56 protein-coding genes (2 of these 56 cut by a window edge) are annotated in these 56,385 nt (G+C 73.5%); 24 read left to right on the top strand and 32 right to left on the bottom strand.

What is annotated here, in order from left to right:
- On the top strand, positions 1–413 hold the end of the coding sequence (locus AB0I60_RS22675) for an MFS transporter (RefSeq protein WP_360732685.1). The gene continues 985 nt to the left of window position 1, outside the view; the window shows 413 of its 1,398 coding nt (coding positions 986–1,398); its start codon lies off the left edge, out of view; it ends in the stop codon at positions 411–413.
- 55 nt (positions 414–468) lie between these two features.
- Here AB0I60_RS22675 and AB0I60_RS22680 read toward each other — a convergent pair whose 3' ends face one another.
- From AB0I60_RS22680 to AB0I60_RS22690, 3 genes are all read right to left on the bottom strand, one after another.
- A complete protein-coding gene (locus AB0I60_RS22680; protein WP_360732687.1) occupies positions 469–1,182 on the bottom strand; it encodes a hypothetical protein in 714 nt (237 codons plus the stop codon).
- Positions 1,179–1,502: a PadR family transcriptional regulator gene (locus AB0I60_RS22685; protein ID WP_360732689.1), complete on the bottom strand. Its 324-nt coding sequence runs from the start codon at positions 1,500–1,502 to the stop codon at positions 1,179–1,181. The genes AB0I60_RS22680 and AB0I60_RS22685 overlap by 4 nt, the downstream gene beginning before the upstream one ends.
- Before the next feature lie 182 nt (positions 1,503–1,684).
- Positions 1,685–2,245 (bottom strand): ricin-type beta-trefoil lectin domain protein, encoded by a 561-nt coding sequence (locus AB0I60_RS22690; RefSeq protein ID WP_360732691.1) that lies wholly within the window; start codon positions 2,243–2,245, stop codon positions 1,685–1,687.
- A gap of 259 nt (positions 2,246–2,504) precedes the next feature.
- On the opposite strand from AB0I60_RS22690, the gene AB0I60_RS22695 reads away from it, so the two are divergent.
- The 3 genes from AB0I60_RS22695 (at position 2,505) to AB0I60_RS22705 (ending at position 4,637) form a co-directional block, all read left to right on the top strand.
- Positions 2,505–3,221 carry a thymidine kinase gene (locus AB0I60_RS22695; RefSeq protein ID WP_360732692.1) on the top strand — a complete coding sequence of 239 codons (717 nt, stop codon included), beginning with the start codon at positions 2,505–2,507 and terminating at the stop codon, positions 3,219–3,221.
- A 122-nt stretch (positions 3,222–3,343) separates the two neighbouring features.
- The gene (locus tag AB0I60_RS22700) at positions 3,344–3,811 is read left to right on the top strand and encodes an NUDIX domain-containing protein (protein WP_360732694.1); all 468 of its coding nucleotides are present in this window, start codon (positions 3,344–3,346) and stop codon (positions 3,809–3,811) included.
- Positions 3,812–4,292: 481 nt separating this feature from the next.
- A complete protein-coding gene (locus AB0I60_RS22705; protein ID WP_360732696.1) occupies positions 4,293–4,637 on the top strand; it encodes an RNA polymerase-binding protein RbpA in 345 nt (114 codons plus the stop codon).
- Between the two features lie 85 nt (positions 4,638–4,722).
- Here the strand turns inward: AB0I60_RS22705 and AB0I60_RS22710 are convergent, their stop codons facing one another.
- Positions 4,723–5,514, bottom strand: coding sequence for a polyprenol monophosphomannose synthase (locus AB0I60_RS22710; protein WP_360732698.1), 792 nt, complete (start codon positions 5,512–5,514; stop codon positions 4,723–4,725).
- The gene (lnt, locus tag AB0I60_RS22715; protein ID WP_360732700.1) at positions 5,489–7,114 is read right to left on the bottom strand and encodes an apolipoprotein N-acyltransferase; all 1,626 of its coding nucleotides are present in this window, start codon (positions 7,112–7,114) and stop codon (positions 5,489–5,491) included. Before lnt ends, AB0I60_RS22710 begins: the two co-directional genes overlap by 26 nt.
- Positions 7,115–7,356: 242 nt before the next feature.
- On the opposite strand from lnt, the gene AB0I60_RS22720 reads away from it, so the two are divergent.
- The gene (locus tag AB0I60_RS22720; RefSeq protein WP_360732702.1) at positions 7,357–7,542 is read left to right on the top strand and encodes a PspC domain-containing protein; all 186 of its coding nucleotides are present in this window, start codon (positions 7,357–7,359) and stop codon (positions 7,540–7,542) included.
- Positions 7,543–7,618: 76 nt separating this feature from the next.
- Here the strand turns inward: AB0I60_RS22720 and AB0I60_RS22725 are convergent, their stop codons facing one another.
- On the bottom strand, positions 7,619–7,972 hold the full coding sequence (locus AB0I60_RS22725; RefSeq protein ID WP_360732703.1) for a GntR family transcriptional regulator: 354 nt from the start codon (positions 7,970–7,972) through the stop codon (positions 7,619–7,621).
- A 242-nt stretch (positions 7,973–8,214) separates the two neighbouring features.
- On the opposite strand from AB0I60_RS22725, the gene AB0I60_RS22730 reads away from it, so the two are divergent.
- Positions 8,215–10,188, top strand: a complete 1,974-nt coding sequence (locus tag AB0I60_RS22730) for an ATP-binding domain-containing protein (protein ID WP_360732862.1) — start codon at positions 8,215–8,217, stop codon at positions 10,186–10,188.
- Here AB0I60_RS22730 and AB0I60_RS22735 read toward each other — a convergent pair.
- The 8 genes from AB0I60_RS22735 to AB0I60_RS22770 all read right to left on the bottom strand — a co-directional run bounded on the left by AB0I60_RS22735 (position 10,145) and on the right by AB0I60_RS22770 (position 17,463).
- On the bottom strand, positions 10,145–10,534 hold the full coding sequence (locus AB0I60_RS22735; protein ID WP_360732705.1) for a hotdog domain-containing protein: 390 nt from the start codon (positions 10,532–10,534) through the stop codon (positions 10,145–10,147). The genes AB0I60_RS22730 and AB0I60_RS22735 overlap by 44 nt on opposite strands.
- A complete protein-coding gene (locus tag AB0I60_RS22740) occupies positions 10,531–11,289 on the bottom strand; it encodes an OAM dimerization domain-containing protein (RefSeq protein ID WP_360732707.1) in 759 nt (252 codons plus the stop codon). The genes AB0I60_RS22735 and AB0I60_RS22740 overlap by 4 nt, the downstream gene beginning before the upstream one ends.
- A complete protein-coding gene (locus AB0I60_RS22745; RefSeq protein ID WP_360732708.1) occupies positions 11,286–12,851 on the bottom strand; it encodes a lysine 5,6-aminomutase subunit alpha in 1,566 nt (521 codons plus the stop codon). The genes AB0I60_RS22740 and AB0I60_RS22745 overlap by 4 nt, the downstream gene beginning before the upstream one ends.
- A gap of 20 nt (positions 12,852–12,871) precedes the next feature.
- Positions 12,872–13,711 (bottom strand): toll/interleukin-1 receptor domain-containing protein, encoded by an 840-nt coding sequence (locus AB0I60_RS22750; RefSeq protein WP_360732710.1) that lies wholly within the window; start codon positions 13,709–13,711, stop codon positions 12,872–12,874.
- Entirely contained in the window at positions 13,708–15,273 is a 1,566-nt protein-coding gene (locus tag AB0I60_RS22755) for an amidohydrolase (protein WP_360732864.1), read from the bottom strand. The genes AB0I60_RS22750 and AB0I60_RS22755 overlap by 4 nt, the downstream gene beginning before the upstream one ends.
- A gap of 5 nt (positions 15,274–15,278) precedes the next feature.
- Positions 15,279–16,292 (bottom strand): L-erythro-3,5-diaminohexanoate dehydrogenase, encoded by a 1,014-nt coding sequence (locus tag AB0I60_RS22760; protein ID WP_360732712.1) that lies wholly within the window; start codon positions 16,290–16,292, stop codon positions 15,279–15,281.
- Positions 16,293–16,451: 159 nt separating this feature from the next.
- Positions 16,452–16,616: a DUF397 domain-containing protein gene (locus AB0I60_RS22765; protein ID WP_360732713.1), complete on the bottom strand. Its 165-nt coding sequence runs from the start codon at positions 16,614–16,616 to the stop codon at positions 16,452–16,454.
- Positions 16,594–17,463, bottom strand: coding sequence for a helix-turn-helix transcriptional regulator (locus AB0I60_RS22770; RefSeq protein WP_360732714.1), 870 nt, complete (start codon positions 17,461–17,463; stop codon positions 16,594–16,596). Before AB0I60_RS22770 ends, AB0I60_RS22765 begins: the two co-directional genes overlap by 23 nt.
- Positions 17,464–17,602: 139 nt before the next feature.
- Between AB0I60_RS22770 and AB0I60_RS22775 the strand changes: the two genes are divergently transcribed.
- Positions 17,603–17,935, top strand: a complete 333-nt coding sequence (locus AB0I60_RS22775; protein WP_360732716.1) for a hypothetical protein — start codon at positions 17,603–17,605, stop codon at positions 17,933–17,935.
- An 87-nt stretch (positions 17,936–18,022) separates the two neighbouring features.
- On the opposite strand, the gene AB0I60_RS22780 is transcribed toward AB0I60_RS22775, so the two are convergent.
- Complete coding sequence (locus tag AB0I60_RS22780) at positions 18,023–18,535, bottom strand: FxsA family protein (protein WP_360732717.1); 513 nt, start codon at positions 18,533–18,535, stop codon at positions 18,023–18,025.
- Positions 18,536–18,642: 107 nt separating this feature from the next.
- Between AB0I60_RS22780 and AB0I60_RS22785 the strand changes: the two genes are divergently transcribed.
- The 3 genes from AB0I60_RS22785 (at position 18,643) to AB0I60_RS22795 (ending at position 23,384) form a co-directional block, all read left to right on the top strand.
- Positions 18,643–20,025 carry a lysine 2,3-aminomutase gene (locus AB0I60_RS22785; protein ID WP_360732719.1) on the top strand — a complete coding sequence of 461 codons (1,383 nt, stop codon included), beginning with the start codon at positions 18,643–18,645 and terminating at the stop codon, positions 20,023–20,025.
- 139 nt (positions 20,026–20,164) lie between these two features.
- Complete coding sequence (locus tag AB0I60_RS22790) at positions 20,165–20,536, top strand: hypothetical protein (protein ID WP_360732720.1); 372 nt, start codon at positions 20,165–20,167, stop codon at positions 20,534–20,536.
- Between the two features lie 139 nt (positions 20,537–20,675).
- Positions 20,676–23,384 (top strand): tetratricopeptide repeat protein, encoded by a 2,709-nt coding sequence (locus AB0I60_RS22795; RefSeq protein ID WP_360732721.1) that lies wholly within the window; start codon positions 20,676–20,678, stop codon positions 23,382–23,384.
- Positions 23,385–23,405: 21 nt separating this feature from the next.
- Here the strand turns inward: AB0I60_RS22795 and AB0I60_RS22800 are convergent, their stop codons facing one another.
- The 7 genes from AB0I60_RS22800 to AB0I60_RS22830 all read right to left on the bottom strand — a co-directional run bounded on the left by AB0I60_RS22800 (position 23,406) and on the right by AB0I60_RS22830 (position 31,906).
- On the bottom strand, positions 23,406–24,143 hold the full coding sequence (locus AB0I60_RS22800; protein ID WP_360732723.1) for a DUF4184 family protein: 738 nt from the start codon (positions 24,141–24,143) through the stop codon (positions 23,406–23,408).
- Positions 24,144–24,205: 62 nt separating this feature from the next.
- A complete protein-coding gene (locus AB0I60_RS22805; protein WP_360732725.1) occupies positions 24,206–25,063 on the bottom strand; it encodes an alpha/beta hydrolase in 858 nt (285 codons plus the stop codon).
- Positions 25,064–25,079: 16 nt separating this feature from the next.
- Positions 25,080–26,243 carry an NAD(P)/FAD-dependent oxidoreductase gene (locus AB0I60_RS22810; protein ID WP_360732726.1) on the bottom strand — a complete coding sequence of 388 codons (1,164 nt, stop codon included), beginning with the start codon at positions 26,241–26,243 and terminating at the stop codon, positions 25,080–25,082.
- A 10-nt stretch (positions 26,244–26,253) separates the two neighbouring features.
- Entirely contained in the window at positions 26,254–28,413 is a 2,160-nt protein-coding gene (locus tag AB0I60_RS22815) for an MMPL family transporter (protein ID WP_360732728.1), read from the bottom strand.
- Positions 28,414–28,453: 40 nt separating this feature from the next.
- Complete coding sequence (locus AB0I60_RS22820; RefSeq protein WP_360732729.1) at positions 28,454–29,158, bottom strand: SDR family oxidoreductase; 705 nt, start codon at positions 29,156–29,158, stop codon at positions 28,454–28,456.
- A gap of 49 nt (positions 29,159–29,207) precedes the next feature.
- Positions 29,208–30,203 carry a ketoacyl-ACP synthase III gene (locus AB0I60_RS22825; RefSeq protein ID WP_360732730.1) on the bottom strand — a complete coding sequence of 332 codons (996 nt, stop codon included), beginning with the start codon at positions 30,201–30,203 and terminating at the stop codon, positions 29,208–29,210.
- 458 nt (positions 30,204–30,661) lie between these two features.
- The gene (locus AB0I60_RS22830; protein ID WP_360732732.1) at positions 30,662–31,906 is read right to left on the bottom strand and encodes an MFS transporter; all 1,245 of its coding nucleotides are present in this window, start codon (positions 31,904–31,906) and stop codon (positions 30,662–30,664) included.
- Positions 31,907–32,340: 434 nt separating this feature from the next.
- On the opposite strand from AB0I60_RS22830, the gene AB0I60_RS22835 reads away from it, so the two are divergent.
- The 3 genes from AB0I60_RS22835 to AB0I60_RS22845 are packed head-to-tail and all read left to right on the top strand — an operon-like array spanning position 32,341 to position 33,577.
- Positions 32,341–32,931 carry a histidine kinase dimerization/phosphoacceptor domain-containing protein gene (locus AB0I60_RS22835; RefSeq protein ID WP_360732734.1) on the top strand — a complete coding sequence of 197 codons (591 nt, stop codon included), beginning with the start codon at positions 32,341–32,343 and terminating at the stop codon, positions 32,929–32,931.
- A 20-nt stretch (positions 32,932–32,951) separates the two neighbouring features.
- Entirely contained in the window at positions 32,952–33,191 is a 240-nt protein-coding gene (locus AB0I60_RS22840) for a hypothetical protein (RefSeq protein WP_360732736.1), read from the top strand.
- Positions 33,173–33,577 (top strand): hypothetical protein, encoded by a 405-nt coding sequence (locus tag AB0I60_RS22845; RefSeq protein ID WP_360732737.1) that lies wholly within the window; start codon positions 33,173–33,175, stop codon positions 33,575–33,577. The genes AB0I60_RS22840 and AB0I60_RS22845 overlap by 19 nt, the downstream gene beginning before the upstream one ends.
- On the opposite strand, the gene AB0I60_RS22850 is transcribed toward AB0I60_RS22845, so the two are convergent.
- Positions 33,531–34,346 (bottom strand): isocitrate lyase/phosphoenolpyruvate mutase family protein, encoded by an 816-nt coding sequence (locus AB0I60_RS22850; protein WP_360732739.1) that lies wholly within the window; start codon positions 34,344–34,346, stop codon positions 33,531–33,533. The genes AB0I60_RS22845 and AB0I60_RS22850 overlap by 47 nt on opposite strands.
- A gap of 328 nt (positions 34,347–34,674) precedes the next feature.
- On the opposite strand from AB0I60_RS22850, the gene AB0I60_RS22855 reads away from it, so the two are divergent.
- The gene (locus AB0I60_RS22855) at positions 34,675–36,480 is read left to right on the top strand and encodes a hypothetical protein (protein ID WP_360732740.1); all 1,806 of its coding nucleotides are present in this window, start codon (positions 34,675–34,677) and stop codon (positions 36,478–36,480) included.
- Here AB0I60_RS22855 and AB0I60_RS22860 read toward each other — a convergent pair.
- The 3 genes from AB0I60_RS22860 to AB0I60_RS22870 form a co-directional block, all read right to left on the bottom strand.
- Entirely contained in the window at positions 36,477–37,001 is a 525-nt protein-coding gene (locus tag AB0I60_RS22860) for an AAA family ATPase (RefSeq protein WP_360732742.1), read from the bottom strand. The two genes, AB0I60_RS22855 and AB0I60_RS22860, sit on opposite strands and share 4 nt — an antisense overlap.
- Positions 37,002–37,035: 34 nt before the next feature.
- Positions 37,036–38,040, bottom strand: a complete 1,005-nt coding sequence (locus AB0I60_RS22865; RefSeq protein ID WP_360732744.1) for a substrate-binding domain-containing protein — start codon at positions 38,038–38,040, stop codon at positions 37,036–37,038.
- 294 nt (positions 38,041–38,334) lie between these two features.
- Positions 38,335–39,474: a trypsin-like serine protease gene (locus AB0I60_RS22870; RefSeq protein WP_360732746.1), complete on the bottom strand. Its 1,140-nt coding sequence runs from the start codon at positions 39,472–39,474 to the stop codon at positions 38,335–38,337.
- 371 nt (positions 39,475–39,845) lie between these two features.
- Here AB0I60_RS22870 and AB0I60_RS22875 point away from each other — a divergent pair, with 371 nt between their 5' ends.
- Positions 39,846–40,847 carry an NAD(P)-dependent alcohol dehydrogenase gene (locus tag AB0I60_RS22875; RefSeq protein ID WP_360732747.1) on the top strand — a complete coding sequence of 334 codons (1,002 nt, stop codon included), beginning with the start codon at positions 39,846–39,848 and terminating at the stop codon, positions 40,845–40,847.
- Here AB0I60_RS22875 and AB0I60_RS22880 read toward each other — a convergent pair.
- On the bottom strand, positions 40,834–42,846 hold the full coding sequence (locus AB0I60_RS22880; protein WP_360732749.1) for a neutral/alkaline ceramidase: 2,013 nt from the start codon (positions 42,844–42,846) through the stop codon (positions 40,834–40,836). The two genes, AB0I60_RS22875 and AB0I60_RS22880, sit on opposite strands and share 14 nt — an antisense overlap.
- Before the next feature lie 154 nt (positions 42,847–43,000).
- Between AB0I60_RS22880 and ligD the strand changes: the two genes are divergently transcribed.
- Entirely contained in the window at positions 43,001–43,960 is a 960-nt protein-coding gene (gene ligD / locus AB0I60_RS22885) for a non-homologous end-joining DNA ligase (protein ID WP_360732750.1), read from the top strand.
- Between the two features lie 13 nt (positions 43,961–43,973).
- Here ligD and ppk2 read toward each other — a convergent pair whose 3' ends face one another.
- On the bottom strand, positions 43,974–44,795 hold the full coding sequence (gene ppk2 / locus AB0I60_RS22890) for a polyphosphate kinase 2 (protein WP_360732752.1): 822 nt from the start codon (positions 44,793–44,795) through the stop codon (positions 43,974–43,976).
- Positions 44,796–45,006: 211 nt separating this feature from the next.
- On the opposite strand from ppk2, the gene AB0I60_RS22895 reads away from it, so the two are divergent.
- From AB0I60_RS22895 to AB0I60_RS22910, 4 genes are all read left to right on the top strand, one after another.
- Complete coding sequence (locus tag AB0I60_RS22895; protein WP_360732754.1) at positions 45,007–46,224, top strand: cytochrome P450; 1,218 nt, start codon at positions 45,007–45,009, stop codon at positions 46,222–46,224.
- Between the two features lie 249 nt (positions 46,225–46,473).
- Positions 46,474–47,412, top strand: a complete 939-nt coding sequence (locus AB0I60_RS22900) for a hypothetical protein (protein ID WP_360732755.1) — start codon at positions 46,474–46,476, stop codon at positions 47,410–47,412.
- 165 nt (positions 47,413–47,577) lie between these two features.
- Positions 47,578–48,369 (top strand): ion transporter, encoded by a 792-nt coding sequence (locus tag AB0I60_RS22905; protein WP_360732756.1) that lies wholly within the window; start codon positions 47,578–47,580, stop codon positions 48,367–48,369.
- A 72-nt stretch (positions 48,370–48,441) separates the two neighbouring features.
- On the top strand, positions 48,442–49,017 hold the full coding sequence (locus AB0I60_RS22910) for an XRE family transcriptional regulator (protein WP_360732757.1): 576 nt from the start codon (positions 48,442–48,444) through the stop codon (positions 49,015–49,017).
- 13 nt (positions 49,018–49,030) lie between these two features.
- Here AB0I60_RS22910 and AB0I60_RS22915 read toward each other — a convergent pair whose 3' ends face one another.
- From AB0I60_RS22915 to AB0I60_RS22925, 3 genes are all read right to left on the bottom strand, one after another.
- The gene (locus AB0I60_RS22915; RefSeq protein ID WP_360732758.1) at positions 49,031–49,657 is read right to left on the bottom strand and encodes a class I SAM-dependent methyltransferase; all 627 of its coding nucleotides are present in this window, start codon (positions 49,655–49,657) and stop codon (positions 49,031–49,033) included.
- A gap of 66 nt (positions 49,658–49,723) precedes the next feature.
- Complete coding sequence (locus AB0I60_RS22920; RefSeq protein WP_360732760.1) at positions 49,724–50,248, bottom strand: hypothetical protein; 525 nt, start codon at positions 50,246–50,248, stop codon at positions 49,724–49,726.
- 36 nt (positions 50,249–50,284) lie between these two features.
- On the bottom strand, positions 50,285–51,220 hold the full coding sequence (locus AB0I60_RS22925; RefSeq protein ID WP_360732762.1) for an FAD-dependent oxidoreductase: 936 nt from the start codon (positions 51,218–51,220) through the stop codon (positions 50,285–50,287).
- A 309-nt stretch (positions 51,221–51,529) separates the two neighbouring features.
- Between AB0I60_RS22925 and AB0I60_RS22930 the strand changes: the two genes are divergently transcribed.
- Together AB0I60_RS22930 and AB0I60_RS22935 are read left to right on the top strand one after the other, a co-directional pair.
- Positions 51,530–52,585, top strand: a complete 1,056-nt coding sequence (locus AB0I60_RS22930) for a chitinase (RefSeq protein ID WP_360732763.1) — start codon at positions 51,530–51,532, stop codon at positions 52,583–52,585.
- A 188-nt stretch (positions 52,586–52,773) separates the two neighbouring features.
- Entirely contained in the window at positions 52,774–53,442 is a 669-nt protein-coding gene (locus AB0I60_RS22935) for an HNH endonuclease family protein (protein WP_360732765.1), read from the top strand.
- 43 nt (positions 53,443–53,485) lie between these two features.
- Here AB0I60_RS22935 and AB0I60_RS22940 read toward each other — a convergent pair whose 3' ends face one another.
- Entirely contained in the window at positions 53,486–55,120 is a 1,635-nt protein-coding gene (locus AB0I60_RS22940) for an amidohydrolase (RefSeq protein WP_360732766.1), read from the bottom strand.
- Positions 55,121–55,578: 458 nt separating this feature from the next.
- On the opposite strand from AB0I60_RS22940, the gene AB0I60_RS22945 reads away from it, so the two are divergent.
- Both AB0I60_RS22945 and AB0I60_RS22950 read left to right on the top strand, forming a co-directional pair.
- Positions 55,579–55,656: a putative leader peptide gene (locus AB0I60_RS22945; protein WP_360732865.1), complete on the top strand. Its 78-nt coding sequence runs from the start codon at positions 55,579–55,581 to the stop codon at positions 55,654–55,656.
- Positions 55,657–55,777: 121 nt separating this feature from the next.
- Positions 55,778–56,385 carry the 5' portion of an ABC transporter substrate-binding protein gene (locus tag AB0I60_RS22950; protein WP_360732768.1) on the top strand. 409 nt of this gene lie beyond the right edge of the window, so only the first 608 of its 1,017 coding nucleotides appear in the window; the start codon lies at positions 55,778–55,780; its stop codon lies off the right edge, out of view.

Genomic DNA, 56,385 nt, shown 5'->3' on the forward strand with positions numbered 1-56,385 from the left:
TGGCCCGGCGGTGGGGCGCCAAGCGCACCATCATGACCAGCCTGCTGGTGTGGATCGGGGTCATCGCCGCGGCCTACTTCGTCCAGGCCGGCCAGCAGGTCCAGTTCTACCTGCTCGCCGTCGGCATCGGCATCGTCCTGGGCGGCACCAACGCGCTGTCGCGCTCGCTGTTCTCCCAGATGATCCCGCCCGGCCGCGAGGCCCAGTACTTCTCCCTCTACGAGGTCGGCGAGCGCTCCACCTCGTGGCTGGGCCCGCTGGTGTTCGCCGGCGTCGGCCAGGCCACCGGCTCGTTCCGGCTCGCGATCATCTCGCTGGTCGTGTTCTTCGTCGTCGGGTTCGTGCTGATGATCTTCGTGCCGGTGCGCAAGGCCATCACCGAGTCCGGCAACCCGGTGCCCGCCAAGGTGTGACCCGGCAGGGGTGGCCGGCGGGGAGTCCGCCGGCCACCCCCGTGGTACGGGAAGCTCAGCCGGCCGGTGCCGAACGACCCGCCGGCGCACCGGCCCACGGCCGCGACACCACCACCACAGCCGTGGTGATCAGCCACGCCGCCGCCCACACCACCAGCGACAACGCGAACACCCACGCCACCGCCGCGCCCAGCACCGCGCCCACCGCCGACACCGCGACCCACCGCCGCGCCCTCGGCACCGCCGGAGCCTCCCGGTGGAAGCCCAGCCACACCGCGACCGCCGTCACCACCGCCGGCAGCGCCGACTGGACCGCCCACCACGACGACACCCCCGGCGCGAGCACCGCCGAGCCGACCGCCACCACCGCCGACACCAGCGCCAGCCACCGCGCCCACGCCCACCGGCCCGTCACCACCGCCGCGAACGCCCCCACCGCCAGCGCGTCGAACCACACCGCCGGGCTCCCGCCGTACCGCACCGCCGTCGCCACGCCCTGCGCCGCCAGCACCACGTGACCCGCCAGGCCGACCAACGCCACCAGCCGCGCCGCGTCCCCGGCCGGGCTGCGCTCCCGGAACCGCACCCGCACCGCCAACCCCACCGTGGCGAACGCCTCGTCCCACCCCGGCCAGCCGTGCTCCCGGTCCAGGTCGTCGTCCCGGTCGGTGAGGAACAGCCCGACCATCTCCTCCTCCCGCTCCGCCCGGTACCACCCGGGCAGCACCCGCAACAGCGACCGGTACCGGCGCTCCAGGTTCGAGCTCACCGAGCCTCCCTCGCCCGCAACACCGACGACGCGGCCCGCACGTTCGCCGACAGCCGCGCCACCTCGGCCGACAGCACCCGCACCCCGACGTCGGTCAGCCGGTAGTAGCGCCGCAGCCGGCCCTGGTGGACCTCCTCGCGGTCCCGCACCGCCCACCCGTCGGCGACCATCCGGTCCAGCACGCCGTAGAGCGTGCCGACCCGCAGCACCACCCGGCCCTCGGACAGGACCTCCACCGACCGCACGATCGCGTACCCGTGCAACGGCTCCTCGGCCAACGCCGTGAGCACCAGGAACGCCTGCTCTGAGATACCTCTCACGCCGCAGGTTATATCGCAAAGCGGTATATCTCGTCCACGTGCAGAGCCTGTTCCGGGCTGTCGTGTTCTGTTTTGGGCGGGGATGGTCGCCAACCAGAGGTGTGTGATTTATTCTTGGTGATCACTGAAGAAATAGTGCACGACAACAGAGATCGACCATCCGACCACCGCCGGCCGGAGCCTCAGCGCGCGATGCCCCATGCCTGGGTCGACTTGCGGTCGTCGCACGGCAGCACGACCACGCGCGCATCGGGGAACGTCGCATCCAGGCACGTGGCCCGGTTCGACCTCGGCGACACCCGCGCCGCGTTCGTGGTCACCACCCAGATGTCCCACGACTGGTTCGCCCCGCCGTGGCACGGCCACCGCACCACGTACGGCCCCGTCACGCCCTCGACGTCCACGCAGTCCGCCGGGAACCCCAGCGGCTTGATCGCCCAATAACCGTCACCGGCATCGACGAATCGCCACCGCTGGTTCGTCTGGCTGTGACACTGCCAATGCAGGACGTACGAGCCCGTCATGTTCTCCAGGTCGAGGCAGTCCCGAAACCCCAGATTCGGGACGACAAGCTCCAAGTCCTGTCCCGGCGTCGGCACGAGCCGGTACGGAAAACTCGGCTGCGCCGCCTTCCGCACCGCCCCCACGCCCGCCGACGCCGCCCCGACCAGGCCGGACGCCACCCCCGGCGCCACGACCAGCGCCGCCGCGCACGCCACCGCCGCGAATCTTCGCAACACCACGGCAATCCCCTTTCCGGTACCCGGAATTCCCTTTTCGAGAATTCCACGCGACGTCGGCGGCGCCCACTCCCCCGGGCCGACCTGGAAACCGACGACGGGCCACCCCGGACTTTCCCGCACCCACCGGCTCCCGACCAGGACCACGACGAAAACAGCATCGACCGGACCAATCCCGCACGGCCTCCCGCCCCGCGAACCCGCCGCGACGCGGAGATCCACACGCCGACCGGCCGCACCACCCCCACTAAGGTGGCCCGCCGTGGAGCCCACGAACCCCAGCACCGACCCGACCGACGCCCTGTCCTCCGTGCCGGCCGCCGGTGCGCGACGCGGCGTCGCCCCCACCGGCCGGCTCCGCTTCTTCTTCGGCCCGATGGACTGCGGCAAGTCCACCCTCGCCCTCCAGATCGACCACAACCAGGCCCGCCAGGGCCGCAGCGGCCTGCTCCTGGTCCGCCACGACCGGTCCGGCACCCCCACCATCTCCAGCCGGATGGGCCTGGCCCGCAACGCCGTCGAGGTGCACGAGGACATGGACCTGTGCGCGGTGGTCCGGCAGCGCTGGGCCGAGGGCACCCGGGTCGACTACGTCATCGTCGACGAGGCCCAGTTCCTGTCCGCCGACCAGGTCGACCAGCTCGCCGAACTGGCCGACGACGCCCAGGTCGACGTCTACTGCTTCGGCCTGGCCACCGACTTCCGCAGCGCCATGTTCCCCGGCTCCCGCCGGCTGTTCGAGCTCGCCGACGAGCTCAACGCCATCCAGGTCGAGGTGCTGTGCTGGTGCGGCCACCCCGGCCGGTTCAACGCCCGCGTGCACGACGGCGAGCTGGTCCGCGCCGGCGACACGGTGCTGGTCGCCGACACCGCCCCGACCGCCGACGAGGTCCGCTACCAGGTCCTGTGCCGCCGCCACTACCGCACCGGCGAGCTGGGCCCCCACCCCGTCAACGGCCGCCAGCTCAGCCTCACCTGACCCACGCCGTGCGGGGAACCGAAGCCGCGCACGACCCGGCGGCGTGCGGCGACGTCCAACCGGCGTGCGCCCCGACCGGACTCGACCCACGCCCCCGCCGCCCGACCCGCCACACTGTGCGCGTGACAGGGAAGATCAGCGCGGGCATCCTGCTGCACCGCCGCACCCCCGACGGCGTCGAAGTGCTCATCGGCCACATGGGCGGCCCGTTCTGGGCGCGCAAGGACGCCGGGGCCTGGTCGATCCCCAAGGGCGAGCCGGAGGGCGACGAGCCGCTGGAGGACACCGCCCGCCGGGAGTTCGCCGAGGAGTTGGGGCTGCCGGTCCCCGACGGCGGGCTGGTGGCCCTGGGCGAGGTCCGGCAGTCCGGCGGCAAGGTCGTGCACGTCTGGGCGCTGGAAGGCGACCTGGACCCCGACCACGTGGTCCCGGGCACCTTCGAGCTGGAGTGGCCCCGGGGCTCGGGCGTGCTGCGCGAGTACCCGGAGGTCGACCGGGTGGCCTGGGTGCCCCTGGCCGAGGCCGGGGCGAAGCTCGTCACGGCCCAGCGGGTCTTCCTCGACCGGCTCGTCGACCGGGCTGGAAGCTGATCTTTAAGTCCACACTGAAATCATTATTGGAATAAAGTGACCGGACCAACGTTTGGGTGCGAGCCGGACGGGTGACCCCAGGAGACGGTCACCACGCTGCACGCCCGTACGGGCACGCAGCGTGGCGGCCAGACCGAACCGCACCGAAATAACGTTCCGTGACCGCAAGCATGACGGCCGTCACTACCGCCGAGTTAAACCCGCCGCACCATCGCCCTACGTGTTCGGTCTAAGCTGTCGCAGCCGCACACCTTCTGCCGGTACTGCTCCATCAGTGTGATGAAGTAGCCCGACAGCTTGATAACGCGTCACGATCTCGCCGCGATTGCATCCCTTAGGAGGAAGCCTTCGTTGACGGGTGAAAGACGTCACTGTGGGCGACCATGACCGCAAAGCCGGGAACGAACGGAGCAGTCCGATCGTTGCACTCGGTGAGCACCAGCCTGGGCCCCGGCCCTGAGCCGAGCGAAAGGACACCGCCATGGCCGACCGCGTTCTACGGGGTAGCCGGCTCGGAGCAGTCAGCTACGAGACCGACCGCAATCACGACCTCGCCCCGCGCCGGTCGGTGCGGTACGCCTGCCCCAAGAACCACGACTTCGAGGTCCCGTTCTCCGACGACGCCGAGATCCCGCACACCTGGGAGTGTCGTCTCCACGGCACGGAGTCCAAGATCATCGACGGCGCGGAGCCGGAGGCGAAGAAGGTCAAGCCGCCGCGCACGCACTGGGACATGCTCCTGGAGCGGCGCACCATCCCGGAGCTGGAGGAGCTCCTGGACGAGCGGCTGGAGGAGCTGAGGGGCCGGCGCACCCGCACCGCCTGACCGCCCACCGACGTCGGGAGGGGCCTGCCGATCGGATCGGCAGGCCCCTCCTCGCACGTCCCGACAGGTCCGGGACCGGACGCCGCTAGCGGTTCGCCCCGGTCCTCGGCTTCGGCGCGAACAAGTCGCGCAGCTGCGTGTAGCGGCGGCGCAGGCCCCACTTCGTGACCCGCAGCAGGGCCTCCCGCACGATGTTGCCGCTCATCTTCGACTCGCCCAGCTCACGCTCGGTGAAGGTGATCGGCACCTCCACCACCCGGTAGCCCAGCTCGATCGCCCGCCACGCCAGGTCGATCTGGAAGCAGTAGCCCTGCGAGGCCACCGTCTCCAGCTTCAGCCGGCGCAGCACCTCGGCCCGGAACGCCCGGTAGCCGCCGGTGATGTCCTTCACACTCGTGCCCAGAGCGAGCTGCGAGTAGACGTTGCCGCCCCGCGAGATCAGCTGCCGCAGCCACGGCCAGTTCACCGTGCTGCCGCCCGGCACGTACCGCGAGCCCAGCACCAGGTGGGCGTCGCGCAGCGCGTCCAGCAGCCGGGGCAGGTCCTCCGGCGCGTGCGAGCCGTCCGCGTCCATCTCCACCACGACGTCGTAGCCGTGCTCCAGCGCCCACCGGAAGCCCGCCACGTACGCGGCGCCCAGCCCCGCCTTCTCGGTGCGGTGCAGCACGTGCACGCGGTCGTCGGCGGCGGCCATCTCGTCGGCCAGGTCCCCCGTCCCGTCCGGGCTGCCGTCGTCGACCACGAGGGCGTGCACCTTCGGCAGCGCCGCGTGCAGCCGCTTCACGATCTTCCCGATGTTGTCCCGCTCGTTGTAGGTCGGGATCACCACCAGCACCGGCCCGAGCTCGCGGTCAGGCTGCGCCTGCTGGTCCGCCATCCGTTTCCTCCTCGCCGGTCCCCGCACCAGGGGCCGGACGCGATCCTCGTCGTTTCACTGTCAAGCGTCGCACGGTCGAGCCGAGCGCCACGGCCAGCAGGCCCAGAGCGGTCATCACCCACTCCGGCCACGCGCCGAACCGGGTGGCCAGAGTAGCCTCCCCGCGCAGCGGCAACTCCGCGACCAGAGCGTCGGGGGTGAACATGCCGGTCCGCCGCGTCACCGCGCCGTCCGGCTGCACGATCGCGCTGACCCCGCTGGTCGCCGCCACCACCACGGCCTTGCCGTGCTCCACCGCCCGCACCCGCGACATCGCCAACTGCTGGTAGGTCATCTCGGTGAAGCCGAACGTCGCGTTGTTGGTCGGGATGGCGATGAGGTTCGCCCCCGCCAGCACCGAGTCGCGCACCACGCCGTCGAACGCCACCTCGTAGCAGGTGTCCAGCGCCACCTCCGCCCCGCCCATCGCGAAGCCCTCCGGGTCGGTGCCCGGCTGGAACGTCCCCGCCCGGTCCACCGCCTCGCTGAAGATCCGGAAGAACGAGCGCATCGGCATCGTCTCGCCGAAGGGCTGCAACTGCCGCTTGGTGTAGGTGTCGACCGGACCCCGCTCGGGGTCCCACAGCACGACGGTGTTGCGCGGCAGGCCGTCCGACCGGTCCACCACCACCGCGCCGACCGCGATCGGGGCCTTGACCGCCTTGGCGGCGCGGTCGATCCGCTCCGCCGCGTCGGCGTTGCGGAAGGGGTCGATGTCGGAGGAGTTCTCCGGCCAGATCACCAGGTCCGGCTGCCGCTCCCGGCCCTCGGCCACGGCCCGCGCCAGCTCCAGCGTCCGGTCCACGTGGTTGTCCAGCACCGCCCGGCGCTGGGCGTTGAAGTCCAGCCCGGCGCGCGGCACGTTGCCCTGGACCGCCGCGACCACCACCGTCCCCTGGTCGGGCGCGGTCCCGACGAACGGCGCCGTCACCAGCCCGCCCGCCAGCGGCAGCACCGCCAGCGGCAGCGCGAGCCGCCAGGAGCGGCCCAGCCACGCCAGCCCGAACCCGGTCAGCGCCACCGCGAACCCGACCAGCGGCGCCCCGCCGAGCGAGGCCAGCGGCAGGTACCAGCCCTCGGGCTGGCCGAACGCGATCTTGCCCCACGGGAACCCGCCGAACGGGAACACCCCGCGCAGCAGCTCGTCGGCCACCCACAGCAGCGCCATCCACAGCGGCGCGGCGGGCAACGTCGACACCCGCGCCATCAGCGCCGTGCCCACGCCGATCAGCAGCGCGCACAGCAGCGCCAGCGGCAGCCAGGCGATCAACCCGACGAACTCGCCGGTCCAGCGCAGCAGCGGGGCCATGAACGCCAGCCCCCACACCACGCCGAACCCGAACCCGGCGCGCATCCGCCGGCCGTGCAGCAGCACGCCCAGCACCGCGAACCCGATCGGCGCGAGCCACCACGCGGTGCGCGGCGGGAAGCTGAGGAACACCAGGCCGCCGCCGGCCGCCGCGAGCACGACCCTCAGCAGGGTGCCGCGCACGTCCCGGCGACGGCGGGAGGACGGGCTGTCGGCGGCGGGCTGACCCGGCGCGATGGGGGGAGCGACCACCCGATCAGCCTACGAGGGCCGGGTACGGCCCCGGACGACGACCGCCGGTAGACGACGCAACCCACGAGCGCCGGCACCGCGCTTGTCCCGGCTTGCCCCGCCATGACCGATCCGCCCGCCGCACGCGCCGAGGCCGGGGTGACGGCGGCCACCCGGCCCCGTGTCGGGGTAGGGGTGGCAGGGGGGTGGAGATCAGGGTTGACCCCAATGCGGAACGGGCCCGGATGGCGCATCGTGGAGGCATGACCACGTTGACCAGACCTCGTAACCAGCGGGTGATCGCGGGTGTGTGCGCGGGACTGGCCGAGCGGTTCGGTTGGCAGCCGAACACCGTCCGGCTGATCGCCCTGCTCTCCTGCCTGCTGCCCGGACCGCAGTTCGTGATCTACCTCGTGCTGTGGGTGATCATGCCCAAGCGCGACTACTGACCCGACCCGCTCCCCCGCCGCCCCGCCGGACGGCGGGGGACGTCCGGCACCGCTGCCGGCCGCCCGCCCGCTGCGGTCAGTCCGCCAGGGCCGCCCGCACGATCTCCAGCGCCTCGTCGGCCGTCAGGCCCTGCTCGCGCGCCGTGGACGCGTACCCGCGCGCGGCCCGCAGCACCCGTTCCCGGCTGCGCTCCCCCGCCGCGCTGACCACCGTCCCGGCTCTGCCCCGGGTCTCGATGAGACCCGCCTCCTCCAGCTCCCGGTACGCGCGGGCGACCGTGTTGACCGCGATGCCCAGCTCCGCCGCGAGCGCGCGGACGGTGGGCAGCCGACTGCCCACCGCCAGCTCCCGGTCGGTGATCTTGCGGGCGAACTGCGACCGCACCTGCTCGTAGGGCGGTACCGAGGAAACCGGATCGAGACTGATCACGCTCTCGATACTGGCAGAGACTCCGGGTGAGCAGAACGACGCCGTCCGGCTGACGGCCGCGAAAAGAACAAGACTGTTCCCCGCCGCCGCGCTGCGGCACTCTGCCCCGCGTGCCGACCGCAGAGCGCCGCCCCGAGCCCAGCACCGAGCCGCCCACGAAGCCCGCCGCCGAGCCCCGCTCCACCCCCACCGCCGAGCCGGCCGGGTCCGCCGAGATCGCCCGGGAGCAGGCCCACCTCGACCTGCTGCACCGGCACCTGGACCGGCTGGCCGCCGAGCACCCCGGTGACCGCGACCGCCTGGAGGCGGTCCGCCACGGGTTGTGCTTCGGCCGCCTCGACGGGCCGGGCGGTCGCCTCCACATCGGTCGCACCGGCCTGTTCGACGGCGACGACCCGCTGCTGCTGGACTGGCGTGCCCCGGCCGCCCGGCCGTTCTACACCGCGACCGCCGCCGACCCGCAGGGCGTGCGCCGCCGCCGGCGCATCACCACCACCGGCCGCACGGTCGTGGCCCTGGACGACGAGCTGCTCGCCGACCCGGACGACCCCGCGACCGACGGGCTCGCGGGGGACGCGGCGCTGCTCGCGGCCGTCACCGCCGGGCGCGGCGAGCGGATGCGCGACATCGTCACGACGCTGCGCGCCGAGCAGGACCGGATCGTGCGCTGCGACCACCCCGGCGTGCTCGTCGTGGAGGGCGGCCCCGGCACCGGCAAGACCGCCGTCGCCCTGCACCGCGTCGCCCACCTGCTCTACCTGCACCGCAACCTCCTCGCCCGGGGCGTGCTCGTGGTCGGGCCCAGCCCGGTGTTCCTCGACTACATCGGCCAGGTGCTGCCGGGCCTGGGCGAGGACCGCGTGGTCACCGCCACGGTCGCCGACCTCTACCCCGGTGTCGTGGCCGTGCCCGACGCGTCGGCGCGGGACGCCGAGGCCAAGGGCGACGCGCGGATGGCCGAGGTGCTCGCCGACGCGGTGCGGGCGCGGGTGGTCATCCCCGACGAGACCGTCGAGATCGGGTTCGAGGGGCACACCGTGCCGGTGGAGGCCGAGCGGTTCCGGTGGGCGGCCGACCGCGCGCGGCGGTCCGGGCTGCCGCACAACCAGGCGCGGCTGGTGTTCGAGCGCGAGGTGGTCGACGTGCTGGCGCGGCGGCTCGCCCAACGGATGGAGCAGGTGGTGCTCACCGACGCGGGCGACGCGCTCGACGGCGGCGCGGCGGACGGGTCGCTGGGCGCGGCGGACCTGCGGGCGCTCGCGGCGGCCGGCGTGGTGGTCGACCCGGACGACACCGGTCCCCGGGCGCTGCTGTCCGAGGACGACCTGACCGACCTGCGGGCCGGGCTGCTCGCCGACCGGGGCGTGCGGGCGGCGGTCGCGGCCCGCTGGCCGGTGCTGACGCCCCAGGAGGTCGTCGGCGCGCTGTTCCCGCCCGCACGCGGGTGGACCGCGTCGGACGTGCCCCTGCTCGACGAGGCCGCCGCCCTGGTGGGCGTGCCCGGCGGCACCGGGCGGGGCACGCTCGCGCAGCGGGCCGCCGGCGACCGGGCGTGGACCTACGGGCACGTGGTCGTGGACGAGGCGCAGGAGCTGTCGGCCATGGCGTGGCGGATGGTGATGCGCCGCTGCCCGTCCCGGTCGATGACCGTGGTGGGCGACCTGGCGCAGACCGGCACGCCCGCCGGGGCCACGTCGTGGCAGGACGTGCTGGGCCCGCACGTCGGCGACCGGTGGCGGCGCGAACGGCTCACCGTCAACTACCGCACGCCCGCCGAGGTGATGGATGCGGCGGCGGCCGTGCTGCCCGGCGTCGTGCCGCCCACCTCGGTCCGGTCGGCCCGGACACCGCCGTGGCGGGTGCGGACCACGGACCTGCGGGCGGCCGTCGCGGCGGTGGTCGCGGCGCACGACGGGCGGATCGCCGTGATCTCCCCGGAACCGCTGGACGCGCCCGTGCCGGTGCTCGCCCCGGCACGGGCCAAGGGGCTGGAGTTCGACGTGGTCGTCGTGGTCGACCCCGCCGGCGTCCTGGCCGCGCCCCGGGGCCGCAACGACCTGTACGTGGCGATGACCCGGGCCACCCACGTGCTCGTGGTCGTCCACACCGGCCCGCCGCCCGCCGAGGTCGCCGGCCTCCCGGAAGCCGGCCCCGGCGGGCCCCCGGCCGCCGTCACGGGCGCGGCGGGACCACCACCGTCCCCCGCGCGCGGGTGACCACGACCGGCGGGTCCAGCACGTCGGCCGCCGACGGTCCCCGGTCCGGGGCCGAGCGGCACACCACGCGGGCCTCGAACTCGACCTCGCGCGACCGGGTGCCCACCCGGACCAGGGTCGCGGTCGCCTCGACCACGTCCCCGGCCTGGATCGGCGCGGCGAACTCGACCGACGAGTAGCCCGCGAACAGGCCCTCGTCGGCGTCGGTGCGGATGAGCAGCTCGGTGGCCACGTCGCCGAACAGGCCCAGCCCGTACGCGCCGTCCACCAGGTTGCCGCCGTAGTGGGCGTGCGAGTGCGGCACGTACCGGCGGTGGGTGACGCTGAAGCCCTCGGTCAAGCTCACACTGCCACTTCCTTCTTCGTCTGCACGGCGTGCACCAGGTAGCTGGCCACCTCGCCGGGCGTGGTGCCGCGACCGAACACGCGGTCCACGCCCAGCTCCCCCGCCATCAGCGGGTCGAACCTCGGGCCGCCCGCGATCAGCAGCGGGCGGCGGGCGCCCATCGCCTCGCGGAAGGCCGCCGACATCTCCTGGGTGTTGAGCACGTGCGCGTCGCGCTGGGTCACCACCTGCGACACCAGCACCGCGTCGGCCTTCTCCGCCCGTGCGCGGCGCACCAGCTCGGGCACCGACACCTGCGCGCCGAGGTTCACCACCCGCAGCTCCCGGTAGTACTCCAGGCCCTTCTCCCCCGCGAACCCCTTGATGTTGAGGATCGCGTCGATGCCGACCGTGTGCGCGTCGGTGCCGATGCACCCGCCGACCACGACCAGCTTGCGCCGCAACAGCTTCTTCACCGTCGTGTTGATCTCCGAGGGCGAGAGCAGCGGGTACTCGCGCTCCACCACGCGCACGGCGTCGAGGTCCACGACGTGCTTGACCGACCCGTAGACGACGAAGAACGTGAAATCCGCGCCGATGGCGTGGGAGTGCACGACCATGGCCGGGTCGATGCCCATCTTGTTCGCCAACTGCTGGGCCGCGCCGTCGGCCTTGGGCCCGAACGGCACCGGCAGCGTGAACGAGGTCTGCACCATCCCGTCGCCGGTGGTGTCGCCGTACGGGCGGACGTGGCGCTTGGCGGGGTGCCCGGTCACGGTGCCTCCAGCAGTTCCGAGGCCGGGTTGCAGTAGCCCTCGGCCTTCTCCACGACGCCCTCCGCGCCCTTGCCCGCGTCCGGGGGCCGTTTCATCAGCCCGAACGTGCCCTCGGCGATGGCGTCGAGCAGCCCGTCGTCCACGATCCGCGCCAGCAGGTCCACGGCCTCGCCCAGCACCTGGTGGGCGCGTTTGACGATCAGGCCGTCCGGCGCGGGCCGGAAGTCCTCGGCGAGCCCGCCCGCCGCGTCGAGCACGTAGCGGACGTTGGCCAGCGCCAGGTCCCGGTCGGACAGGAACGGCGTCACCACGGCCTCGGTCATCATGCCGACCAGCAGGATGGACTGGCCGGTGAGCACGCCCGCCAGGTTGAAGAACCCGTCGAGCAGGTAGCCGTTGAACACGTCGCCGGTCATGTGCTTGGTCGGCGGCATCCACTTCAGCGGCGCGTCGGGGAACAGCTCGCGGGCCAGCAGGGCGTGCGCCAGCTCCAGCCGGAACGACTCGGGCACCTTGGGGTTGATCTCGAACGCGTGCCCCAGGCCCAGCAGGTGGTCGGGCAGCCCGGCCTCGTGCGCGAAGTGCTCGTTGAGCAGCTGCGAGACGGTGACGGTGTGCGCGGCGTCCACGGCGTCGGCGGTGGTGAGGTAGTTGTCCTCGCCGGTGTTGATGATGATGCCGGCGCGGGCGTGCACCTGGCGGGAGAACCGCTGGTCCACGAACGTCCGGATCGGGTTGATGTCGCGGAACAGGATCCCGTACATCGAGTCGTTGAGCATCATGTCCAGGCGCTGCAACCCGGCCAGCACCGCGATCTCCGGCATGCAGAGGCCCGACGCGTAGTTCGTCAGCCGCACGTACCGGCCGACCTCCTTGGACACCTCGTCCAGCGCCGCGCGCATGATCCGGAAGTTCTCCTGCGTGGCGTAGGTGCCCGCGAACCCGTGGTGGGTCGCGCCCTCGGGCACGTAGTCCAGCAGCGACTGGCCGGTGGAGCGGATCACCGCGATCACGTCCGCGCCCGCGCGGGCCGCGTTCTGCGCCTGCACGACGTCCTCGTCGATGTCGCCGGTGGCGACGATGAGGTAGATCCACGGGCGCCGGGGCGGGTCGCCGAGCCTGGCCACCAGCTTGTCGCGCTGCATCCGGTTGCGGTCCACCGTGCGCAGGCCCCTGGTGACGGCGGCGCGGGCGTGCTTCCCGGCCCGGGTGCGGTCCTCGCCGGTCGGCACGGCGTAGCGGACCTGCCCGGCGGCGGTGGCCTCGGCCAGCTCGGTCAGCGAGCCCAGGCCGTGCTCGGCGAGCGCGTGGAACGCGGGCAGGGCGACGCCGTGTTCGAGCCCGCAGTGCTCGCGGACGGTGTCGACGACCCGGTTGACCCACGGCACGTCGCCGGCGCGGTGGGTGGAGTCCGCGCCGGTGATGCCGGCCAGGCGCAGCGTCGCGCGCTCGACGGCCACCGTCGTGTGCGCCTTGGCGAGGGCGACCACGGGTTCGGCCGCCTTGGCCGCGAGACCGCGCGCCGTGGCGACCACCGCCGGGTCGAGGTCGAGCAACGCCATCGTCACTCCCTTTCGCTGGGTCAGCCCTGGTCAGCCCGGGTGGTCCCGGTCGAGTCCGGGGCGGTCTCCTCGGGTACCCACGAGGGCGTCCCCCAGCCTGGGCGCTGGGCGCCCGGCGGCAGCGTGCTCCTCGGGATCATGGCCATGCCGCCCGACATCACGGCACCGCCACCGCCACCGCCGCCACCGCCACCGCCACCGCTGAAGCCGATCGCGCCACCGACCGCGGTGGCACCGGCCTGCGCGACGGTGGGCAGCGCCCGGCTCGGGCCGGGGTGGGCGTCCGCGCGGGCGTTGCGGTCGAGCGCGCGCACCGTCTCCAGGATCTCGGCGAGCACCTCCCGCTCGCTGCGGACCGGCTCGTCGCCGGTCGGGGCGCAGGCGGCGCGGAACCCGGCGACGGCGGCCTCGAAGCCGGCCCACTCGCGGCCGGCGACGTGCGCGAGCACGTCCGGCTCCAGGGGGCGGGCCAGCAGGGCGTTGATGGAGTCGAGCATCCGCAGCACGTCGTGCCGCGAGGTCGCGTCGACCGCCTGGAACTGGCTCAGCGGTCCGACCACGTCGGTCTTGCCCAGGTCCAGCAGCAGCGGGATCACCGAGGACTCGCCGACGCTCTTGGAGATCGCGCCGGCCTCGAAGTTGATCCACTGGGACGCCTGGTTGGCACGGGTCAGCACCACGACGCCCAGCGCGGCGTCGGCCAACTGCGCGCCGAGTTCGGCCATGCTCAGCCGGCCCTTGGCGATGTCCGCGTCCGACATCCACGGGTCGGCCGCCTGGATCACCCCGCGCAGCCACTTGCGCAGGAACACCGCGAACGGCCGGGTCTCCTCGCCCGACCACGAGATGAAGACCTTCACGACGCCTCCCGCGCGAAGATCGTGCGCCCGCGCAGCACCGTGCGCAGGCACGTCGGCGGCTCGTCCAGCGACGGCAGCCCCGGCACGCCCGCCCGGGGGTCGGTCGACCACCGCTGCACGCGGGAGTCCGGCGTGGTGACCTCCAGGTCGCCCGCCTCCCACACCGCGTAGGTCGCGGGGGCGCCGGGCTGCAACGTGCCGGTGAGCCCGTCGTCCACGCCTGCCGCCCGCCACCCGCCCCGGGTGTGCGCGGTGAACGCGGCGCGCGGCGAGATCCCGAAGCCGTCGGTGCGGTGGTGCACGGCGGCGCGCACCGCCGCCCACGGGTCCACGGCGGTGACCGGCGCGTCCGAGCCCAGCGCGAGCACCAGCCCGGCGCTCGCCAACTGCGAGAACGGGTTGAGCGCCGTACCGCGCTGCACGCCGAGCCGCTGCACGTACATGCCGGTCGCGCCGCCCCACTCGTGGTCGAACAGCGGCTGCACGGACGCGACCACGCCCCACGAGCCGAGTTCGGCGGCCTGCGCGGCGTCGATCATCTCCACGTGCTCCAGCCGGTGCCGGCGCGCGGCCAGCGCCGGCACCCCGACCACCGCCGCCGCCTTGCGGAAACCGTCGACCACGGCGTCGACGGCGGCGTCGCCGATCACGTGGAAACCGCCCTGCAAGCCCGCTTGCGTGCACGTCACAAGGTGCGCGGCGATCTCGTCCGCCGTCAGGTACAGCGCGCCCGTGGTATCCGCGTCCGCGTAAGGCGAGCACAGCGCGGCCGTGCGCGAGCCCAGCGCGCCGTCCACGAACAGGTCGCCCGCCAGGCCGCGCACCGGCAGGTCGACCGGTTCCAGCGACCCCCAGTAGCCGACGACCTCCGGACCCTCGGTGCCGGCCAGCAGGTCGGCCAGGTCGTCACGGCTGGAGATGTCGGGACCCGCGCACTCGTGCACGGACGCGATCCCGCGCGACGCCGCGTGCCGCAGGAACGCGCTCTGGGCGGCCCGCCGCTGCGCGACCGGGATGGCGTCCTTGGCCGCGCCGCGCACGTGGTGGTGCGAGGCGCGCGACAGCGGGCCCTCGGCCGACCAGCCGTCCGCGTCACGCGCGCCGGGCGCGAGGGCGACCAGCGCCGACGACGCCAGCGCCGAGTGCACGTCGATCCGCGACAGGTAGACCACCGCGCCCCGGGCCGCCTCGTCCAGCTCGGCGCGGGTCGGCGGCCGGTTCTCCGGCCAGCGCGTCTCGTCCCAGCCGTGCCCCCAGATGAGAGGTCCCTCGGCAGCCCGGACCGCGTCCAGCAGCTCGGTCAGCGAGCGGCACCCGGTCAGGTCCAGGCCGGTGAGCAGCAGGCCCGCCGAGGTGGCGTGCACGTGCGCGTCCACGAACGCCGGCGCGACCCACGCGCCGCCGAGGTCCACGACCTCGGCGTCCGGGTGCAGCGCGCGGCCGACCCGGTCCTGGCCCAGCCACACCACGACGCCGTCGGTGACCGCCATCGCGGTGGCGTCGGGCGAAGTCGGCGAGTGGATGCGGCCACCGACCAGGAGGGTGGTGGGTGCGGCGTTCACGGTAGTCACGCCTGAGCAGTCTGCCGGTGCTCGAACAGCGCCCGCACGGCAGGCTCGGAGCGCAGCAGGTCGAGCGCGAACGACGCGTGACCGGGGACGTAGCCGTTGCCGACGAGCATCTGCACGTCGGCCGCCAGGCCCTCGGCGCCCAGGGCGGCGGCGGAGAACGAAGTCGCCATGGAGAAGAACACGACCACCCCGCCGTTCGCGGTGGCCAGGATCGCGCCGTGCTCGCAGCCCGGCACGTCGACGCACACCACCGTCACGTCCACGGGCGTGCCCACGGCGTCGAGCACCGCGACCGGGTTGCGCGCGTCGGCGACGACCACCTCCGTGGCCAGCCCCGCCGACCGGACCCGCGCGGCCTCGTCCTCGGTCGGCACCAGAGCCACCAGCCGGGAGGCACCCGCCCGGCGCGCGGCGGCCAGTGACAGCGACCCGGACTTGCCGCCGCCGCCGAGCACCAGCACCGAGTCCGCCGCCCGGCGGCGCACCACCCGGTCGGTCAGCGCGGGTGCCCCGCACACGTCGAGCACGGACAGCGCCAGCTCGTCGGGCAGGTCGTCGGGCAGCACGGCGGCGATGGACCGGCCGAACAACACGGCCGTGCCCGCGCAAGGCACCTGCTCGGTGGTGCCGTCCCAGCCGGCCAGGTCGTCGGTGATGCGCAGCGGCGTCAGGGTGAGCGACACCAGGCTGGCGACCCGGTCGCCGACCCGCAGGCCCAGCGGCGAGTCCGGGCCGACCGCGCGGACCGAGCCCAGCAGCATCCCGCCCGACCCGGTGACCGGGTTCTGCATCTTGCCGCGCTCGGCAACGATGTCGAGCACCGCCCGCCGCACGTCCGGCCCGTGCTGCTGGCGCAACTGCCGGAACGACGCCGCGTCGAGGTTCACCCGCTCGACGTCGACCAGCACCTCGTCCGCGCCGCACTCCGGAGTCGCGTCCAACCGCCACGCCTGCTGCGGCAGCACGCCGGCGGGCTCGACGACTCGGTGCAGACCGTACGGCGAGGTCATGGAAATCCTTCGGTTGACAGCGTCTGGACCGGGATATCTTCACGTGACCTGTCGAGTTTCCGCAAGTAATCGGCGGTCTACGAGTCGAAACGGCCACCGGGGACCTCGCCCGGTCGTGGCGGCGTCCGGTCCCCGGTGGCCGATTGAGTGGGACTGCGCTCAGCGGGTCGCGGCCACGAACCGCCGCAGCGCCGACCCCACGAACGTCAACTCCGGCCCACCAGGCCGTTTGGAATCCCGGACCGCACTCAGGTCCTGACGCACCTCGACGCAGTTGCCGTTCGGACCGGACTTGCTGGACTTACGCCACCGAACTGGGCTCATCCGCTGTCTTCCTCTCCTCCGCGTACCGGGTGATGAGTCCGACCGTCTCGCCTGCGCTCAGGCACACCGCCCCGAGCCGCTCGACCGCGAGCTGGAACCTCTCCACGTCGGCCTTCTCCTGGGCGAAGACCGTGCTCACCCTGTTCTCCAACTGGATGATCGTCTCGCCCTCACCGAGCGTGAGCAACGAGAACGGTCCGTCCATTGCGTCGTTCCACGCGCTGTCCAGCCGGAAGACGCGCAGCTCGACGTGGGGCAGCCGTGCCATGGCCAGCAGGTGGGCGAGCTGCTCGGCCTGGTCGGCGGGGTCGCCGAACCGCTGGTGCAGGACGTGTTCGGCGATGAAGGCCCGGTAGCGGACCGGTCGTGCCCTGGTCAGGATGTCCCGGCGGCCCATGCGGATCGCCACGCGGGTCGCTATCTCGTGCTCCGGGACCGCGCCGCCGCGCATGATCGCGCGGGCGTAGCCGCTGACCTGGAGCAGGCCCGGGACGACGAGCGGGCTGACGTCCACGACGTCGGTCGCCAGTTGTTCGATCTGCACGAGCGCTTCCAGTTGCGCGCGCTGCTCGGGCAGGCTGACCGCCACCCACGTGGAGCCGGTGGCGGGTTCGTCGCGGGCCAGGTCCAGGATCTCCTCCCGGTCCGCGCCCGTCACGCCGATGGCGTCCAGGATCGCGGCGACGGCCGGTTCGCCCGGTGGGCGTTCGCCGGACTCGTGCCGCGTCATCGTGCCGGGGTGGATGCCGGTCCTGCGGCACACCACCCGCTGGGTCAGGCCGGCGGCTTCGCGGGCCGCGCGGATCTTCGCGCCGAGCGCCATGGCTTTGGCGGTGCTGCGGATCATGCGGGCCCGCCTCGGTGCGGCACGTGGACCTCCCGGTACACCTGATCGACGTAGTGCCTGATCGACGTATTGACACGTGCGTTGCGCAAACCGGACACTGGTCGCGCAAACCGCACGGCACCTCCGGAGGGTACCGCCCATGCACGACCGCCCGGACACCGACTCCCCGTGGCACGACACGAGAGCCGCCCAGTCCCTCGCCGCCCTCGCCGCCGAGGGGGCACCCCGCCTGTTCGCGGTCGCCGTGGAGTACGAGGGCGGCGAGGGCGCCTGCATCGCCGCCTACGGGCTGGCCTTCGCGGACCGCGCGGAGATCGTCTCGACCGAGGGCGGCTTCACCGCGACCCTGTGCGAACCCGAGAACGCGCTGCGGTTGTTCACCGAACAGGGCGAGACCATCCCGCACCTGCTGTGGCTACCGCCGACGCAACAGCGCCACAGCACCACTGCCGCCGCCAAGACCACCGCGTAGGCGCGAGCCGGCGGGGTTGGGCGGCAGCAGGGTTGCGGGGGCCGGCAGGGGCGGGCGCGTGCAGTCGCCCAGGGCGAGCCCTTCGGGTCAGGGCAGTTCGGGGCGGCGGGCGGCGTCCGGGCGGACGTCGACCACGACACCGTCCACGACCGCGTCACCGGCCGGGCCCCGGACCACGTCACCGTCGATCACCACGCCGCCGGCGGTCGGGGTGCGGCCGTAGCGCAGGTTCAGCACCATCTCGCGCTCGCGCTGCTCCGAGCGCCGTGCGATGCGCCTGCTGACCAGCCGCCGGGTGGGCGGGAACAGCAGGAACAGGCCCAGCACGTCGCTGAGGAAGCCGGGCACCAGGATCAGGAAGCCGGCCGCCGCGATGAGCACGCCGTCGGCGATCTCCTGGTGCGGCTGCCGGCGGTTGCGCAGCGCCTCGGAGAACGCGGCCATCGTTCGCGCGCCCTCCCGGCGCATCAGCACCGAGCCGACCACCCCGCCCAGGACGAGCAGCCCCAGGGTGGGCAGGAGCCCCCACGCCCCGAAGGCCGCCACGAGGGCGGTGATCTCGACGGCCAGACCGATGAGCACTACGGCGAACACGCGCATACCCCCTCAACGAACGAACCGGCCAAAACACTCCCTGCCGAAATATTTACGCCGAAGAGGCCATCTGGCAGCATATCTTCACGCCACTACACCGGTAGGGAGTATGGATGACTGCGCTACACGACGTCGTGCCCGCGCTTCACCGGTCTGACCTCCAGCCGTACACCTATGCGCGCAGGGAGCTGGTCGAGCCCGACTGGCGGCGGTTCCCGGGGTGGCGGGACGTCACCGAGGCCCAGTGGCGCGACGCCCAGTGGCAGCGGGTCAACTGCGTGAAGAACGTCAAGCAACTGCGCGCGCTCATGGGCGACCTGCTCGACGAGCGGTTCTACGACGAGCTCGCGGCCGACCAGTCCGACCTGGCCACCATGTCGATGCTGGTCCCGCCGCAGATGGTCAACACCATGGCGCCGGACGCCGCGCCGGCCGACTTCACCGACGCGTTCTTCGCCGACCCGATCCGCCGGTACATGATCCCGGTCCGCTCCGACCGCGACCCCGACTGGCCCAGCCACCCGCACTCCGCGCGGGACTCGCTGCACGAGGCCGAGATGTGGGTGGTCGAGGGCCTGACCCACCGCTACCCCACCAAGGTGCTCGCCGAGCTGGTGTCGACCTGCCCCCAGTACTGCGGCCACTGCACCCGGATGGACCTGGTCGGCAACTCCACCCCGCAGGTGCAGAAGCACAAGCTGCTGCTCAAGCCGGTCGACCGGCAGGAGCAGATGGTCGACTACCTCAAGCGGACCCCGGGCGTGCGGGACGTGGTCGTCTCCGGCGGCGACGTGGCCAACGTGCCCTGGGCGCAGCTCGAGTCGTTCCTGATGCGGCTGCTCGACATCGACACCGTCCGCGACGTCCGGCTGGCCACCAAGGCGCTGGCCGGGCTGCCGCAGCACTGGCTCCAGCCCAAGGTGGTCGAGGGCCTCGAACGGGTCGCCCGCACCGCCGCGCGGCGCGGCGTGAACCTGGCCATCCACACCCACGTCAACCACGCCGGTTCGGTGACACCGCTGGTCGCCGAGGCCGCGCGGACCGCGCTGGAGGTCGGCGTCCGGGACGTGCGCAACCAGGGCGTGCTGATGAAGGGCGTCAACGCCACCCCGGACGACCTGCTGGACCTGTGCTTCGCGTTGCAGGGCGAGGCGAACATCCTCCCCTACTACTTCTACATGTGCGACATGATCCCCAACGCCGAGCACTGGCGGGTCGCGGTGTGGGAGGCGCAGCACCTCCAGCACGCGATCATGGGCTACCTGCCCGGCTACGCGACGCCGAGGATCGTGTGCGACGTGCCCTACGTCGGCAAGCGGTGGGTGCACCAGCTCGCCGACTACGACCGCGAGCGCGGCATCTCGTACTGGACCAAGAACTACCGGACCGGCATCGAGCTGGAGGACGCGGACGCGCTGGACCGCCGGTACCCGTACTACGACCCGATCTCCACCCTGGGCGAGGCCGGCCGACGCTGGTGGGCCACCCAGGCGTAGCTCTCCGTCCGGTGCGCACCGGACCGCCGTGGACTCGCAGCGGTCCGGTGCGTTCGGCGGTGTTCCCGTGGGACCGTGCGACGGTGACCACGAACCGTGAACACGGCCGAAACTTGACTACGTCCTGATCTCCCGCGCGGTGGAGTGGGGCGCGCAGGCCGCTCTCGCGGGCGTGGTCGGCAACGCCATCTACGACGGCGCCAAGAGCGCGGTGCGCCGTTTCGCGCGGCGGGTGCGCAAGAACGGGAAGGCCCACCTGGACGAGGAAGAGGCTCGCGCGTTCGCCCGGTACGTGCTCGCCTACCTCACCGTCTACCGGGGTGGGCTCGCGATCGACAAGACGAGTGAGCCGCCTGCCCCCGTCGCGGTCGAACGAGCCGGCGAGCACTGGATCTGCCGGTTCGAGGTCCGCAAGCTCACCCGCCACCGGGAGAAGCGGAACCTGCTGCGGGACCGGCGGATCGTCGCCGCGTGGATCACGACCATCGAACGAGGGTTCTGCGGCATCTGACACCCCGGGGTGCTCCTGGATGCGGCTCGACGTGGAATGTCTGTGCCGCAACGACTTCCGGCACCGAATGGCGCATCGCAGGCGAGCCGCACCGGTAGAACTGGGTGCGGTTGGCGTAGCGCGCGGTCCGGGAGGTGGCGTGGTCGAGTCGGTGCACGCGGTACACCGCACGATCGTCGTGGTCGACGTGGAGGGGTTCGGTCACCCGCGACGGACCCTGCCGCACCAGGTGGGCACCCGCGCGGGTCTCTACCGGGTGGTGGACGCCGCGTTCAGGGCGGCCGGCGTGCCGTGGGAGGCGTGCTACCACGAGGACCGGGGCGACAGCGTGTTCGTCCTGGTGCCGCCGGACTACCTCAAAGCACCGCTGGTGGAGGTGCTGCCCGGCGCGCTGGCGGAGGCTTTGCGCGGCCACAACGACACCAGCCCCGCCGCCCAGCGGACCCGGTTGCGGGTGGCGGTGCACGCCGGGGAGGTCGCCTTCGACCGCCACGGGACCACCTCCACCGCGCTGACCACGGCGTTCCGCCTGCTCGACGCGCCCGCGCTGCGGACCGCCCTGGCGGGCTCGCCCGGCCTGGTCGGGCTGATCGTGTCCCGGTGGGTGTTCGACGAGGTCGTGCGCCACTCGGCGGTGCTCGACCCCGGCACGTTCCGGCCGGTCCCGCTGCGGGTCAAGGAGGTCCGGGACCTCGCCTGGATCGCCCTGCCCGACCACCCCTACCCCGCCGACCCCGCCGTGCTCGACCGGCCGGTGCCCGACGAACCGGCCCCCGACGACGAGGCGGGCAGGACGGGGCGCGCACCTGCCGCCGACGTGGTGACGCCCCGGCAGCTGCCCGGACCGCCCGCCCACTTCGTCGGCCGGGAGCGCCACCTCGCCGACCTCGACCGCGCCCTGCCGCGCCCCGACGACGGGACCTGCCAGGCGGTGCCGATCACCGCCCTGAGCGGCGTGGGCGGCATCGGCAAGACCTGGCTCGCGCTGCACTGGGCCCACCTCCGGGCCCGCCACTTCCCGGACGGGCACCTGTTCGTCGACCTGCGCGGCTTCAGCCCGCACAGCGAACCCCTGCACCCGGCGGTCGCGGTGCGCCGGTTCCTCGACGCCCTCGGCGTCCCGCCCGGCCGGCTGCCCGTCGACCTGGACGCCCAGGCCGCCCTGTACCGCAGCCTGGTCGCCGACCGGCGGATGCTGGTCGTGCTGGACAACGCCGCCTCCGCCGACCAGGTCGTCCCGCTGCTGCCGGGTACCCCGACGTGCGCCGTGCTGGTCACCGGCCGCCGCACCCCCGCCTCGCTGATCGACCGGCACGGAGCCCGTCACCTGCGGCTCGACGTGCTGTCGGCCGCCGAGTCCCGCGCCCTGCTGACCACGCGGCTCGGCAGCGGACCGGTCGAGGCCGAACCCGACGCGACCGACGAGCTGATCGCGCTGTGCGGGCGCCACTGCCTGGCCCTGTCGATCACCGCCCGGCACGCCGCCGCCCGCACCGGGGTCCCGCTGGCCGAACTCGCCGCCGAACTGCGCGAGCTGGGGCTGGGCATGATGGACGACGACGACCCGGCGGCGAGCCTGCCCACGGTGCTGTCGTGGTCCCTGCGCCACCTCACCGACCGGCAGCGGACCACGTTCGCGCTGCTGGGCATCGCCCCCGGTGCCGACATCGACCTCCACGCCGCCGCCTCCCTGGTCGCCGAGCCGCTCACCGACACCCGGCGGGCACTGCACGCGCTGGAGGAAGCCTCGCTGGTCGAGCGGCGCGCGGGCGGGCGCTACGCCATGCACGACCTCGTCCGCGCCTACGCGACCAGCGTCGCGGACGACCTGCCCGCGTCCCTGCGCCGTGCGGCGCTCGACCGGGCGATCGACTTCTACCTGCACACCGCCCACGCCGCGCAACTGCTGCTCGAACCCCGGGCCGCCGCGATCACCCCGGACCCGCCCGCGCCGGGGGTCGCCCCGCGCCCGCCGGCCGACCGGTCGGCGGCGATGTCCTGGCTGGACACCGAGCACGCCCACCTGATCGCCGCCCAGCGCGCCGCCGCCGACCACGGCCGCCACCAGACCGTCTGCCACCTGGCCATGAACGTCGCCGGCTTCCACCGGCGGCGCGGGCACCTGCACGACAACCTCGGCACGTTCCGGGTCGCGCTGGACGCCGCCGCCCACCTGCCCGACCCCACCACCGCCATGCGCGTGCACCGGCACCTGGGACGCGCGCACGCCAGGCTCGGGCAGCACGACCAGGCCACCGAACACCTGCACCGGGCCCTCGACCTGGCCGAGCAGCACGGCGCCACCGCGCACCAGGCCGCCGCCCACCAGGAGCTGGCGCAGGCGTGGGAACAGCGGGGCGACACCGGCAAGGCGTTCGACCACGCGCAACACGCCCTGGACCGCTGCCGCGCCCTGGGCAACCGGTCGATGGAGGCCGACGCGCTCAGCGCCGTGGGCTGGTACGCCGCCCTGCTCGGCGAGCACGACGCCGCCCGCCGGCACTGCCACGCGGCCCTGGTGCTGCACCGCGAGCACGACAACCCCAACAGCGAAGCGCACACGCTGGACACCCTGGGGCTGGTCGAGCTCCGGGCCGGGAACCACCGGCAAGCCGTCGAGGACTACCGGCAGGCGCTCACCCTGTTCCGCAGCCTGGGCCACACCTACGACATCGTCGGCACCCAGGAACGCCTGGGCCACCCCGAAGCCGCCCTGGGCCGGCTCGACCAGGCCCGCACGACCTGGCGGGAAGCCGAGAACCGGTACCGCGACCAGGGCCGCCACGACGACGCGGCCCGGGTCCGGCGACTGCTCGACGGCCTCGGCCCGACCGGCGGGAGCGGCTGACCGCTCTCCGGGTGCACCGGCTCAGGGACGTGCCCTGCGCGGTGCGACCCGCAGCCACACCACGTGCAGCGCCAACGCCGCTCCGGCACCCTGGACACCGCCGACCAGCAGCCTGCGCACCCAGTCGTAGGCGCTGACCTGGCTCACCGGGTCCGCCACGGACACGGCCGCGCCCACTGCGGCGGCGACCGCGATCCCACCCAGCACGGCGGCGCGGGCTGCCCGGGGCAGTGCCCGCCAGTGGTGCGCGTTGTCGCGGGGAGCGCGGCGGTACCAGCGTGCCGCCACCACGCCGAGCAGCAGCAGACCGCCGAGCGACGACGCGTAGCCGATCACGTTGTACAGGCGGTGCGGCCCGACCACCGGCAGGCGCAGCACCGGCCACCAGCGCACGGCGGCACCGCCGGTGTGGGTGACCGCATCCCACACCAGGTGGGTGGCGGCCCCCACGACCACCGAGACGACCCCCGACCGCCAGGTGGGCCACCGACCGGCCGACGGCACGACCCGGGCACGCCACCCCTCCGGGGCCAGGGTGAGCAGCGGCGCGAGGCTCACCCGTCCGAGCAGCACCAGCAGGGCACCGAGCACCAGGTCCACGCCGACCACGCCGGCCGGCGAGTGGGTGCCGTCCGGGCCGCCGGGCACCGGCAGGTAGTAGGCGACGTCGGGTGCGATCGAACCCGCCACCAACCCGGGGAACCACAGGACCCCGCGCAGCGGCAGCACGGCGGCGGGATGGGCGAAGGTGAACGGCACGCCGCAGGCTACCTGCGGGTTCCGGTCGCCACGCGGGCACCACCGGCAGGGCGGCGGCCCGGTCACGGGTGCGGGTCGCCCAGGCGGGCGTAGAACTCGCGCAGGGCGGTGTTCACGGGGTCGGGTGCGGCGTAGCCGAGGATGTGCTCGCCGCCCGGCACCAGGACGAAGTCGCAGCCCTCGCCGGCGAGGGCGGCCATGCGGCGCATCTGGTCCGTCGTGACCAGGGTGTCGCGGTCGCCGCCGATGAGCACGGACGGAATGGTGAAGCGGCCCGGGGTCGGCCGGTGGTCGGTCATGCACGGCAGGACGCTGTGCTTGAACAGGTCCGCCAGTCGCGGGATCTTCCCCGTCTCCCGGAACACCCACCGGGGCGTCAGGCGGTCGCCGCCGAGGAAGTGGCTGAGCAGCAGGCGCAGCAGCACGGTCGGGAACAGCCGCTGCACGGGCCACCGGTCGAGGGCCCTGGTCAGCCATCCCAGCGGCGGGGGGAAGGTGTAGCGGTCGGCCAGGCCCAGGAAGACCACCGACCGCAGCGCCTCCGGACGGCGCAGCCCGGCGAGGTAGGCGACCGAGCCGGCGTCGCTCCACGAGAGGACGTGCGCGCGGGCACCGACCGCGTCCACGACCGCGAGCAGTTCGCGTGCCCGGTCGGCCGCGCCGACGCGGGTGGTGCGGCTGATCCGGGGCTCGTAGAGGACGAACTCGAACTCCTCCGACAGCGCTCGGACGTGCGGCAGGTACACGAAGTTCAGCTCCGCGATCATGGGCGCGCACACCACGGTCGGGCCGGAGCCGAACCGGGCCAGGCGGATGGTCGAGCCATCGGGCAGGGTCGCGGTCCGGGTCGCGTCCGCGATCACCGCCCGATCCCGGTCCACAGTGGACTGCAACCGCCGCAGATCTGCTGTTCTCGGCATGGTCTCCCCTTCTCGGCTAGCGGACCTCGACCAGGCGGCGGATGACCGCCCGCTTGAGCGGCGGCAGGTGGTCGGCCGTGCGCAGGACCGCACGGCGGGCGGCGATCGCGGCCGGTCGGCGGAGGGTGGCGAGCCTGCCGCCCAGGTGCGAGCGGCGGAACACCGCGCGCACCCGGGCGCGCCGGTGCGCGGCGTAGTCGCGGCACGCCGCGTCGACGGCGTCCCCGGCGGCCAGGTCGAGGGCCGCGACGCGCGAGGCCAGCGCCTCCGCGTCGCCGAAGGCCAGGTTCATCCCCTGGCCGCCGGTCGGGTGCACGGTGTGCGCGACGTCGCCGGCCAGGACCGCGCCGGGCCGCCACCACGCGTCCGCGAGCACGCCCTCCAACCGGTAGGTGTGGCCCTCGATGAAGTCCAGCGCGTACCGCCGCAACGGCCGCAGGATCCGGCGGGCGTGCGCGGCGAAGGTGGCCGCCGACGGGCGGTCGTCCCGCACGGCGGTGTCGAACTGGATGCCGATCCGCATCTCGTCACCCGGCAGGGCGACCATCACCAGCACGCCCTCCCGGTCCAGCACGTAGTAGCCGCACCCCCGATAGGCGTCCAGCGCGGTGATCCGGGCGTTGAAGAACGACGTCCCGTAGTCGTAGGACCGGTGCCCGCCGAAGTGCTGCGCGCGCAGCTTGGACCGCGTGCCGGTGGCCACCACCGTCACCGGGGCGGGGTACTCCGCGCCGCCGCCGGTCCGCACGCCGGTCACCCGTCCCCGCTCGGTGATCAGCTCGCTGACCGGCTCGCTGCCGTGGAAGTCCACCAGTCCGGTGCCCGCCGCCGCCGCGTGCAACGCGGTCACGATGTCCGGGTGCCGCAGCGCGGTGAGGTGGCAGTCCCGGCCCAGCAGGCTGCGGGTGTTCGCGGTGAACAGCGGGCTCCCGTCGCCGTCGACCACCCGGAAGTCGGCGAAGTCGAGCGGCCCGGCGGCGGTGACCGCGTCCCACGCGCCCCACCGGTGCAGCAGCGGCACCGAGCCGGGGTGCACGATGTCGCCCCGGTCGATCTCGTTGGCGGAGCCGGCGCGTTCGAAGACCCGCGACGGCAGGCCGCGCGCGGCCAGGGCCAGCGCGGTCGCGATCCCCGCCGCCCCGCCGCCCACGACGGCGATCGGCTCCTGCGTGGTGCTCATGGTGTGCTCCTCACCGGACGTGGTCGGTACTGGGACGGTGGCCGGGCCCGGCGTCGGCACCGGCGTCGGATGCGGGCTCGGGGCGGGCGAGCCACGCCGGGGCCCACCAGTTCGCCGCGCCGAGGACGCGCATCAGCGCGGGCACCAGGAACGCGCGCACGACGGTGGCGTCGATCAGCACCGCGACCAGCAGCCCGACGGCCAACTGCCGGACGAACACGAGCTGCGAGGTGGCGAACGCGCCCACCGCGATGGCGAACAGCAGGGCCGCCGACGTCACCAGCCGGCCGGTGCGCTCCATGCCGACCGCGATGGCCCGCTCGTCACCCAGGCCGGCGCGGTGGCCCTCGGCGATCCGGCCGAGGACGAAGACGCCGTAGTCCGTGGCGAGGCCGAACGCCGTGGTGACCGTGACGATGAGCGTGCTGACCTCCAGCGCCGACCACGCGCCCGGTGGCTGCCCCAGCTCCAGCCACTGGAACACCACCACCAGCACGCCGATCGAGGCGGCGAGGGTGACCGCGTTCATCACCAGCGTCTTGAGCGGCAGGACGACCGAGCGGGTGAAGGCGAACAGCAGCAGCACCATGGCCACGACCAGCACCAGCAGCGAGTGCGGCAGCCAGTCGCGCAGGGCGTCGATCTCGTCCGCGAACAGGGCGGTGAGCCCGCCCACGGACGCCGTGCCCGGGGCCGGCACGGACCGCAGGCCCGCCACGACGCGCCGTGCCTCCTCGCCCAGGTCGCCGGTGCTCGTGGAGACGTCGAGCCGCCACAGCCCGGAGCCGATCAGGCGGGGTGCGGTCACCCCCGTCACCCCCGGCACCCCGCCCAGCCGCAGCGCGTAGTCGGCCACCTGGTCCGGCGTGGCATTCGGTGACTCGACGGCGACGAAGAACCGGGCGGAGGTGAGGTGCGGTGCCGCCCGGACGAGGTCGTCGTGCGCCTGGCGGGCCTCGGTGGCGGTCGGCAACTGCTCGGGGGTGAAGCCGGTGACCCGGAGGCTGAGCGCGGGCGTGCCGAGCAGCAGCAGCGCGGCGGACGCGGCCAGCGCGATTCTCCCGGGCCGGCGCATGACGAACCGCGCCAGCCGGTACCAGAACCCCTCGTCGGCGAGGCGGCCCTCCCGCCGCGCCGCGCGCCACCGGGGTGCCGCGCTCGTGCCGATCCGCCGCCCGAGCAGGACGACCAGCGGCGGGAGGACGACGAGCGCGGCGACGACCGCCAGCAGCGGCGCGAGCACGCCGGCGACGCCCATCGAGTACACGAACTGCACCGGGAACACCAGCAGCGAGCCCAGCGCGGCCGACACCAGCAGCGCGCTGAACACGATGGTGCGCCCGGTCGTCCGCAGGGTCGTCTCCAGCGCCGCGCGGACGTCGCCGGTCCGGTCCAGCTCCTCGCGGTAGCGGTTGACGAAGAACAGCGAGTAGTCGATCGCCAGGCCCAGGACCAGCATGATCACCAGGTTGGTGACGTAGGAGGACAAGCCGACCACCTCGTTGACCGCGCCCAGCAGCGCCAGGGACGCCACCAGCCCCGCGCCGCCCACGGCCAGCGGCAGCAGCGCGGCCACGACCGAGCGGAACACCCACAGCGACGCCAGGAACAGCAGCGGGAACGCCAGCAGCTCGGCGGTGGTCAGGTCGCGGTCGAGCTGGTCGGTCATCGTCCGCTCCAGCGCGCCCAGCCCGCTCACCCGGACCCCCGGCTCCGCCGCCAGCCGCTCGGAGAGCCGGTGCAGGGCGTCGCGGCGCTGGTCGTCCGAGCCGGTGCGCAGGGTCACGGCGAGCACGGCCGCACGCCCGTCCCGCCCGACCAGGCCCTCCCCCGCCGGGGACGCCGGTGTCGCCACCCCCGCCACCCGGGGGTCCCCCGCCAGCTCGCGGGCGAGCGCGTCGACCCTCGCGCGGCCGGCGGGCGAGCCGACCTCGTCGGCCAGGGGCACCAGCGCCAGCAGGTCGGGTTGGGCACCGGCCCCCGTGGCGTCCTCGACCAGCTGCCGCGCCCGCGCGCCGGCCGACGACGGGTCCTCCAGCGACCGCAGGCCGTTGGCCAGCCCGTCGGTCGCCGACGAGCCCAGCACCGCCAGCACGGCGACCACCACCGCGACCAGCGCCAGCACCGCGCCCGCCCGGCGCGACGCCACGGCACTCCACCGCTTCCACATCGGTCCGCTCCACTCCGCTTCCAGTCGAGGCGTGGGCCGGCTACTGGCCCATGCCCAGCCCGCCGGCCACCGGGATGACCGCGCCCGTCACGTAGCGGGCCTCCTCCGAGGCGACGAACCGCACGACGTGCGCCACGTCCTCCGGGCTGCCCATGCACCCCAGCGGCGTCGCGCCGAGCAGCGCGGCGACCCGGTCGGCACCCACCCGGGCGGACATCCCGGTGGCGATCAGCCCGGGGCTGACCACGTTGGCCGTGACGTTGCGCGGCGCGAGCTCCCACGCGAGCGACCGCGCCAGCCCGACCAGGCCGGCCTTCGACGCGGCGTAGTTGACCTGGCCGGCGGCACCGAGGTGGGCGCTGGTCGAGGAGATGAACACCAACCGCCCCCACCGGCCCTTCACCATGCCGAGCGCGACCCGCCGCGCCAGCCGGAACGCCCCGGCCAGGTTGGTGTCCACGACCGAGAGGAAGTCCTCCTCGGACATCCGCAGGAGCAGCTTGTCCAGCGTGATGCCGGCGTTGGCGACCAGCACCTCGACGGTGCCGTGCCGTGACTCGAACTCGGCGACCGCGTCGTGCACCGCCGCCGGGTCGGTGACGTCGCACGCGATCCCCGCCACGTCCCGGGGCGGGGGCGACGACCGGTAGGTGACGGCGACGGTGTCGCCCTCGGCCAGGAAGCGCCGCGCGATCGCCAATCCGATCCCGCGATCGCCCCCGGTCACCAGCACGCGGCGCGGCACGCGACCTCCCGGGGGCGCACCGGCGGGCGGGACCACGTCCGGCCGCCCCTCAGATCTCGAGGGCGGCGGCACCGCAGGAGAACCCCAGGCCGAAGGCCAGCAGCAGCACCCGGGTACCCGGCGTCAGCCGGCCCTCGTCGCGGGCCAGCGACAGGTTGACCAGCAGGCTCGCCGGGCCCATGTTGCCCAGCCGGCGCACCGGCAGCGGCATGATGTCCTGGTTCAGGCCCAGCCGGCGGGCACCCAGCTCCAGCATCCGGGCGTTCGGCTGGTGGATGACGATCAGCTCGACGTCCTCGTTCTTCCAGTCCGCCTGCGCCAGGGTCGCGTCGATGACCGCCGGCAGCGCGCGCAGCGCCTCGCGGTACAGGGCCTGGCCGCGCATGAGGTAGAAGCCGGTCCGCAACTCCACCCCGTGCCCGGTCTTGCGCTGGTCGAGCACCTCGACCTCGCCCAGTTGCCAGTGCTGCGTCTGGCTCTGCCAGTGCAGGCCCTTCACCAGCGCCTCGGCGTCGCGCGCGGTGTCCCGGGACAGCACCAGCGCGCCGGCGCCGGACCCGAACAGGCCGGCGGTGTCCGGGTCCTTCGGGTCCACGTAGGACATCAGGTCGACGGCGGCGGAGATGATGACCCGCTCGCAGCGCCGCGCCTGCAGCATCAGCAGGCCGACCTCCAGCGCGGAGATCGGCTCGGCGCACACCCCGTCCAGGCCCAGCACCCGCACGCCGTCCAGGCCCAGGTGCCCGCCCAGGACGACCCCGGCCGGCGGGGTGAAGTGGGTGAAACCGTTCTGGATGTGGATCAGCACCGTTTCCGGGCCGAGCGCCGACAAGTCGAGCGAGGCGTCCTCGCACGCCCGGGAAACGGCCGTCGCCGCCAACGTCAGCACGTCCTCGCCGGCGTCGCAGATCCGGCGCTCCTCGATCCCCGTGCGCGCGGTGAACCAATCGGGTTGCATTCCGAGCGACTTCGCCAGGTCGACATTGCTCACCACGGTGGAACCGAGGGCGTGCCCCATCCCCGCCAAGCCGACAGCCACATCCATGTAATCCCCCCACGACGACAACGCGGGCTCCCCGCGCCGCACAATGCACGACAAAAACCCCCGGTCACCCTTCAAGGGCAGGTCAGGGCACGCGGGTGCCCGAACCGGAAGGCATCGAAAGACGATTTCGCACAACACGACAAATCGCCCACGCGACAGCGCCGCCACCGCCCCGCCACGAGACGCGCTGCCGTGAATCCCCCGCAGGCACGCCTCACCGGCCGGCCGATACTCCCTCCCCTGGAGATCAAGACCACGGCCAGGTTAGCGGACCCCGTCCGACGGAGTCGATGAATACCCTGCGGTAACCTCGCAGTAACACCCTTCCAGGTGAACGGCGGTCGATCACGATCAGATCATGAGAAAGGATCGGATATTTTCCGGACTGGTCCGCACTTGATTCGGTGAACTGCGCGGACGGCGGTTTCGCATTACCGGGGTGGCCCGGGAAGCCGGGATCACCGTTCCGCCGACGGTTCCGGAGCGCTCCCCGGCGGGGGCGCGGGGGCGTCGGCCGCCGGGTCGGTGTTTGCGGCTGGGCGCAACACGACCAAGGCGAGCGCGGCGCACAGCGTCGTCACGCCGCACGCCGTCCAGACCGCCGCCGCGAGCGAGAACCGCAGCAGCGCCGGGCCGGCCAGCGCGCCCAGCAGGGACGCCGCCGCCTCGCCCGTGACCATCGCCGCACCGACCCGGCCCAGCACCGCGTTCGGCGTGCAGCGCTGGAGCGCGGTCTGGGCCCCGGCCAGCGTCGTGGAGCCGGTCAGCCCCACGACGACCGCCGCTGCGACCGCCCACGGCACCGAGGTGGCCGCGAACAGCAGCCCGAACCCGAGCGCCGTGCCCGCCAGCGCGCCCGAGATCAGGTGCGCCGGGCGCAGGCGGTCTACCAGGCCCCGGGTGATCGGCGCGCCCAGCAGGAACCCGACGCCCAGGCCGGAGAGCACCACGCCGGTCTCCCCGGTGCCGCCGAGGACCTGCACGCCGAACGGCACCAAGAGGCTGCCCAGGACCGCGTTCGCGCCCAGGAACACGGTGATCACCAGCAGCAGCGCCCTCGGAGCCGGCGTCCGCCGCAGGAACGCCCACCCCTCCCGCAGGTCCGCCAGGCCGCTGCCGGACCGGCCGGGCGCGGGGCGGCGGGCGGTGGCGGCGATCGCGGCGGCCGAGACCAGGTAGCTCACCACGTCCAGCCACACCAGCGGCGCGAACCCGGCCAGGGCGAGCAGCACGCCGCCCAGCGGCGCGCCGACCAGGCGGACCGTGCCGTCGGTGGCCGCGTTCACCGCGTTCGCCCCGGCCAACAGCCGGCCCGTGCCGACCACGACCGGCGTGTGGGCCTGCGCGGCGGGCCGGAACAGCACCGTGCCGACGCTCTCGACCAGCAGCGCGACGTACACCAGCCAGATGTCGCCCGGACCGTCCACGAACAGCAGCGCGCCGATGGCGACCGCGCCCAGCAGGTCCGCGCACACCATGACGCGGCGGCGGTCCCAGCGGTCGACCACGACGCCGGCGACCGGGCCGAGCAGCAGCGGCGCGAGGAACTCGGCGGCCATGGTGAACCCGGCGGCCATCACCGAGCCGGTCAGGTGCAGCACGTGCGCCGGGATCGCGACCACCAGCAGCCAGGTGCCGAGCTGGCTCGCCGTCCGCCCCACCCACAGCAGCCGGAAGTCCTTGACCCGCAACGCGTCCAGCACGGAAACCCCCGGTCCGTCGGACTGCCGATCCTGCGTGCCGGGGCCGGCCGGTGTCAAACCCGGCAGCGGCGGGCACTGCGGGGAGTCGCCGTGCGGAGGTGGGGCCGGCCCCACCGTGAGGACTCCACACAGGTCCGCAGACAGCGGGCCGCGCGTTGCCTGGCGTTCTTGCCGTGATGGACAAGACTTTGTGGGACTCCTTGCGGCACCGACGTTTCCCGCTCGGGTGGTGGCCGTGGAGGGCGTCCGGGCACGTCCTGGGCACTCCGTTCGTCGCCCTGGCGGCGGCCGTGCCGGTCGCGGTGCCCGGGTTGCCGTTTCGTGTTCTCCCACAACGCGTCCGGCGGGACCCGCGCGGTGTCGTTCGTGGTCGGGCCGGCCGCGTTGTTGCTGGGCCTGCCGTGGGTCGCGCGGGCGTTGGCGCGGTTCGAGCGGTGGCGGCTCGGCTGGCCGACCCCGGCGCGCCCGGCCGGCCGTCGCCGCGTGGCTACCGCGATCCCGCGACGTGGCGGGAGGTCGGCTACACGGCGCTGCTGGTCACGCTCGCACCCCTGGTCTACGGCGGCGCGTTCCTGCTCGCGGGCCTGCCGCTGGTGCACGCGTCCGCGCCGCTGGTGCCGGCCACCGGGCACGCGGCACTCGCGCGGGCGCTGCTGCCAGGCGGCCGGGAACTGTTCGAGGTGACCCGGTCGCGGGCGCGGCTGGTCGACGCGTTCGACGCCGGACGGCGGCGGATCGAGCGCGACCTGCACGACGGGGCGCAGGAGAAGCTGGTCAGCCTCACCGTGCGGCTGGGCATCGCGCGGCTGGACGTGCCGGAGGACTCACCCGCGCACCGCAACGTGGTCGACGCGCACGAGCAGGCCGAGCAGCTCATGGCCGACCTGCGTGAGCTGGTGCGCGGCATCCATCCACCCCAGGGTGCTCGCCGATCACGGCCTGACCGCCGCGCTGGAGGACCTGGCCGGCCGCAGTCCGCTCCCGGTCGCGGAACGCCGACGTCGGCCGGCTGCCACGGCACCTGAGGTCCTCGGCGTACTTCGCGGTGGCCGAGGCGCTGACCAACGTGGCCCGGCACAGCGGCACCGGCCCGGCGGCGGTGACCGCGACCGCGCGCGGCGGCCGGCTCGTGGTCGACGGCGGCCCGGGCGACGCGGTGCCCGGCGGCGGCCCGGAGGGGCTGGCGGGCCGGGTCGCGGTGGTCGACGGCAGGTTGGCGCTGCCGAGTCCGGTCGGCGGTGCGACCCTGCTGCGCGTGGAGCTGCCGTGTCCCCGATCCGAGTAGTGCTCGCCGAGGACGGCGTCCTGCTGCGCGAGGGGCTCGCGAGCGTGCTCGACCGGTTCGGGCTGCCGGTCGTCGCGGCGGTGGGCGACGCCGTCGAGCTGCGCGACACGCCGGGCGGGGTCGGCTACCTGCTCAAGGACCGGGTGGCCGACGTGGAGGAGTTCGTCGGCGTGCTGCGCCGGCTCGTGGTCAGCGACGGGGCGGTGGTCGAGCACGTCGGCAACATCCTGGCCAAGCTCGACCTGCCGCCCGGCGACGACACCAATCGGCGGGTGCTCGCCGTGCCGGCGCAACTGCGCGGTCGGGCTCGCGGCTCGGCACGCCCGGCGGTCGCACCGCTCAGCCGAGGTCCGGGGTGGCGGCGCGCGTGGCCAGGAGGCGGTTGAGCGTGCTGTAGTCCATCTCGCCGCCGACCGCGTACGTGCCGGCGGTGAGCAGCTCGACGGCGGAGCGGTGGGCGGCGGAGTACGCGGCCTCGGCGAGGCCCTGGCCCACGCTGACCCGCGCCACACCCAGCGCCGCCAGCTCGGCCACGGTCGGCGACCCGGCGCCGGCCAGGACGTTGAGCGGCGCGTCGAGGTTCTCGACGAGCTGCGCGATGGTCTCCGGGTCGGCCACGCCCGGCACGAACACGCCGTCCGCGCCCGCCGCCGTGTACGCCTCGGCGCGGCGCAGGGTGTCGGACACCGTTGCGTCGCCGAAGAAGTAGACGTCGATCCGGGCGTTCACGAACAGGTCGACGCCGAACGCCTCGGCGGCGCGGCGGATCGTCGCGACGCGCTCGGCGTGGGTCCGCACGTCGAGCAGGCGGCCGTCCGCGCTGTCCTCGACGTTGACGCCGACCGCGCCGGTGCCCAGGACCAGGGCGACGGTCTCGGCGAGGTCCTCGCCGTAGCCGCCCTCGATGTCGGCGGTCACCGGCACGTCGACCGCGCCGGTGATGCGGGACAGCGCCGCCAGCGCGGTCGCCCGGTCGAGCCGGCCGCCGTCGGGCCTGCCGAGGCTCCAGGACAGGCCGGCGCTGGTGGTGGCGACCGCGCGGGCACCCGCGTGCTCGACGAGCCGCGCCGAGGCGGCGTCCCACGCGTTCGGCAGGACCAGGACGGGGCCGGTGTGCAGGGCGTGGAAGGCGGTGGCCTTGTCCTGCTGGGACATCGGGTTCACTCCGGTGGTGGTGACGGGATCTTCGCGGTCGCGCACCAGCCTGCCCGACCCGTGGCCGGGTCGTCTGGCCGGTTTCGGACATGATCGTCGGCCGTCCGGGGGGCGACCGGGTGGCGGACGTTGCGGTTCGGTTTCGGCGGTCGGACGGCCGTAGCGGGCTCGCGGGGGTGCGCGATGAAGGACCGGGAGCAGGCACCGCGCCGTCGTGCCGCACGGCGTTCCCGCGTGCCGGGAGTCGTTGTCGGGCACCAGGAACGCCCGGCCGGCCGGGGCGCGGAGCTGGTGCCGCGTGCGCGGACCCGGGGCCGACGGAGGGCACATGCTGGGGTACCGATTGTTCGTCGAGGTCGACGAGGACGGCGGCCGGGTCGAGAAGCTGGTGCGCGAGCAGTGGCACGCGTGGTTGCGCTCCAAGGGGTACGCGGCCGACGTGCTGGTGCCCGGCGGGTTCCTGACCCTGGCCGAGGGTGTCCAGGGTCAACTGCTCGAACTGCGCGACCGCAACGGTGCCCGGTCGATCCGGACGACGCTGGTCGAGGACCGGGCCGACGAGCGGTGGACCACGCGGCTCACCGTGCACGTGCGGGGTGACCAGCGCGCCAGGCCGTGGCTGTGGCTCGACGTCGAGTGCTCGGCGGCCCGCCGGCCGGGGATCCCGCGACTGGCCCGCAACCTCCTCCAGGTGCTCCCGGGCCTCGACGGCACCACCCGGCTGGACACCGGGCCGAGGCGGGTCGGCAGGTCCGACGTCGGGCCGGTGGTCGAGTCGGTGTGCGACCCCCGCCGCAGGGGCCTGCTGTTCGTCGCCGCCGCCGACGAGCAGATCGACCTCGGGGGCTGGACGCAGTACGTCGAGAAGCTGGTGAAGGACACCGTGGGGCTCGCGGGCGCGTACGTGCTGGACGCCGAGGCCACCCGCGAGTTCAACAACGCGGTCGGCCCGATGCACGCGGTGGCCCCGTGGACGGTCCGGACCTTCCGCTCGGGTGCCGAACCCGACGACCCGGTGGACGCCGGGCGTCACCGGACGCTCGGCACCGGGCGGATCCTGGAGGACTCCGACCACCGGATCGCCGGGATGCTGGGCCGGCGCGCGCGGGAAGCCGTCATCGAGGCACCCCTGCCCAACCACGCGATCAGGGTCGACCGGCGCTTCGAACAGCAGGTGGACCAGCGCCTGGTCGCGCCCCTGGCCGACACCCGGCCCGTCCCCGCACCGGTCACGCGCAGCGGGACGACGCCGACCGACGTGCCGCCCGGGGCCGTCGACCGACCGCACCTGCCGCCCGGGTTGCTCACGGCGGTCGAGGCCCTGCGCGACGTGCTCGGGCCGGACGGCTGCACCGCCGAGCGCGTGCGGGACCTCACCCGCGCGGCGCTCGTCGGCAGGCAGCGGGAAGCCAGGGACCTGGAGATCACCGAGCGGCTGCGCGACTACGAGGAGAAGGTGGCCGAACTCCACGAGGCGCGCGACGAGCTGCGCAGGCAGTTGGAGGACAGCCAGCTCGAACAGCTCGTCGCGGACGAGGAACTCGACCGGTCCCGGTCGACCGTCAGGCACCTGCAACGGCTGTTGAGCCAGACCTCCCGCGCGGCCGAAGCCTGGTCGGAACCCGACCACTCCGCGCTGGAGGAACGCCCGCAGGACTACGAGGCCCTGCTCGACACGTTCACCACCCTCGACCACGTCGTGTTCACCGGGAACCGGAGCCAGATCACCGGCCTGGACGAACACGACCGCAACGGCATCTGGGTCGGCAAGATCTACGACGTGCTGCAAGCCCTGGACGACTACGCGACCGCGACCCTCAACGGCGACTGCCACACCGACGTCGACGGCTACCTCCGCAAGACACCGGGCACCTACCGCACCTACCCGGCACAACGGCACGCGCGGGACGAGAGCGCGGACGTCCACAAGAACGCCAAGTACCGCACCGCCCGCGTGCTGCGCGTACCGGTCGAGGTGGCCGCCGACGGGGCGACCTTCATGGGCGCCCACTTCAAGATCGCGCAGAACGGGATGTTCAGCCCCAGGCTGCACTACTACGACGACGTGAAAGGCTCCCGGAAGATCTACGTCGGCTACATCGGCCGCCACCTCCCGACCAAGCGCACGAACTAGCCGAGGTCGCCACGCGACGAGGTCCGGCCGGGCTGTTCCCGTGGCGTCGCGACGAGTGCCGCCAGGCGGTCCACCACGTCGGACAACGGTGCGCGGGTGTCGATCTCCAGGGTGGCCGACTTCCGGAGTCGTGGCTCGACCTCGGTCGTGTCCGCGATGATCCGCTCACGTTCCTCGGCGGTCTTGCCGAACGGGTTGTCGTCGCGGGCCGCCACGCGGGCGAGCATCACCGGCAGCGGCGCGCTGAGCAGGACCACCTCGGCGAAGCGGGGGTAGAACTTCTCCTGGTTCCACACCGTGCCCGCGATGAACAGCGGCTCGCCCGAGCGCTCGTGGTCTGCGATGAGCGCGTCCACCCGGGCTTCGTGCCACTGCCGTTCCGCGCCGGTGCCGTCCGGGTGCGGGACGCAGTGGACCCACTCGCCGCAGTCGGTGTCCACCACCCGGTACCCGCGCCGGCCGAGCAGGCGCAACGCCGTCGACTTCCCCGTGCCGGACATGCCCGTCACCAAGACCACCACCCGCCCATCGTAGGGCGACCCGGGCGCGGACCGGTCAGCTCGACTCGCGCACCACGAGTTCCGGGGCGAACAGGATTTGGCAGTGGTCGTGCTCGGCGGGCGTCATCGACTCCGCCAGCAGCAGACTCGCCGCCGTGCGGCCGATCAGCTCGCGCGGCTGGCGGACCGAGGTGAGCGGGACGTTCGCCGCCGCCGCGAAGTCGATGTCGTCGTAGCCGACCACCGCCACGTCCTGCGGCACGCGGACGCCGGCCCTCGCCAGCACCTGGAGCACCCCCAGCGCCAGCAGGTCGTTGGCGCAGAACACCGCGTCCGGGCGCACCGGGCGGGCCAGCAGCTCCTCCGCCGCCAGCCGGCCCGACGCCACCGTCATCGCGGGCATCCGGACCTCCTCCAGGCACGTCGGGTCCAGGCCCGCCAGCCGCACCGCGTCCGCCGCGCCCCGGAACCGGTGGCGGGCCTGGTGGCGGCGCGACGGGCCGTTGACCACCACGACCCGGCGGTGGCCGCGCGCCAGCAGGTGGGCGACCGCGAGTTCGCCGCCCGCCCGGTCGTCCACCGCCACCGAGCAGAGCTGCGGGTCGTCGGTCGGGTGGTCGAGCAGCACGACCGAGACGCCGCGCTCGCGCAGCCGGCGCACCGGGGCGAGGTCGGCGCCCACCGGCGTGATCAGCACGCCGTGCACCCGCTGCTCGGCCAGCAGCTCCACGTGCCGGGCCTCGCGCCGGGTGGACTCGTCGCTGTTGCACAGGATCACCGCGTGCCCGGCGTCGCTGGCCGTGTCCTCCACGCCGCGCGCCACGTCGGTGAAGAACGGGTTGCCGACGTCGAGCACGACCAGGCCGATGGCGCGGGGCGTGCCCGAGCGGAGCTGGCGGGCGGCGTCGTTGCGGACGAAGCCGAGCTCGACGATCGCGCCCAGCACCCGGTCCCGGGTCGCGGGCGCGACCACCTCGGGGCGGTTCAGGACGTTGGACACCGTGCCGACCGACACGTTCGCCCTCGACGCCACGTCCCGGATGCTCGCCGCTGCCACCACGCCTCCTCGCCGGAACTGTGAAGACCGGGAGTGTAGCCACGGGTAACGCTCCCAGGCGGCCTTCGGCGCGACCGGTCGCCGAGAAGGAACCCGCTGGTCACGTGAGGGTGGCCGGACCGACTCGCGGACGTCGCCGCGCCGCCCGTGCGCCCCGCCCCGACGCGCTTCGGCCCAGGGGCGGTGGTGCGTTCGGCGCAGGCCGTGGCACGGGGCGGACGAAGGGGCCGGGACATTTCCGGGAATGCCGGAAATGCGGTGGCACCGGGGGCGCCACCGCATTTCACCGCGATCGGGTCAGGAAGTGGTCAGGGTGACGCCGTAGTAGTTCGCGGCGTCGACCACCGGCTGGTAGTAGGAATACGAACCGGTGGCGTTGGAGCCCTGGTTGAAACCGCAGTCGTGGCCGTCCGCCGGGCCGCCGGAGGTCATGCCCTGGGCGGTGTTGCCGGAGATGTACGCGCCGCCGCTGTCGCCGCCCTCGGTGCACACGGTCGACCGGGCGAGGCCCTTGGTGGAGGTGGACTCGCCGGAGTAGCGGACGGTCTGGTTGTAGGCCGACACCTTGCCGCAGGTCCAGCCGGTGGTGTTGCCCGCCTTGCAGATCGTCGCGCCCACCGCCGCCTTGGACAGGCCCTTGACCGCGACCGTGGTGCCCATCCGGGTGTCGACGTAGCCCCGGCCGGTGTCCTCGGGGTCGATGCTCATCAGACCCATGTCGGCGGACGGGAACCGGGTGGCGATGCCCTTGCCGATGTGGGTGCCGTTGGCGTCGAGGATGTCCGGGTTGCCCTCGACGCAGTGACCGGCCGTGAGCAGCACCTTCGCCCCGTTGCGGGTGCCGGGGAAGCCGAGCGAGCAGTTCGTGCCGGGCACCAGGTCCATGATCCGGCCCGGCACCACGTCGGCCTGCGGCGCGACCCGGGCCGCGCCGCGCTCGACGGCCACGCCGTCCATCCTGGACAGCTTCGCCACCAGCGCGGACGTGGCGTCCGGCTCGACGGTGACCAGGACGCGGTCGCCGACCACGTCCGGGCCCCACGCCTGCACCTGGCCGAGGTCCGCGCCGATGGCCCGCTCGACCTTCGCCGCCAGCGCGTCGAGGGCGCGCTCGCCGCGCGCGGCCGTGCGCGGGGTGAGGCCGGCGGCGGTGACGGCGGCCGGGTCGGAGGTGTTGGCGACCAGCCGGCCGGCGTGGTCGAAGAACGCGCCGTCGACCTGCACGCCCCGCGTGCGCAGGTCCGCCAGCGCGGCGGTCAGGTCGCGCTCGCGGTCCAGGCGGGCGGCGGCGTCGCGGGGCGAGGAGCCCTGGTCGGCGGCCAGGGCGGCGAGCATCGCCGGGTCGTACTCGGGTGCTGCGGAGGCGTTCGGGGTCAGCAGGGCAGCCCCGAACGCGGCGCCCACGGTGGCGAGGACGCCGATGGTGCGGATCTTCATTTTTTGTCGTCTTTCATCGCAGGGTTGACGAAATTGACATGCGGAAGGCGGTGCGGAAATTCGCCCGGGGCAACTGCGGAGTTCCCCGGGCGGCAGGTGCCCGGCCATTTCTCCGGGCAGCCGCCACGCTAGCCCGCGCAAACCGGGCACGCCCACCTACGAAAGTAGGCGACTGGTTCCGCCGGGTAGTCGGGCGCTTTCCCTCCGATGCCGGCCCCGCCGGTTGAAGACGGTCGAGCCGGCGCGCGCGGCAGTCCGCCCTACGGCTTAAGGACGGCGTCGGGGGTGCACCTAGGTGGGTTCCCCGGGATGTCCCGGAACTGCGGGAACGACCGGGCGGCCCGGCCCGGGGCCGCCGCTACCGTCACGCCATGAGAGCTGCGGTGCACACCAGGTTCGGCCCGCCCGACGTCGTGCGGGTCACCGAGAGACCCGTCCCCGTCCCCCGCCCGGACGACGTGCTGATCAAGGTGCACGCCACCACCGTCACCTCCGCCGAGTGCGCGATGCGCCGGGGAGAACCCGCGTGGGGACGGGTGATCCTCGGCCTGCGCCGGCCGCGCCGGCGGCTGCGGACGCTCGGGCTGGAGGTGGCGGGCGTGGTCGAGTCGGTCGGCTCCGGGGTCAGCCGGTTCGGGCCCGGCGACGAGGTGTTCGGCTTCACCGGGTTCGCGGTGGGCGCGCACGCCGAGTACGTGCGGGTGCCGGCGTCCGGGTCCCTCGCGCCGAAGCCGGCCGCGCTGACGTTCGCCGAGTCGGCCGCCGCCGTCGACGGTGCCACGACCGCGCTGTTCTTCCTGCACCACAAGCTCTCCGTGCGCGCCGGGCAGCGGGTGCTGGTCAACGGCGCGTCGGGCAGCATCGGCACCTACGCGGTCCAGCTCGCCAAGCACTTCGGCGCGGAGGTGGTCGGGGTCTGCGGGCCGGCCAACGTCGAGCTGGTCAGGTCGCTCGGCGCGGACGAGGTGATCGATTACACCGAGCGCGATTTCACGGCGGACCGGAGCCGCTACGACGTCGTGTTCGACACGGTGGCCAAGAGCTCGTTCCGCAAGGCGCGCGGTTCGTTGCGGCCGGGCGGGAAGTACGTGCCGACCACCGGGCTGTCCAACAACCTGTGGGCGCTGTGGACGGCCGTGCGCGGCGGCCCGAAGGTCGTGGTCGGCATGTCGGTGGACAAGAGCACGACCCTGCCGGTGGTCAAGGAGCTGGTCGAGGCGGGCGTGCTGCGGGTCGTGGTCGACCGGACCTACCCGCTGGAGCGGATCGCCGAGGCGTACCGGTACGTCGACACCGGGCGCAAGCGCGGCAACGTGGTGATCGCCGTGGTGGACCCGGTCGACCCGTCCCGGGACGCGCTCACCCCACCGTGAACGCGCGGCTGGTGCCGGTGAACGGGCTGACCGCGCCCGTCCAGCCGCTCTTCCAGTCGCCGTGGTGCACCAGCCGGTACGTGCCCGCCGGCGTGCCGGCCGGGATGGTCCAGGTGACGGTGGCCTCGGAGTTCGCCACCCCGACGCGCCGCCAGCGGTACCGGGTGGACCAGTCGCCGTCGTCGGCGACCCGGGCCCACCGCCCGTCCACGAGCCGCTGCACCTCCAGGAACGTGCCGTTGCGGTGCAGGTCGTTCTTCGGGTGGCCGGTCACGAACACCGCCGACGCCGTCTCGCCCCGGCGGTAGGAGGCGGCGGGTTCGGTGAGCACCTGGCCGAAGGCGTGCCACAGCGCCTTGTCGTCGAACACGACTCCGGTCTGCAGGTTGAGGTCGGTGAACGGCGGCGTGCCCGGCTCCGGACCGGCCGGGGCGGGTGTGCCGGCGCGCAGCGACGCCGCGAGCCGGCCGAACTCCTGCTGGTAGGCGGGCGCGGTGTTGCGGCCGAACAGGGTCGAGCCGCCCTCGTACTGCTGGGCGTCGTACTCCTCGGGCGTGGTGACGTACTGGCTGTAGTCGTTGGCGTAGCCCTGGATCAGCACGTCGGGCAGCGGCACGCCGAGTTCGCCCGCCACGGCCCGCCGGATGCGCAGCCCGGCCACGATGGTCACCTCGCCGGGCACCGCGACCAGGTGCAGCGCGCCCAGCTTGACGATCTGGAGCGGCAGCACGTTCGGCGTGGCCTGCACCAGCCCGGTCGGCACGAGCGACGCCTTGGGGTACTGGCAGTCCTTGAGCCACTGCGGCACCTCGACGTGCAGCGGCTCCAGCAACGCCTTGAGCGGGGTGACCATGCCCTCGGTGAAGCCGGGGACGGCCGGGCCGTCCTCGACGCTGCCCGCGAGGGTGGACGCGCCGACCACGCCGGAGCAGGTGGTGCCGGGGCGGCCGTCGGGGGTGTACCGGCCGTCGACGGCGACCGAGGCCATGTCCACGAACCGCATCCGGTGGTCGACGCTGCCGGTCACGGTCGTCTGCGGGCCGGCGGAGATCCGCTGCGCGGCGCGGCTCTGCCGCTCGCCGATGATCCGGGTGTTCTCCACCTCGTCCTGCGTGGGGCCGGAGCCGGGGCGCAGGTCGAGGTTGGGCGACATGTCGCCCGCGTTGGTGTTGGGGAAGGCGGCCACGAACCCGGGCCGGCCGTCGAGGTAGCGCACGCCGTGGTCGTCGTGCTCCCACTGGTAGGACGCGTACCCCTTGTTGTCTGGGCTGATCAGCGTGTTCTCGTTGGTCATCGACGTGTTGTGGGTGGCGAACCAGCTGATCGCGCCGACCTCGCGGCCGTTCTGGCGGAAGGTCAGCACGGTCATGGCGGGGTCGATGCCCAGCGGGAAGAACCCCTTGTCGGGATTGCGCTCGAACGCGGTGCGCGAGCGGTTGGCGCTGGCGTCGGTCAGCTCGCCCCGGCCCAGCGACAGCGAGCCGGGCCGGAGGTCCTCGTGGGCCGCGACGACCGATTCGGTGATGCCGTCGACGATCGCGTCCAGGGTCTGGCGCTGCATCCCGAGGATGGACAGGTTGTAGGCGAGGTTGTGCGAGAAGCCGCCGGGGCCGGCGTGCGTGTGGGTGGCGGAGAGCAGGACGTTGTCCCGGGTGTACAGGCTGCCGTAGCGGGCCTGGAGCTTGGCGAGGACGGCCTCCTGCACCGCGCGGAAGACCATGGCCAGGTCGGCGTTGACGTAGGCGACCCGCTTGCCGCCGGCCCGGTCGACCACGACGTAGGCCCGCGACCGCTGCCGCTGGTGGATGCCGCTGGTCTTCTGGTCGAACTTGGAGTACCCCATCATGCCGTTCTCGGCGGCCGGGCCGGTGATGTCGGAGATGCCCCGGCCGACCAGGTACGGCTCCGGCCCGGCCTGCGCGGCGGGCGGCCCGCCGAGCACCAGCGCGCCCACCAGGCAGGCCACCACCGACGCGACTGCCGACCGCTTCGACCGCATCCACCGCTCCCCAGGTACGCGAATCCGATTCACTTTTACTGGACAGTAGGTGATCGGGGCCACACGGGCAAGAGGCCGTTGGCGGTGCGCGGCGACCGGGGCGCGCGGTGCCGAGAACGCGCTGACCGGGCCGATCCGGGTTAGGTTTTCCCGCATGGGCCAGTCGCCTGCGGTGGAGTTGGAGGTCGGGGACCGCACCGTGCGGATCTCCAACCCGGATCGCGTCTACTTCCCGGCGCGCGGCGAGACGAAGCTCGACCTCGCCCGGTACTACCTGTCGGTCGGCGACGGCATCGTCCGCGCGCTGCGCGACCGGCCGTGCATGATGCACCGCTTCCCGTCCGGGGTGACCGGCGAGAAGGTGCACCAGAAGCGGCTGCCCGGCGGGGCGCCGCCGTGGGTGCCGACCGTGCGGGTGCACTTCCCCCGCTACAACCGGTACGCCGACGAACTGTGCGTCGCCGACGTCGCCGACGTGGTGTGGGCGGTGCAGATGTCGACCGTCGAGTTCCACCCGTGGAACTCGCGGCGGGCCGACACCGAGCAGCCCGACGAGTGGCGCATCGACCTCGACCCCATGCCGGACTGCCCGTTCTCCCGGGTGCGGCGGGTCGCGGGCGTGGTGCGGGAGGTGCTGGACGAGATCGGCGCGGTCGGCTGGCCGAAGACGTCCGGCGGCAGCGGCCTGCACGTCTACGTGCGGATCGAACCGCAGTGGGGGTTCCGCGACGTCCGGCGGGCGGCGCTGGCGTTCGCGCGCGAGGTCGAGCGGCGCGCGCCCGACGACGTGACCACGACGTGGTGGCGACGCGACCGCGATCCCCGCAGCCTGTTCATCGACTACAACCAGAACGCCCGCGACCACACGATCGCGAGCGCCTACTCGGTGCGCGGGGTACCGGAGGCGACCGTGTCCACGCCGCTGAGGTGGGACGAGGTCGCCGACGTCGACCCGCGCGACTTCACCATCGCCACCGTGCCGGCGCGCTTCGCCGAACTGGGCGACCTGCACGCGGGCATCGACGACGCGGTGTTCTCGCTGGAACCGCTGCTGGAGTGGGCCGACCGCGACGGCGAGGACTCCCCGGAGCACCCCGACGACACCGACGGCTGAGCGCGCCGGCGGGTCACCCGGCGTCCTTGAGGATCTTCGCCGCGTGGTCCGGGGCCTCCCGCTCGACCTCGCGGGGCGGGCGGACGTAGTTGCCCCGGCCCTTCGGGCGCTTCGGGAGCACCAGCGCGGGCCGCTCCACCGGCTTCCACGGCAGCGTGTCGAGCAGGTGCGCGATCATGTTCAACCGCGCCTTGCGCTTGTCCTCCGCCTCGACCACCGTCCACGGCGCGACCTCGGTGTCGGTGTGCACCAGCATGTCGTCCTTGGCGCGCGAGTAGTCGTCCCAGCGGGTGATCGACTCCAGGTCCATCGGCGAGAGCTTCCACCGCTTGAGCGGGTTGTCCAGGCGTTCCCGGAAGCGCTTCTCCTGCTCGGTGTCGCTGACCGAGAACCAGTACTTGCGCAGCAGGATGCCGTCCTCCACGAGCAGCTCCTCGAAGATCGGGCACTGCCGCAGGAACCGCTGGTACTCCTGCGGCGTGCAGAACCCCATCACCCGTTCGACGCCCGCGCGGTTGTACCAGCTCCGGTCCAGCAGGACGATCTCGCCCGCCGCCGGCAGGTGGTCGACGTAGCGCTGGAAGTACCACTGGGTGCGCTCGCGCTCGGTCGGCGCGGGCAGCGCCACGATCCGGCAGACGCGCGGGTTGAGGTGCTCGGAGACCCGCTTGATGGTGCCGCCCTTGCCGGCCGCGTCCCGGCCCTCGAAGACCACCACGACCCGCGCGCCGGACGCCTTGACCCACTCCTGCATCCGCACCAGCTCGCCCTGCAACCGCAGCAGCTCGGTCTCGTACAGCTCGCGCGGGTACCGCTTGGTGGTCTTCTTCGCCATGGCGGACAGCCTCGCAAACCGGCCCGGCATCGGCCAGCGGAGGGCCGTGCTTGATCCGCGCCGCCCGGCGGGACGGCGCAGGTGCACGCGTCGGAGCTGTGGCCGTCGCCGTAGCCGGCACGCGGGTCCGGGTGCCCGGCCTGGGCCGGATGCACCCGGATTCCCTCATCTGGCCGCAGAAACGCGAAGGATGTTCGGAGAGACTGCGATCATGAGCGATTCAGCGATCGCGGTGCCGTCCTACGACCTGTTCGCGCCGGACGTCGCCGCAGACCCCCACCCGCTGCTGCACCGCATCCGCGCCGAGAACCCGCTGATCCGGGTGCCGGAGCTCAACGGCTACCTGATCACCCGGCACGCCGACGTCGTCGCCGCCCTCAAGGACCGGCGGCTGGCCACCGCGAACCTCGGCCAGGGCCTCGACCGGCTCAGCCAGGCGGAGCGGGACGAGCTGCGGCCCGTGCTCCAGTCGATCGCGCTGTGGATGGGCCACACCGACGAGGACGACCACGTCCGGTTCCAGCAGCTCCTCAAGCGCTACTTCACCCCCGCCACGGTCAACCGGCTGCGCCCCCGGGTGCGCGAGCTGGCCGAAGAGCTGGTCGACGCGGTGGCGGCGTCCGGCCGCATGGACGTCGTGGCGGACCTGGCCTACCCGCTGCCCGCCAACGTGATCGCCGAGATGCTCGGGATGCCCACCAGCGAGCGCGAGCGGCTCCAGGCGTGGTCGCGGGACATCCTGGCGCTGTTCGCGCCGGCCGACTTCGCGCGGCTCCAGGCCAGCCAGCGCAGCGTGCTGGAGATGCAGGACTACCTGCGCGGGCTGGTGGCGCAGCGGCGGGCCGAACCGCGCGAGGACCTGCTGAGCATGTTCGTCGCCGCCGAGCGCGAAGGCGTGGTGACCGAGGACGAGATCGTGGCGAACTGCGTGCTGCTGCTGTTCGCGGGCCACGAGACCACGGCCAACCTGATCGCGAACGGGCTGGTGCTGCTGTTCGACCACCCCGACCAGTTCGAGCTGCTCAAGAGCCGCCGCGACCTGCTGCCCCAGGCGGTCGAGGAGATGCTGCGGTGCAGTGGACCGGCCAACACCATCGTCCGGGTGACCACCGAGCCGGTGGAGGTCGCGGGCCACGAACTGCCCGCCGGCCAGGTCGTGTACCTGGCGATGCTCGCGGGCAACCGCGACCCGGAGGTGTTCGAGGAGCCGGACCGGTTCGACATCACCCGCAAACCCAACCGGCACACGGCGTTCGGCCTCGGCGCGTTCTACTGCCTGGGCGCGGCGCTGGCCCGGATGGAGACCGACGTGTGCTTCAGCACCCTGCTCGACCGCCTGCCGAACCTCCGCCCGGCCTACGAGACCCCGGACCTGACCCTCAGCCCGCCGTTCGGCTGCCGGCTGGCGAGCCTCGACGTGACGTTCTGATGGCGCCTCTCCGCAACGTCGACCCGGCGACCGGGCCGGTGCGCTGACGGTCCTGGCCGGCCTGGCTCGAATGGGAAGGATTGCCTGGCGCAGAACCGACGTCGCCGCCCGGTCCGCGCACGATCGACGCGGGCCGGGCGTGAGGGGTCCTCGGCTCTTCGCCTCGACTACCCTCGCCACGCCCGTCCACCTCACCGGAACGGATGACCGATGCCGCTGTCAGCCTGTGTCGACTGTTCCGTGCGCCTCGTGGCCCAGGAGAGCTGGCTCGCGTCGCCGGTGGTCGAGAAGGTCCTGCTGGTAATCCTCGGCGCGGTGCTCGGCTTCCTGTCCTCCTACGCGCTGGACCGGCAGAAGGCCAAGCGGGAACCGCACCGGCAGATCTCCTGGGAAGCCGTGGTGGAGCAGGCCCTCATCGAGGTCAGCCGCGACATCAAGGGCAAGGTGCACGTCACCTACGACGGCACCGCCGTCCAAGCCCTGACCCACGTGACGTGCAAGGTCGTCAACACCGGCAACCAGGTGATCAAGGACCACGAGCTGCGGTTCTCGTTCCCGCGCGGTGTCCGGCTGATGGAGCACTACCTCGCCCCGCGACCCGATCCTGAACTCGGCGTCGAGCCGGTGGACGTGGGGTCGCTCGACGGGCGCCCGCAGTGCAAGTACCGCATCGCGCACCTGCAACGCGGCGAGGAGGTCACGTTCAACTTCGTCACGGCGGGTGGCGAGCTGGGCGAGTGGCAGCCCAAGTCGTTCAACAAGGACGACGACGTCGACTTCCAGCGGCGGGACGTCGTGCGGGTCAAGCAGGACCAGGAGCACCTCCAGCCGTTCCTGGTGCTGGCGCTCCTTGCAGTCGCGCTGCCGCCCGCGCTCGCGCTGTTCGACTTCGGCTACTTCAGCGACATCGGGGTGTTCCTCGTACGGGTGGGTCTGCTGGGCGCACTGATCCCGCACGTCCGGCCGCTGGTCCGGATCGTCAACGGGCTGATCACCGCCCGCCTGGCCCCGCCGGCCGCGCACCGGGGGAATCACGTCTCCGACGGGCGCTTCCGCAACGTCGTCCAGATCGGCGGCTCGGTCGACGGGAGCATCACGTTCTACCCGCAGACCGCGGACGACGGCAACGAGACCGGTGACGCCGCCCCCGGCCGGGTCGACGGCTCCCGGACAACCGGCGAGTCCTGATCGGACGGCCCGGACCACTGGCGCTTGATCACCTGCTCAGGTGAACCTGGTCAAGAGGTCTCCCCCGCCGGCCGATACCTGTCGGTGTCCACGCCGGACGCCGGGCGGGCCGGTCGGGTCCGCCGGCCCGGACGTGTCCCAGGCCGGCGAGGAGTGGCGAGACTGATGGGTTTGCGCGACCGGGTCACCGAGACCGTCGACGGCAAGCGGTTCCAGCGGGCGATCATCGGGGTGATCGTCGTGAACGCGATCGCGCTGGGCTGCGAGACCTCGCCGACCCTGGTGGCCGCGCACGGCGGGCTGCTGTCCGCCGTGGACCGGGTCGCCATGACCGTGTTCGTCCTCGAACTGTCCGCCCGCCTCTACGCGCACCGGCTGGCGTTCTTCCGCGACCCGTGGAACGTGTTCGACTTCGCCGTGGTGGCGATCTCGCTGGTCCCCGCCGCCGGGCCGCTGTCGGTGGTGCGGTCGCTGCGCATCCTGCGCGCGCTGCGGCTGGTGGCGATGGTGCCGAGTATGCGCCGCGTGGTGAGCGCCCTGGTGAAGTCGATCCCGGGCCTGCTGTCGCTGACCGGGCTGCTCCTGCTGCTGCTCTACGTGGGTGGTGTGGTGGCGATCAACCTGTTCCGCCCCAGCGGCGACGACCGGTTCGCCGACCTCGGCTCGACCGTGCTGACGCTGTTCCAGATCACCACCGGCGACGGCTGGTCGGACGTGATGCGCGACCTGATGCGCGACCAGCCGCTGGCCTGGGTCTTCTTCGTCTGCTACCTGCTGGTGGGCACGTTCACCATGCTCAACCTGTTCATCGCCGTGGTGTGCAGCGCGATGGACTCCGACGCGCCGCCGCCGGCGCCGGACCACCTGGTGCTCTCCGAGGTGCAGGCGCTGCGCGAGGAGGTGCGGGCGCTGCGGTTGCAGCCGGTCGGGCCGGCCGAGCGCGGCAGCGCGAACTGACCCCGCCGGTCCGCGCCCGATCGGGCGCGGACCGGTTGCAACGGGGCTTGCCGGTTCGGCAAGCTGGTGGGCATGGACGAGTTGGACGACGTGCTCCGGGCGGTCGGTCCGAGGTTGCGGGCCATCCGGCGGCAGCGCGGGGTGACGCTGGCCGACCTGGCCGCGTCCACCGGCATCTCCGAGAGCACCCTGTCCCGGCTGGAGAGCGGACAGCGGCGGGCCAACCTGGAACTGCTGCTGCCGCTGGCCAGGGCGCACGGGGTGCCGCTGGACGAGCTGGTCGGCGCACCCGACACGGGCGACCCGCGGGTGCACATGCGCCCGCTGCGGCGCGGCAACCGCACGATCATCCCGCTGACCCGCCGCGCGGGCGGGCTGCAGGCGTACAAGATGATCATCCCGGGCACCCGGGGGCACGTCGAGCCGGAGCTGCGCGTGCACGAGGGCTACGAGTGGCTCTACGTGCTCGACGGCACGCTCCGGCTGCTGCTGGGCGACCAGGACCTGGTGCTCAAGCCGGGCGAGGCCGCCGAGTTCGACACGCACGTGCCGCACTTCTTCGACGCGGCCGGCGCCGGGCCCGTCGAGCTGCTGACGCTGTTCGGCCAGCAGGGTGAACGGGCCCACGTGCGGGCCCGCACCAAGTGACCGCCGGCTGGGGTCAGGCCCGCCGGCGGATGCGCAGCACGTTGTCGTCGCGGTGGCCGGGCCCGCCGTCCGGGTCGGTCATCTCCCGGCGCACGACCTCGTCGGTCTCGACCACCCACTCCTCACCGAGGTCCAGCGACCGCAGCACGTCGGCGGTGGTCGGCAGCACGACGTCCTGGTGCGGGTGGTCGGTCACCCAGGACGGCCAGCCCGCGTGCCCGCCGACCACCAGCACGCCACCGGGCGCGACCGCGCCGGCCGCGCGCCGCAGGATGCCGTCCCGCTCCCCGTCGCGCTCCACCGGCGAGTGCAGGAACTGCGCGGACACCAGGTCGAACTCCCCCTGCGGGAACGTCTCGCCGAGGTCGTGCCGCTCGAACGTGATCAGGTCCGCGACCCCGGCGTCGGCGGCGCGGGCGGCGGCCCGGCCCAGCGCGGTCGCCGACACGTCCACGCCCAGCACCCGCCAGCCCCGGGCGGCCAGCCAGATGGCGTCACCGCCCTCCGCGCACCCCAGGTCCAGCGCGGTGCCGGGGGTGAGCGCGGACACCTCGCGCACCAGCAACGGGTTCGGGTTCCCGCTCCACACCTGGTCCTTGTCCAGGTAGAAGCCCTCCCAGAACTGCTCGGTCGTCGTCATGGCCGAACTGTGCACCGGAGGTCCCGGAACGCGCCAACTTCCTTGCCGAACCGGCAAGACCGCCGGCTACGGGCGCGGGGTGAGGACGGCGACCTGGGTGATCTGGCGCAGGAACTCCGGGCTCGCCGCGCCGGTCACGTTCTCGGCCTCGGCGACCACGACCGTGGTGTTGAACAGCTCCGAGTCGTAGTGGTGGGCGGTGAAGGTGATCTCGTCGAGCCGCAGGAGGCTCGCGGGCAGCGGCGTGATGTCGCCGGTCGCGTAGATGTCCTCGACCCGCTTGAACTCCTTGGCCACGTCCCGCTCCACGAACTCCACCCACGCCACGGAGACCGCGACCAGCGACCCCTTGCCGTCGGCGAGGGTGAACAGCGCCCGGCTCAGCGACCGGCACGGCGCGGCGGCCAGCAGGTCGTGGACCTGGCCGAAGGAGTGGGCGACGCAGTCCTGGTCGGTGCGGCTGGTCTGGTCGACCACCGTGAGGCCAAGGTCGCGCCACGCCTCGTCGTCGGGCTGCCCGGCGACGCTGCCGGCGCCCACGGCGACCGCACCGGCCACCGCCGCTGCCGCGACCACACCACCGACGCCCACGAGTGTCCCCTTCCCGCCACCAGGACGATTCCCGCGTCAGGGGCCGGCCAAACCGACGACGTCCGCCGCGCAGCCCCAGGACAGTGTCACACCCGAACCCCCGTGCCCGTAGCAGCTGACCAGCGCCTGACCGGCCACGGTCACCCGGTCGAGGCGCACCGACGGCCGGACGGGGCGCAGCCCGACCGCGCGCGACACGACCGGCACGCCCCGCAGCTCGGGCACCAGGGCGACCACCCGGTCCAGCACGGCGCGTTCCACGTCCGGGTCGTGCGCGGTGCCGGACTCGCCGCGGTCGGCCGTGCCGCCGCACACCACGTCGTGCCCGCGCGGGATCGCGTAGGCCATGCCGGCGGGGTTGTCGTCGTCCACCACCCAGCGGGTCAGGCCGGGGTTGGCCAGCCGGACGACCTGCCCGCGCACCGGTTCGAGGGTGGGGTCGCCCACCAGCACGCCGGACGCCAGCCCCGCCGCGACCACGACGGTCGGCTGCGGGAGGTCGGCCGGCCGGACCACGTGCGCGCGCCGGAACGCGACCCCGACCCGGGCGCAGCGCGCGGCCAGCCAGCCCAGGTAGGCCGCCGTGTCGACCACCGGGACCGAGCAGACCACGCCGGACGCGACCCCTTCGGGCAGCTCGTCGGGCCGGGCCGCGCGGCAGTCCGGGACGACGGCGGTCCACGCCAGGTCGGGGTCGTCCGCGCGGTGCAGGACGATCCCCTCGCGCCAGAACACGCCGGTCGTGGGCATGGCGGCCAGCTCGGCGAAGCGGTCCAGCGACTCCCGCGCCCACCGCAGCACGGCGTCGGCCGGCGCGGCCAGGTACGGGAACCACAGGCCGCCCGCGACGGCCGAGACGGTGTCGCCGGGGGCCCGGTCGGCGACCACCTCCACCCGGTGCCCCGCCTCGGCCAGCCGCAGCGCGCAGGTCAGCCCGATCACCCCGCCGCCGACCACCGCGATGTCACCCATGTGACCGTCGTACCAGCCGGCGGGGTCGGGCACGTTCCGCCGAACGCCGGGTTGTCAGCCACCCCGCCGTGCTGCTTCCATGGGATTTCCGATAGATCACTTCTGGCGGCGCAAACCAGCGGCACCCCCGCTGGGGGCCAGCGAGCGAGAACCCCGGAGGTTCGAGCGCTGCCCAGGAGAACCCCTCCCCGGCACCGAGGCACAGCCCGTCGCGGCCCTGACCACGCCACGGGCGGTCGAACCTCGCCGAGAAAACGACCACTGGCGGTTCCGCCCTGCGGAAACGGACCGCCGAGAAGGAGTCGGGACATGATTCGTCGGCTTGCACGACTGCTCGCCGCCGGCGCGGCGGTGCTGCTCACCGCCTCGCTCACCACGTCGGCGGGCGCGGCGCCCGCCGCCGCCGAGGAGACCTGCCCGGTGAAGTCCAGGCCCACCGGGAAGGTGCTGCACGGCTACTGGGAGAACTGGGACGGCGCGAAGAACGGCGTGCACCCGCCGCTGGGCTGGATCCCCATCACCGACCAGCGCATCCGGGACAACGGGTACAACGTGATCAACGCGGCGTTCCCGGTGATCCGGTCGGACGGCACGGTGCTGTGGGAGGACGGCATGGACGCCACCGTCAAGGTCGCCACGCCGGCCGAGATGTGCGCGGCCAAGGCGGCCGGCCTGACCATCCTGATGTCGATCGGCGGCGCGACCGCCGGCATCGACCTCAACTCGACCGCCGTGGCGGACCGGTTCGTCAACACGGTGGTGCCGATCCTGCAGAAGTACAACTTCGACGGCATCGACATCGACGTGGAGACCGGGCTGGTCGGCGGCGGCAACATCAACACGCTGTCCGCGTCGCAGTCCAACCTGATCCGGATCATCGACGGCGTGCTGGCGCGGATGCCGTCCAACTTCGGCCTCACCATGGCGCCGGAGACGGCGTACGTGACCGGCGGCAGCGTGGTGTACGGCTCGATCTGGGGCGCGTACCTGCCGATCATCAAGAAGTACGCGGACAACGGCCGGTTGTGGTGGCTGAACATGCAGTACTACAACGGCAGCATGTACGGCTGCAGCGGCGACTCGTACCAGGCGGGCACCGTGCAGGGCTTCACCGCCCAGACCAACTGCCTGAACAAGGGCCTGGTGATCCAGGGCACCACGATCAAGGTGCCGTTCGACAAGCAGGTGCCGGGGCTGCCGGCCCAGCCGGGCGCGGGCGGCGGGCACATGTCGACCGGCCTGGTCTCCCAGGCGTGGAACACCTACAGCGGCCAGCTCAAGGGCCTGATGACCTGGTCGATCAACTGGGACGGCTCGCGCAACTGGACGTTCGGCCGGAACGTGAAGTCGTTGCAGGGCCGCTGACGCGCGCCGGGCGCTCCGGTCCCGGACCGGAGCGCCCGCTCGTCCGACGGGGGCACTCGTCCTCTACGGCCGGGGTTCGGCGTCCGCGTAGTCGTTACGGCGCAACGTGATCGGCCGTTCGGCGGCGTTGGGCGGACGGTCGCGCGGGGAATTCCGTGGGGGCGAGAACTCACCCCTCGGAGGAGCCGATGTCCCGGCGCGCGACGACCGTGCTGATCGCCGTCCTGCTGGCCGGTTGCAGCACCTTCCCGGCAGCCACCGGGGGCTCCGGCGGGGAGAAGGTCCCGCCGGGCACCCTCGACGCCGAGACCGCCCGCACCCGGCTCACCGAGATCCCGGTGGCGGACCCCGGCGGCCTGGCCGGGTACGTCCGGGACTGCGACCGGGGCGCGGCGTGCGTGTTCGGGCAGCCGTGGTCCGACGTGGACGGTGACGGCTGCGACCAGCGCAGCCAGGTGCTGGCGCGGGACCTGGTGGACGTGAAGCGCAAGGAGGGCCGCTGCGCGGTCACCTCCGGCACCCTTTACGACCCCTACACGGGCGAGACGATCACCAGCGTGTCGAAGGTCCAGATCGACCACGTCGTGCCGCTGGCCGAGATGTGGCGCAGCGGCGCGTCCGGCTGGACACCCGAACGCCGCACGGCCGCTGCCAACGACCTGCGCAACCTGGTGGCCGTGCAGGGCAAGGCCAACCAGTCCAAAGGCGACAAGACCCCGGACGAGTGGATGCCGCCCAGCCCCGGCTACGCCTGCGCGTACGCCCGGATCTACGTGGGCGTGAAGGCCGAGTTCGGCTTGACCGTGAGCACGCCCGAGCGCACGGCCCTGGAGCGCACCCTGGCCTCCTGCGCGTAGGCGGGACCGGCCACGAGGTGATCCCCGTGGCCGGCCTCCGCGATCAGGGGCGCTTGAAGACCTGGCGGCCGGCGAACCACGTCTCCAGCACCGCCGTGCGGTACAGCTCCTCGACCGGGCTGTCGAACGGGTTGCGGTCCAGCACGACGAAGTCGGCGGACTTGCCCGGGGTCAGCGAGCCGGTCACGTCGTCCACGCCCATGGCCCGCGCGCCCGAGAGCGTGAACGCCTCGACGGCCTCGGCGAGGGTGATCGCCTGCTCCGGCCACAGCGCGCCGGGGTGCGCGCCCGCCGGGTCCTGGCGGGTCACCAGGCCCTGGATGCCCTCCCAGGCGTTGGGGGACTCGCTGACCGGCCAGTCCGACCCGCCGGCGACCAGCGCGCCGCTGTCGAGCAGGGACCGGTTGGGCTGCATCCTCGACGCGCGGTCGGCGGGCAGGACGTTGGCGATCGCCGACGGGATCACGCCCGGCACCCACAGGAACGGCGAGATGTCGGCGGCCACGCCGAGCGCGGCGAACCTGGCCAGGTCGTCGGGGTGCACGAACTGGCCGTGCGCCACCTGGAACCGGGTGGCGGTGTGGCCCTCGGCGCGCAGCTTCTCCACCGCGTCGAGCGTCGCGCGCACCGCCGCGTCGCCGGTGCAGTGGATCTTCGCGGACAGCCCGGCGGACGCGGCGGCGCGCAGCCACCCCTCCAGCTCGGCGGGCGGCATGGTCGGTGCGCCGTGGAAGCACGCGCCGTGCGCCTCGTCGGGCAGGTACGGCTCCAGGAACGCCGCCGTGCGGGTGGGCGGGACGCCGTCGAGGAAGATCTTGACGAAGTCCGGCCGGTGGTGCTCGCTGCGGTAGCGGTCCCCCACCTCCATCAGCGCCGACCCGATCGGGTCGAAGCCGAAGATCGGGTCGTTGACCAGCAGCGACGACACCACCCAGGCGGCCAGGTCGCCGGCGTCGTCCAGGGTCTTGAGGGCGTTGAGGATGTCGACCGACACGCCGGCGTCCTGGAACGCGGTGATGCCGAAGGAGTGCAGCACCTCGATGGCGTGCCGGGACGCGCGCGCGTGCTGCTCGTCGGTCAGCGTGCTCGTCTTGCGGACGGCCCGTTCGACCTGGACGCCCGCCGCTTCCAGCAGGACGCCGGTCGGTGCGCCGGTCGCCGGGTCGCGGACGATCACGCCGCCCGCCGGGTCCGGTGTCGAGGAGGTCACGCCGGCCAGTTCCAGCGCCCGGCTGCTGACCCACCGGTTGTGCCTGCTGTCGTCGGTGAGCATGACCGGACGGCCGCCCGCCGCGTCGTCCAGCGCGCGCCGGGCCGACTCCCGGGACAGCGTCTCCACCAGGGTCGACGCCCACGCGCCGCCGACCACCCACTCGTCCGGGCCGAGGTCGCGCGACCGGGCGCGGACCGCGTCGAGGATCGCCTCGAAGCCGTGGTCGCCGCCGAAGGTCAGCTCGAACAGCGCGGCCCGCCCGGCCAGCGCGTGGTGGTTGTGCACGTCGACCAAGCCGGGCATGACGAACGCGCCGCCCAGGTCGCGGACCTCGGTGCCCGGTCCGGGCTCGACCGCGTCGAGGGCGACCACCCGGCCGCCCTCGACGGCCAGGGAGGTGGCGCGGGGGTGCGCGCTGTCGACCGTGTGGACCGTCGCGTTGGTGAGGATCAGATCGGCTGCCAAGGTTCGGGCACTCCCGGTCGGGTCGCGGCGGCGCGGTGGGCACCGGCACCGGCCGGCCGTCCACGCCCTCCTTCAGGCGGAAACCGGAGGCCGGGGCACGCGGCTCCGGCACTCCGCTGACCCGGGCAGTCTCGGCGTGCCGGGTCCCCGGCGGAACCACGCACCCCGGCTCCGTGCGGCACCGGACAAGAAGGATGCGCTGACGACCAACCGCGCGCCACCCGGGCCACCGGATCGGGTCGGATCGGGCAGGGCGAGGTCGGATGGGGCCGGGTCGGGCGTCGGCGAGGCGCCGGAGGCGCGTCGGCGACGGCGGCAGGTTCCGGGCGGGGTTGCCACCATGTGGAAGACCGGAGGGTAGCCGGGGGAAATAGTGCCTGGTCAGAGGTATTTCCATGATGCGGGAAGCGCCGGGGCGCGATTGACCGGCCTGCTGCGCGCTCCCTAGCGTTCCCGGCATGAGGCTGCCCCGGCTGACCACGCGTCAGCACGTCGACCTGCTCCGGGTCGCCAGCGCGCTGTGTCCGCCGCGCTGAGCGGCACCACGCGCTCCCCTCACCACCTCCCCGCCTGACGACCGCGCCCGAGCACCACGGGTCGCGGCGTCCCGGCGACCCCTTCCCCGGTTCCCCGCAGCAAGGAGTGGCAGGCACAGCCATGGGTTTTTTCGCGCGCTCCACGATCTCCCGGACGGCCGCACTCGGCCTCGCCTCGGTCCTGGTCACGGCGCTGGCCGCGTGCGGTGGCCAGGCCGACGCCGGCTCCGGGCAGGTCGTGGTCAGGCTGGTCGACCCCGGCAACTACGGACCGCTCGCCTACGCCAAGAAGAACAAGAGCTTCGACGGCCCGCTGGCCAAGCTCAACGCCAGGGTCGAGTGGGGCGGCACGTACGCGTCGTTCACCGCGACCACCGACGCCATCCACTCGGGCGCGGTGAACTTCGCCGAGGGGGCCTTCTCCCCCGCGCTGGGCTACCTCGCCACCTCGGACGACATCAAGATCGTCGCGGTCAAGGACGTGGTGACCGACGAGCGGGCCGGTGCCGGTGACGGGCTCGTCGTGCCGCCCGACAGTCCCATCAGGACGGTCCAGGACCTGCGCGGCAAGCGGGTCGCGGTGAACAAGGCCGGTCGCGGCGAGTACCTGCTGCTGCTCGCGCTCAAGGAGGCGGGCATCCCCGCCGACCAGGTGCAGCGCGTCCACCTGCAACAGGACCAGGCCGCCTCGGCGTTCGCCAGCGGGCAGGTCGACGCCTGGGTCGCCAT

The organism is Actinosynnema sp. NPDC050436, from assembly GCF_040655415.1.
Classification (GTDB): Bacteria; Actinomycetota; Actinomycetes; order Mycobacteriales; family Pseudonocardiaceae; genus Actinosynnema.

Excerpts from the sequence above, each read along its gene's own strand:
- AB0I60_RS22705 (WP_360732696.1), top strand. The coding sequence starts at position 4,293 with ATGGCCGACCGCGTTCTACGGGGTAGCCGGCTCGGAGCAGTCAGCTAC.
- AB0I60_RS22710 (WP_360732698.1), bottom strand. The coding sequence starts at position 5,514 with ATGGCGGACCAGCAGGCGCAGCCTGACCGCGAGCTCGGGCCGGTGCTG.
- AB0I60_RS22720 (WP_360732702.1), top strand. The coding sequence starts at position 7,357 with ATGACCACGTTGACCAGACCTCGTAACCAGCGGGTGATCGCGGGTGTG.
- AB0I60_RS22745 (WP_360732708.1), bottom strand. The coding sequence starts at position 12,851 with ATGGCGTTGCTCGACCTCGACCCGGCGGTGGTCGCCACGGCGCGCGGT.
- AB0I60_RS22760 (WP_360732712.1), bottom strand. The coding sequence starts at position 16,292 with ATGACCTCGCCGTACGGTCTGCACCGAGTCGTCGAGCCCGCCGGCGTG.
- AB0I60_RS22765 (WP_360732713.1), bottom strand. The coding sequence starts at position 16,616 with ATGAGCCCAGTTCGGTGGCGTAAGTCCAGCAAGTCCGGTCCGAACGGC.
- AB0I60_RS22770 (WP_360732714.1), bottom strand. The coding sequence starts at position 17,463 with ATGATCCGCAGCACCGCCAAAGCCATGGCGCTCGGCGCGAAGATCCGC.
- AB0I60_RS22775 (WP_360732716.1), top strand. The coding sequence starts at position 17,603 with ATGCACGACCGCCCGGACACCGACTCCCCGTGGCACGACACGAGAGCC.
- AB0I60_RS22780 (WP_360732717.1), bottom strand. The coding sequence starts at position 18,535 with ATGCGCGTGTTCGCCGTAGTGCTCATCGGTCTGGCCGTCGAGATCACC.
- AB0I60_RS22785 (WP_360732719.1), top strand. The coding sequence starts at position 18,643 with ATGACTGCGCTACACGACGTCGTGCCCGCGCTTCACCGGTCTGACCTC.
- AB0I60_RS22805 (WP_360732725.1), bottom strand. The coding sequence starts at position 25,063 with ATGCCGAGAACAGCAGATCTGCGGCGGTTGCAGTCCACTGTGGACCGG.
- AB0I60_RS22810 (WP_360732726.1), bottom strand. The coding sequence starts at position 26,243 with ATGAGCACCACGCAGGAGCCGATCGCCGTCGTGGGCGGCGGGGCGGCG.
- AB0I60_RS22815 (WP_360732728.1), bottom strand. The coding sequence starts at position 28,413 with ATGTGGAAGCGGTGGAGTGCCGTGGCGTCGCGCCGGGCGGGCGCGGTG.
- AB0I60_RS22825 (WP_360732730.1), bottom strand. The coding sequence starts at position 30,203 with ATGGATGTGGCTGTCGGCTTGGCGGGGATGGGGCACGCCCTCGGTTCC.
- AB0I60_RS22850 (WP_360732739.1), bottom strand. The coding sequence starts at position 34,346 with ATGTCCCAGCAGGACAAGGCCACCGCCTTCCACGCCCTGCACACCGGC.
- AB0I60_RS22855 (WP_360732740.1), top strand. The coding sequence starts at position 34,675 with ATGCTGGGGTACCGATTGTTCGTCGAGGTCGACGAGGACGGCGGCCGG.
- AB0I60_RS22870 (WP_360732746.1), bottom strand. The coding sequence starts at position 39,474 with ATGAAGATCCGCACCATCGGCGTCCTCGCCACCGTGGGCGCCGCGTTC.
- AB0I60_RS22875 (WP_360732747.1), top strand. The coding sequence starts at position 39,846 with ATGAGAGCTGCGGTGCACACCAGGTTCGGCCCGCCCGACGTCGTGCGG.
- AB0I60_RS22880 (WP_360732749.1), bottom strand. The coding sequence starts at position 42,846 with ATGCGGTCGAAGCGGTCGGCAGTCGCGTCGGTGGTGGCCTGCCTGGTG.
- ligD (WP_360732750.1), top strand. The coding sequence starts at position 43,001 with ATGGGCCAGTCGCCTGCGGTGGAGTTGGAGGTCGGGGACCGCACCGTG.
- ppk2 (WP_360732752.1), bottom strand. The coding sequence starts at position 44,795 with ATGGCGAAGAAGACCACCAAGCGGTACCCGCGCGAGCTGTACGAGACC.
- AB0I60_RS22895 (WP_360732754.1), top strand. The coding sequence starts at position 45,007 with ATGAGCGATTCAGCGATCGCGGTGCCGTCCTACGACCTGTTCGCGCCG.
- AB0I60_RS22905 (WP_360732756.1), top strand. The coding sequence starts at position 47,578 with ATGGGTTTGCGCGACCGGGTCACCGAGACCGTCGACGGCAAGCGGTTC.
- AB0I60_RS22910 (WP_360732757.1), top strand. The coding sequence starts at position 48,442 with ATGGACGAGTTGGACGACGTGCTCCGGGCGGTCGGTCCGAGGTTGCGG.
- AB0I60_RS22915 (WP_360732758.1), bottom strand. The coding sequence starts at position 49,657 with ATGACGACGACCGAGCAGTTCTGGGAGGGCTTCTACCTGGACAAGGAC.
- AB0I60_RS22925 (WP_360732762.1), bottom strand. The coding sequence starts at position 51,220 with ATGGGTGACATCGCGGTGGTCGGCGGCGGGGTGATCGGGCTGACCTGC.
- AB0I60_RS22930 (WP_360732763.1), top strand. The coding sequence starts at position 51,530 with ATGATTCGTCGGCTTGCACGACTGCTCGCCGCCGGCGCGGCGGTGCTG.
- AB0I60_RS22935 (WP_360732765.1), top strand. The coding sequence starts at position 52,774 with ATGTCCCGGCGCGCGACGACCGTGCTGATCGCCGTCCTGCTGGCCGGT.
- AB0I60_RS22945 (WP_360732865.1), top strand. The coding sequence starts at position 55,579 with ATGAGGCTGCCCCGGCTGACCACGCGTCAGCACGTCGACCTGCTCCGG.